Consider the following 57,258-nt stretch of genomic DNA (forward strand, 5'->3'; position numbering starts at 1 on the left):
CAATATCTGGCAACGGTTCTGGGAGGCGCTCGGCAAACACGAAATCGCTGGCGACGGGCGCTTCGCCAGCAACGCGCTACGACGCGAGTGCAGGACAGAAATTGTAGCGTTGATCCAAGAGGTTCTTCTGGGCAAGCCTCGCGCCCATTGGCTGTCCCTGTTTGCCAAGGCGCGGATACCGGCCGGACCTATAAACCGTGTCGATGACCTCGTCAGCGACCACCACCTGCTCGAGCGCGGCCTGTTCTATGCCTTGCAAAGCGGCGATCGCAAAGTTCCGCAGGTTGGCATCGGCATTCAGGTCGATGGGGCGGTCAGCAGGCCGCGGCTTGGGCCACCGCTTCTCGGCGAGCATAGCGCCGAGATACTCGAAAATCTTTTGAGGTACGATCAGGAGCGCCTTACGGATTTGCGCCGCCTGAAGGTGGTCTAGTCATACAAGAACAACGTCGCTCAGGCGGCAAGCTGGCAAGCAAGGGAACCAGGATTCAATGAGCTACGATACAATCATTTATGAAGAAGACGGTCCGATTGGGACGCTTACGCTCAATCGTCCTGACGATGGCAACATGTTCAACCTGACAATGTGCCACGAAATTCGGGATTGCCTGAACGAGGTCCGCCGTGAAACGCGCACGCGCGTGATTGTGCTGACCGGCGCGGGCGACCAGTTCTTCTGCGTCGGTGGCCGCAAGGATGGTATGGAGGATAGCCTGCTTTATGCCGGCACGCTCCCCACTCTGGAGATGTACGAGACGATCGACCGGCTGCAGAAACCTGTCATTGCCTCAGTCAACGGTTTCGCGGTCGGTGGCGGCAACGTTCTGCAGATGGTTTGCGATTGTACGATCGCCAAGGAGAGTGCCGTCTTCCGCCAGGTCGGTCCGATGGTCGGATCCTTCGATGCCGGCTATGGCACCTGGTACCTGGAAGATCTGGTCGGCAAGAAGAAGGCGAAGGAAATCTGGTACCGCAACCCGAAGATTCCGGCCCATGAAGCGCTTGAGCTCGGTTTGATCAACAAGGTGGTGCCCGACGCCGACCTCAAGGAGGAGACGCGCAAGTTTGCGCTGGAGATCGCCGAGCGTGGCTCTTTTGCGCTTGCCTCGATCAAGGCGGCCTTCAACGCTCGCCATGGCGGCGTGTCAGGCCTGTCCCGCATGGCTCACGACCTGTTGTTGCGGGCCTATCTCGAGACGGATGAGAGTCATGAACTTGCCAGCGCCTTCACCGAGCGGCGCAAGCCCGATCCCTCCAAATTCGGGGCCTGATGCGATGCGCCCATATCTGACGCTGCACCATCCTACGGTGGCGCGCGATTATTACGATGCAGGGCTTTGGCAGCCGGACACGTTCTATTCGCTGCTCCAGCGCAACGCTCGAAGGCGACCCGACGATGCGGCCCTGCAAGACGGCCGTTCCGTGCTGTCGTGGGCAGAGCTATTGGGGCGTGTCGATGGGGTCGCTGCGGATCTGAGGATCTACGGCCTTGTACCCGGTGATCGCGTCTCGATCTGGATGTCCAACAAGATTGAGGCCGTCATACTATTCCTGGCCTGCGCGCGCGAGGGCTTTGCCTGCAATCCTTCGCTTCATCGTACCTATACCTGCGCGGAAGTCGCAGGACTTCTCAATCGGCTCTCCGCGCGCGCCTTGTTAACGGAAGAAGGGTGGGGCGCGGACCGAGCGACGGCAAAGTTCGATCAGTTACTCGCCGGTGTGCGATCGCTGAAGATCGTATACACGCCGAAAAGCCTGCCGGTTGCCGCCCCGAATTTGTCGGAACCGTCCCGCGATCCAGACAAGGTCGTCTACCTTGCATTTACATCCGGCACCACAGGGGCACCCAAATGCGTCATGCATTCCGACAACACGCTGTTGGCGAATGCGCGCGAACTCGTGCGCGACTGGGGCCAAGGGTCAGAGACGGTTGTCATGGTATTGGCTCCGCTCTCGCATCACATTGCCTGGGTGGCAGTATCCCAGTGGCTTTTGACCGGCGGGCGTTTTGTCACCGATGACCCGCCAGAGGGTATGAGCCGCCTTGACTGGATTCTGAAGACCGGCGCCACCTATGTGCTTGGGGTGCCTACGCACGCGATGGACATCCTGGCAGAGCAGCAGCAACGGGGTCTGCCACGGCTTGGAAGTGTGGCGACGTTCTATATGGCTGGATCTCCAATCCCGCCTTCCGTGGCGAGCGCTTTCCTGGCGCAGGGGGTCAAGGCACAAAACGTCTACGGCATGACCGAGAATTCATCTCATCAATACACGCATCCGGACGATGATGAGCTAACGATCGTCAACACCTGCGGACGAGGGGGTAACGCTTATCGGGTGCAGATCTTCGATGCAGCCGATCAGGATGTAGCTCTGCCTGCCGGCCAGATCGGTCAGATCGGCGGCAAAGGGGCTTCGCTCATGCTTGGCTATTTCGATAACCAGACGGCGACTGAAGGTAGCTTCAACCGTGACGGCTGGTTTATGTCGGGAGACCTCGGCATCCTCGATGAGAAGGGCAATCTGCGCATAGAGGGCCGCATCAAGGACGTCATCATTCGTGGCGGCCATAACATCTACCCGGCGCATATAGAGGCCATTGCACTGCGCCATGCTCAGGTCGATCGGGTTGCGTGTTTCCCCGTTGCCGACGTCCGGCTCGGCGAAAAGGTCTGCATCGCCGTGATCGGTACGGTCGATGCGGGTGAGCTACTCGAACACCTGGCCCGCGAAGGTCTGTCTAGGTTCGACATGCCGGAATACTTCATCAGGCTGAGCGAGTTGCCTCTGACCCCAAGCGGCAAGGTGCTCAAACGCGAACTGGTCGAACAGGTCAAGCGCGGCGAGATCGCCCCGATAGCTATTCGCTACCAGGCGAGGACGCCAGCATGAGTGTCACCCTTGATCGGAAGGACGATTGCGCCATCGTGACGCTAGATCGCCCGGGGAAGCTGAACGCGCTGTCATTCTCGCTGATCGCAGAGTTGGACGCCGTGTTGGACCAAGCCGCAAGCATGCCTGTGCGCGCCCTGGTCGTTACAGGTGCCGGTGAAAAGGCGTTCTGCGCAGGAGCCGACATTGAAGAGTTACGCGGGCGTAGCCAGACCGAACAGCAGCGCGGCGCAGAGCTTGGTCAGGCGGTGTTCGAGAGACTTTCACATTTTCCTGTGCCCTCGATCGCCGCAATTAAGGGTTATGCATTCGGCGGCGGGCTGGAGCTCGCCATGGCATGCACCTTCCGCATCGCCGCGCGGACGGCGCGTCTGTCGTTGCCCGAGATCAAGCTTGGCCTGATCCCGGGCTATGGGGGGACCCAGCGCTTGCCGAGGCTGGTTGGTGAGGCGCGCGCCATGGAACTCATTTTGACGGGGCGCATGGTCGATGCCGTGGAAGCCTTTCAGATCGGCCTCGTCAACCGTGTGGCTGATGGGGAGCCAGTCGCAGCGGCTATCGAATTCGCAGGGGCATTCATGCGGCATGGCCTGGTAGCGCTGCGGTTGGCGCGATCCGCAGTCGCAAGGGCGCTCGACAATCCGATCCAGGTGGGGCTCAAGATCGAGGCCGATCTGTCAACCCTCGCCTATCAGACTCGTGATTCCGAGGAGGGCATGGCTGCCTTCCTGGAGAAGCGCAAGCCGGAGTTTCGAGATGCCTGAGCAGCAGATTATCGTCACGGGCGCGAGCAAGGGCATTGGCGCCGCCATCGCTACAGACCTCGATCGGCGTGGCTTCATTGTGGCCGGTCTTTCACGCTCCGGCGAAGTGCCTGCCGGTTATGGGCTCGCATGCGACGTCTCCGATCAGCATTCGATTGCGGCCGCAGTGAACGCGGTGGCGGCCAGAGGATACATCACTGGCGTTGTGAACTGCGCCGGAGCGCACGCATCAACCCCGAGCGCGGACTTGCCGGTCGAAGACTTTGAAAGCACCATGCGCCTCAATGCGACCTCGGTGCTCGCCGTCTGCCAGCAAGCCTACCGCCATCTGGTCCGTGCCGAGACGTCGCTAGTCGTCAATATCGGCTCCTTTTACGACAAGCTCGCCGTGGCAGAGAACGTCGCTTACTGCGCCTCGAAAGCGGCGGTCGGCGCGATCACCCGTTGCCTCGCGGCGGAATGGGCCAAGGACGGGGTGCGGGTCATCAATATTGCCCCTGGATATATCGAGACCGATCTCAACCGCGAGTTCCTTGCCAAGGACAAGATCCGGGCCTGGATCGGCAAGCGCGTACCGGTCGGACGGACCGGCAAGCCGGATGAAGTGGCCAGGCTGGTCGGCGCGCTATTTACCGAAAACATCGGCTTTTTGAGCGGCGAGACGATCTATCTGGACGGTATGCAAGGGATCAATCTGTAATGAAGTTTCTGGATCAACTTGAGCGCCGGCGCGGCTGGTCGTCAGACGAGCGCATGGTTCTCGACCAGGTGCGGCGGCTTTGCCAGGAATTGATTGGCCCAAGCGCCGAACACCATGACCGGACGGGCGAGTTTCCGGCCGAAAACCTCGCTGCGCTGAACGCCCTTGGCCTGAACGCGATCTTCGTTCCGGAAGCCTATGGCGGCTCGCCGATGTCATACCGACTCTACCTCGAAGTCGTGAAGACTATTGCGGAGGCTTGCGCGTCGACTGGCATTATCTACGCAACGAACTTCCACGGCATGAAACCTCTGGTGGACTTCGGCAGCGAAGAACAGAAAGCGAGGCTGCTGCCACGCATCGCGGAAGGTGGTATCGGCGCGCTGGCGATCACCGAAAACAGTGCCGGTTCGGATGCCACGGGCATGAAGACGCGCTTCCGGCCTGACGGTGACGAGATCGTCGTCGATGGCAACAAGCTTTTCATCACCAATGGCGATGTCGCCGACCTCATTCTGCTGTTCGGCAAATGGAGTGAGATCGACGATGCCCGTGCAGCCATCTCGGTTCTGGTGTTTGAGAAGGGAACGCCAGGCTTTGAGGTCGTGCGGCTCGAAGACAAGATGGGGCATCGCGGTTCGTCGACGGCTGCGATCGCATTTCACGAATGCCGGGTTCCACACGCAAATCTCATAGGCAACCCCGGGGATGGGCTTCGCATCCTGCTTGCTTCACTTAACAAGTCGCGTCCCAGCATCGCGGCGCACGCGCTAGGCATTGCCCGTGCAGCGTTCTCCGATGCGGTCGCATACTCGAACCAGCGACGCCAATTCGGCCACGCCTTGCTCGAATTTCAGGGCAACCAATTCACCTTCGCCGACCTATCAACGGAACTCGCAATGACAGAGCTGTGGCTCGATTATGTCGGCCGGCTGATCGATGACGGAGAGGTCGACTTTGGGCTCGAGGCCTCCATGGCGAAAATGCGAGCCTCCGACCTTGCCATGCGTCTCAGCACCGAAGCGGTCCAAATGCACGGCGGCTACGGCTATTGCAAGGATTACCGCGTGGAGCGCCTGATGCGCGACGCCAAGATCACGCAGATCTGGGAGGGCACCAATCAACTGCATCGTCAATTGATCGGCAGGAGTCTCATCGCCAAATGAGCAACATAAAGACAGTAGGGGTGTGTGGCGCGGGCGGCACCATGGGGGCTGGCATCGCGATCGTGGCAGCGCGGGCGGGCTTCCGCACCATTTGCTTCGACAGGTCGGCCGAGGCACTCGACCGGTCAAGGCAGAGCACGGCCACATTCTTCGGCAAGTCCGTGGAACGAGGCAAGATGACGACTGCGGAGCGGACTGCCATACTCGACAACATGCGCTCGACCACCGCGCTTGATGTTCTGGGTGAATGCGACCTGGTCATAGAGGCGGTATTCGAGGACCTGGAGACTAAGCGCCAGCTGCTTGGAGCGCTCGACAGCGCATGCGGGCCGCAAACAATTTTCGCATCAAACACCTCGACCTTGTCCATCACCGAGATTGCTGCTGGTTCCAAGCATCCGGAACGGGTGGTCGGTATGCATTTTTGCCTACCGGCACAGTTGATGAAGCTCATCGAGATGTCGCCGGGCCTGCTGACTTCGACCGAGACCTTCGCTGCTGCCTGGGATTGGACGGAGGCCTGCGGCCAGATCCCGGTCAGAACCCAAGACAAGCCGGGCTTCATCCTCAACGCACTCCTGGTGCCATTCAACAACGACGCCATCCGGGCCGTGGAAGCCGGCGTTGCATCGCCGGCAGACATCGACAAGGCGATCAAAGCGGGCCTCGGTTACAAGATGGGGCCGCTGGAGTTGCTCGACTTGATCGGCCTCGACACGCAGATAAGGCTGTCGGAAGCCTTCTATCCCATAACGCTCGACGCACGAGCAGCGGCGCCGCCACTTCTGCGGCGGATGGTTGCCGCAGGCCTGCTCGGGCGGAAGTCGGGAAGAGGGTTCTTCAGCTATGCCGGCGATAAGATGTTCGGAGCTTGAGATGCGCTACACACTGGTAAAGAAAGGCACCAGTCCATCGTTCCCCGACGACGACCCCTTCCTGGCGGCGGCGGTTGCCGACCCGGACGCAGAGGCGGTGATCTACCTATCGGGGACCAAGCTGCAAAGCGATAGCTCGAAGTCCGCTATCCTTGTAGAGCTCGGCCTTGAAAGCCTAGGCTTCCATACAGGCGAAGCGGCGGGAGAAGAGGGCTCCAACATCCTCGGTTTCGCGCGCTATCGGAATGGGGCGGACGCGCCTTCCTCCCTCATCGAACTCGTCACGCAGCCCAAGACTTCCCCCCAAGCCGTGACTGCTGCGCGCGCCTTGCTGGAATCGGCCGAGTTCGCCGTGATCATTTGCAGCGACCAGGCAGGGCGCATCATCGATCGATTGGTCCGGCCAAAATACAACGCGGCGCTGCGGCTGCTCGATGAAGGCCTTGCCAGCCAGAAGGATATCGATCTGACCTGTCGCCTTGGCCTCGGCTATCCCGATGGACCGATTGAACGCACGGTGCGCGGCGGTCTTGCCTATCATCACGACGTCTGCAGGGCCTTATTTGAAACCTATGGCACCCCGGCTTTCGCGCCAGCGCGCCGTGCCGTTGTCGCTGCCCAGCGCAGGGAGGCAGGCGATTGAGACCACTACAGGGACTGCGCGTACTCGACTTCTCGACGCTGCTGCCTGGTCCGCTTGCTTCGCTGTTGTTGGCCGAGGCCGGCGCCGACGTCGTCAAGATCGAGCGCCCGGGGACAGGCGAAGATATGCGTGGCTACGAGCCGCGATGGGGGCGGGACAGCGTCAATTTCGCCATGCTGAACCGAGGCAAGAAAAGTCTTGCCCTGGATTTGAAGCGGGACAGAGACCGCGCCGTGTTAGCGCCGTTGTTGGAGAGCGCCGACATTGTCCTGGAGCAGTTCCGGCCCGGTGTCATGCAGCGGTTGGGATTGGATTACGCGACAGTCGCGAAGACCAATCCGAGGGTTATCTATTGCTCGATAACCGGTTACGGACAAAGCGGCCCCAAGCGCGACGTGGCTGGGCATGATCTGAACTATATTGGCGACACAGGCCTGCTTTCGCTCTCGATGGGAACACCACAGATGCCGGTCCTTCCGCCGGCGCTGGTTGCTGACATCGCGGGTGGCGCCTACCCTGCGGTGATCAATATTCTGCTGGCTCTAGAGGAGCGTCGCGCGACGGGCAAAGGCCGCCATCTCGATATCGCGATGACCGACAATCTGTTCACTTTCATGTACTGGGCGATGGGCAGTGGCCTGGTCACGCAGAAATGGCCCGGCAACGGCACCGATCTGGTAACGGGCGGCACCCCCCGCTATCGCCTCTATCCCACGCAAGATGGCCGGTTCGTTGCCGCGGCGCCGATCGAACAGAAATTCTGGGATCATTTTTGTGATCTGATCGATTTGCAGCAGCGCTATCGCGACGACACGATCGATCCGTCCGAGACTGTCCGCCAGGTCACGACGATCATCTCATCGCGTCCCTCGCAGCACTGGCGAGAGAGTTTCGCTGGTCGCGACTGTTGTTGCTCGATTGTCGCGACTCTCAAGGAAGCACTAGCCGATCCTCACTTTGCCGCCCGCGGGGTTTTCAGCCATCTCGTGACGAACGAAGCCGGCCAGACACTGAAGGCCCTGCCTGTGCCAATCAACGCCGGATTCCGTGGCGATGCAGGTGAGCCTCTGGCAGCCCCAATCCTCGGCGGGTTCGGGGCGGAACCAAACGGATCGGGGCGATGAGGCGGTTTTGCGAACCGGACTTACCTGCGCAAAATCAACAACAGGACAACGCAAAATGAGCGCTCTGTCGCAAGATTCACTTGTCGCCGTGGTCGGTACCGGCGCGATGGGTTCCGGTATAGCTCAGGTGGCAGCGACGGCTGGACATCCGGTCATCATCTACGATGCAATCGAGGGCGCAGCGGCACGCGGCCTCAAGCGCATAGAAGACAGCCTTGCCGGTCTCGTGTCAAAGGGGCGGCTTGGCGACGACGAGCGCCGAAATGTTCTTGGCCGCATCACGCCGGCTGAGGGTTTGGACGGACTGGCCGGCGCCAAATTGTGCGTTGAAGCAATCAACGAGGACCTCGCGGCAAAGCGATCGCTTTTTGCCGCGGTTGAGGACAAGCTGGAGACAAGCTCCATCCTCGTCACTAATACGTCGTCCCTGTCGATCCCCGCCATTGCGGCCGGCCTCGCAAGCCCCCAACGCTTTGCAGGCATGCATTTCTTCAATCCTGCGCCGGTGATGAAACTCGTGGAGGTCGTCAAGGGGCCGGCAACATTGCCCGAGGTCGCCACCACCATTTTCGACACCGCCCAGGCATGGGGTAAAGCGGCGGTCCTTTGCCGATCGACCCCCGGCTTCATCGTCAACCGCATCGCCCGACCTTTCTATGGCGAGGCCCTGCGCATCCTCGAGGAGGGTGTGGCAGACGTCTCGACGATTGACACTTTGATGGTGGAGAGCGGTGGCTTCCGCATGGGGCCTTTCGCGCTGATGGATCTCATCGGACAGGATGTCAACTATGCCGTCACCTGTTCTGTTTTCGAGGCTTACTACGGGGATCCGCGCTATCGGCCTTCCCTGCTGCAAAAGGAACTGGTCGAAGCCGGTTGGCTCGGTCGCAAGACCGGGCGCGGCTTTTACAATTATTCCGACGGTGTTCGGTCTGGTAGCGATCGGCCCGGCGCCGATTCCACCGTGGTGGCTACGGCCGGCCGCCGGTTCGCGGAGCGCATCGAAGGTGTACGCTTCCAGCGCACGGATGGGCGTATGGCAGCCGAGGTCGCGCGAACCCTTGGCGAGCCGGTCATCCTGCACGACCTCGCCCTTGATGCCGGCAGCAGCGGGAGGATCGGTATCTCCGCCTCGCCGGATCTACCGGCCGCGCTGCTGCAACGCGTGATCAAGGCACTCCAGGAAGACGGGCTAGCGGTCTCCTGCCTGAGTGATCACCCCGGACTTGTCGTGATGCGGGTTGTCGCGATGCTGGTGAACGAGGCCTATGAGGCAGCCATGCACAAGGTCGCAACGCCTGATGCCATCGATATGGCCATGCGCCTTGGTGTCAACTATCCGGTCGGCCCGATCGCCTGGGGACAGCGCATTGGCCTGAACGCGGTGCTTCAGGTCCTCGAAGCTGTTCTTGAGCGCACAGGCGACACTCGATACCGGCCGTCACTTGGCCTCAGGCGAGCATGCCTGGCCGACGAGCTTTTGTCGGCGTGACGACTGACATTTTTCCTAAAGCGGTGAGGTGGGGCAGATGACGCGAATGAACGGCAAGGTTATTTTCATCACCGGCGCCGGCGGTGGGCAGGGAGCAGCCGAAGCCGAGCTGTTTGCTCGGGAAGGGGCATCGCTGGTTCTGAGCGATGTCGATTCGAGCAGGGTCGCTGCTATTGCAGCCAAGGTAGAGAAGGCTGGATCGCGGGCGATATGGTGCAAACAGGACGTGACCATCGAGGCTGATTGGGTCTCTGCGGTCGAGAAAGCACGGCAAACATTTGGCGCCCTTCATGTCCTGGTCAACAACGCCGGCACCATCAGCCGGCAAGGAATTGCAAACACCGAGCTCGCCAATTGGAACAGGACGATCGATGTTAATCTGACAGGCGCGATGCTGGGCATGAAGCATTGCGCGCCTGCCATGCGCGACTCTGGCGGAGGCGCTATCATCAACGTGTCCTCGACGGCCGGACTTGGCGCTCACTATGACGCCGCCTATACGGCGAGCAAATGGGGCCTCCGCGGTCTCACTAAGTCGGCGTCGGTGGAGTTCGTCGAATGGAACATTCGAGTCAACTCCATTCATCCTGGCCAGATTGTCGATACAAGCTTCTACCGCGAAGGGTCACCGGGTCACGCTGAATCTGGCCGGCTAAGCGTGCCGATGCAGCGCCAGGGCACGCCGTTGGAATGCGCCCAACTTGTGCTCTTCCTCGCTAGCGATGAGGCCAGTTACATCACCGGAGCCGAAATCGCCATTGACGGCGGTTATTCTGCAGCTGGCGGTCTCTGGTTGCGCAACCGCCTGCGCGATGCGTTAGCTGCCAGTTCGTCGCAGCACTAGATGGCGATCTATGGTGTCGCGGGCCGAGTGCATTTTTCGGCCGCGCTGCGGACGGGATCATTCCGCCGGGAGCATTCGTTCTGGCCTTGCGAAGGAAGTCGGGAGCGCGCGTTAACTGGAGAAGACGATGGTCACTCGCCCTCGTGTTGAGTGCGAGTCATGCTTTTGTGAACACGGTCCTGCTGTATGCGCAAGGCGAGCCGTACTGGGCCGCATCACCCCGCCCAAGGGGCGTAATTAAATTCGCTCCAGCGCGATGGCAATACCCTGGCCGACGCCGATGCACATGGTGGCCAAAGCAAGCTTGCCGCCGCGCTCGCGAAGCTCCAGCGCTGCCGTGCCGGTGATGCGCGCGCCGGACATGCCGAGCGGATGGCCGAGCGCGATCGCCCCGCCATTTGGATTGACGTGCGCAGCATCTTCGGCGATGCCGAGCTCACGCAGCACGGCGACGCCTTGCGAGGCGAAGGCTTCGTTCAATTCGACGACGTCGAATTGCTCGGGCCTCAGGCCGAGGCGGGCGCAGAGTTTCTTCGTGGCAGGCGCCGGACCGATGCCCATGATGCGCGGCGCGACGCCTGCGACTGCGCCGCCGAGGATGCGGGCGATCGGCGTCAGGCCATGTTTCTTCGCTGCCGCTTCCGAAGCCACGATGAGGGCGGCCGCGCCGTCATTGACGCCGGAGGCGTTGCCCGCCGTCACCGTCCCGCCTTGGCGAAACGGCGTCGGCAATTTGGCCAGCGCCTCGATGGTCGTGCCGGCGCGGGGATGCTCGTCCTTCGCCACGACGACAGGGTCACCTTTCTTCTGCGGGATGGTCACCGGCGTGATCTCCCTAGACAGCCGGCCGTTGGCTTGCGCGGCGACGGCCTTGTGCTGGCTGCGCACGGCAAAGGCGTCCTGGTCGGCGCGTGAAATCGAAAAATCCTCGGCGACGTTCTCGCCGGTCTCCGGCATGGAATCGACGCCGTACTGCTTCTTCATCAGCGGGTTGACGAAGCGCCAGCCGATAGTGGTGTCGTAGATCTCCGCATTACGCGAGAAGGCGCTGTCGGCCTTCGGCATGACGAAAGGCGCACGGCTCATCGACTCGACACCGCCGGCGATCATCAGCTCGGCCTCGCCGGCCCTGATGGCGCGCGCAGCGATGGTGACTGCGTCCATACCGGAGCCGCACAGCCTATTCACGGTCGAGCCCGGGATGTCCTGGGGAAGGCCCGCGAGCAGCAGCGCCATGCGCGCCACGTTGCGGTTGTCCTCGCCGGCCTGGTTGGCGCAGCCATAGACCACGTCGTCGATCGCCGCCCAGTCGACGCCCGGGTTGCGCTCGACCAAGGCTTTCAGCGGTACGGCAGCGAGATCGTCGGCGCGCACCAAGGACAGCGCGCCGCCGAAACGACCGATCGGTGTGCGAATGTAATCGCAGATGAAGGCGTCGGTCATTTATGCGGCTTTCCCTTTGGCGGTTCTCGTCGGCGCCGGCGTATCGTCAGGCGCTTCGGCAAATTCTACGATTGAATATCGCAAGGGTTTTGCACCTGCTGACGCGTAACGTCCGGATGTAGCGAGACCAGACAATTCCTTGGTGACCTGCGTTTGCACGTCATTCTGATCCAATATTGAGGACGATCTTGCCCTGCGCCTTGCCGTCGCGCAGCAGCCTTAGTCCTTCGGCGAATTCCTCCAGCGCGAACTCTCGACTGATGATGGGATCAATCTTGCCTGCCATAAATAGCGAGGAAATCTGCTCCTGAGCCTCTTTCACCCGCTCTGGGGTCCGTTCGCGATAGTCGGACCATTGCAAGCCGGTGACGGCGATGTTCTTCACCAGCAGATAGTTGGCTTTGATCGTCGGAATCGTGCCGCTGGCGAAGCCAATAATGACCAAGCGCCCGCACCAGGCCAGCGACCGCAAAGCTGCGGCATTCGAGTCTCCGCCCACCGGATCAATGACGATGTCGACTCCATTTCCGCCCGTCAGCTCTTTGACCTGATCGCGCAATGCGTCCTGTAGATTGGATGCGCAGAGGTTGATAACCGCGTCAGCCCCGGCTTGTCGCGCAATCGCATCGTTGCCTGGCCCGATGATACCAGCGATGACAGTCGATGCCCCCAGTGCCTTGGCCAGCTGGATGCTGGCAACGCCGATGCCGCCAGATCCCCCAAGAACCAGCACGCTTTCGCCTGCCTTGAATGAAGCCCGGTCCTGCAAGGCAAACCAGGCGGTTTGGTAGACCAGGCCGAGAGAAGCGGCCTTGGCGAAGGGCATGCCTTCGGGCAGCACGAAGCAACTTTCCTCGCGGACCCGCAATTTCTGAGCATAGGCGCCATATTCGGTCTGTGCCGCGACCCTTTGACCGACGCTCAGCGATGCCACGCCCGCCCCGATGGAAGAGACGACACCAGCGGCGCATTTCCCGGGAGAGAATGGCAGGGGTGGCTTGATCTGGTATCTGCCCTCAATGGCCAGAATGTCGGGATAATTCGCTTCCGCAGCTTGCACCTCAATGACGACCTCGCCCGGGCCTGCAACGGGATCGGGGACGTCTGCGACGCGGACCTGCTCGAACGGCGCAAATTCAGTTACCCAAACTGCTTTCATGGTAACGTCTCCTGCTGGCAAGGGTTGTCGACGGCCTTAGCGTAGTCGGCGGAACATGGCGTGGCGGCGGACCGAGAGGTGAGGGCGGATCGTCTCCGCCCAACTCGATTTGACCGAGGCCTCGAGCCAGGCTGGCGATTTGGGGACGTCCGGCGAATCGACTTCATAGATGGCGAGATATTCTGGTGCCTTCTCGCCATCGGTCCACTCCAGGCGATAGCGGCTCACCGCTCTAACGCCGGGCAGTTTCAGGAGCTGGGGCAGATAGCGATTGTCGTAGAAATCATTGAACCGCCGATCAAACTCTTCAGGCACGGACAGCTGCGCCAGATACACGTAGTCGCTCATTCCACCACTCCTTTCTTCAAGACCCTGTCTGGCAAGTTGGTCACGTGGCACACCTCACGGTTTGCGAGATAGGCGACGCACCGCTCCCAGCTACTCAGAGGCCAACAAACCTCAACCGAGTTTGAAGGGATCTCTCGGCTGGCCGCTGAGCTCCACAAACACCGTCTTGGTTTCCGTGAACTCCCGCATCGCGTCGGGCCCGTTTTCACGTCCCAGCCCGCTTTCGCCAAACCCGCCAAAGGGAGCCATGTAGCTGACGACGCGGTAGGCGTTTATCCATACTGTGCCGGCACGCAACTTGGCTGATACGCGGTGAGCGCGATGCACATTCTTGGTCCAAACTGCGGCTGCCAGACCAAACCGCGTGTCGTTGGCGATCGCGATCGCCTCCTCCTCCGTCTTGAAGCGGATGACGCTGAGGATCGGTCCAAAAACCTCCTCCTGCGCGATACGCATGTCGTTGGTGACATCGGCGAATATGGTTGGCTTCACGAAATAGGAGCCGATATCGGTGACAGCCTCGCCGCCTTCGACCAGTCGCGCGCCCTCTTGCTTTGCCATCTCGATTGAGGACAGAACCTTCCGATACTGCGGCTCATTCGCGATCGGCCCCATCTGGGTTTCAGCGTCCATCGGATCGCCCAGACGAATTGTCCGGGTCTGTTGAATCAGCTTCTCTAGAAAGGAGTCATGGATGCTCTCTTGGAGCAGCAGGCGAGAGCCGGCGGAGCAAGATTGGCCACTGGCGCCGAATATGCCGGCAATCGCACCGTTTACCGCGACATCGAGGTCCGCGTCCTCAAACACAATGTTCGGAGATTTGCCGCCGAGCTCAAGGGAGACCCGCGTCAGATTAGCCGCGGCGCTGGCAGCGATGCGCTTGCCGGTCTCTGTACCGCCCGTGAATGCGATCTTGTCTATGCCCGGGTGGTTGACTAGTGCCGCGCCTACCACGCCACCGCCAGTGACGACGTTGAACACGCCGGGCGGGAAGCCTGCTTCGTCGGCACGCTTGGCAAGTTCAATGGTCGAGATCGGCGTGTATTCGGATGGCTTGACGACAAAGGTGCAGCCGGCTGCGAGCCCGGCTGCGAGTTTCATGATGAGCAGCATTCCGGGCGAGTTCCACGCTGTGATGGCGCCGACAACGCCCACTGGCTCCTGGCGTGTGAACAGGTGGAAGTTCTGGCGATCCGAGGCGAGCACGCTCCCAGCAAGCTTGTCCGCCATACCCGCGAAATAATAGAAGTATTCCGGCAGGTAGCGCCATTGTCCAAGCATCTCGCGATAGAGCTTGCCATTGTCTGCCGTTTCCATGCGCGCGAACGCTTCCGCATCCCGGGCGACGATATCGCCAAGCTTGCGCAGGAGGTGACCGCGCTGGGTCGCGGTTATCATGCTCCAGGGTCCGGTCTCGAAGGCGTCACGGGCCGCCTTCACGGCGGCGTCGACATGCGATGCATCGCCATCTGGCACTCGGGCCCACGCCCGGCCCGTGTAGGGATTGACGGTGTCAACGTATTTGTCATGCATCACATCCGCACCCCCGATGCGCATGCCGTAGCTCTCAATCTTAGCTTCGAAGCCCATAGGTCCTCCTTCGGGCGTCCCAGCGGACGCCACATCAAGCGTTGATATTCAGGTCAGATCAGGCGATAGGCCTTAGCCATATCCTCGTCGCAGACGATCGAGGCGGTCTGCCTCGTGTCGCCGAGCCGCGAGGGCGGTGGGCATGTCGACCGGAGCGAAGCGTATTTTCTGATGGGGTTGCAACTGGCCAATCAGGTCCATGTCGGCCGCGATGACGGTGCCGAGCGTGAAATAGCCGCCGCCTGACACGGCATCACGGTGCAATACGATCGGTTCGGTGCCGGCGGGAACCTGGATTGAGCCGTAAGGATAGCAGGCATCGACAATGTTGGACGGATCGGCGCCAGCGCCGAATGGCTGTTCTCGCGCCTTGAACTCCAATGGTGACCCGCCTCGAAACCGGTAGCCGACGCGATCAGCGTCAGGCGCCACCGCCCATGTGTCATCATAGAAACGCTGTTCGGCAACGGGCGTGAGGCGATGGTTATAGAGTCCGGGAAGCACGCGCAATACCACATCCGCAGGCATGGTGCGCCGCATTTCATCCGCTACTCGCAACCGGCTCCCCGACTGTCGCTTGCGCGCTCCGGCGGGCAAGCGGTCGCCACTTTTGAGAGGCCGCCCGTCCAGGCCGCCGAACTGGCCATGCACATAGGTCGATCGGCTGCCCAGCAGCAGCGGCACTTCAAATCCACCCGAAATGGCAATATATGCCCTGGCGCCTCGCTTGAGAAACCCGAAAGACAAGGTCTGACCCGGTTCGACCTCGAATGCCGCCCATGTGGGCCGGGATTCTCCGTCGACTTTTGGAGGCAAATCGGCTCCCGTAACCGCGATGATCCTATGGTCGGTAAAGGTCAGCTCCGGCCCCGTGAAGACAGCCTCCAACGCTGCGTCGCCTTCATCATTTCCGACCAGAAGATTGGCCGCCCGCAAGGCATGGCGGTCCATGGCGCCAGAGATCGGGATGCCGAGATGATAGTAGCCGGGACGGCCGAGGTCCTGGATGGTGGTGAGAAGGCCAGGCTTGATGACTTCAATGTCCATCGATTGCCTCCAGCATTTGCTGGTTAAACGCCTTGATGTCTCGCTCGAAGTCGTCGAGCGAGAATGAGGCTGGCGTCTGGCGCAGCTGAAAATCTCCGGTCTTCACTTGCTCCGCGAGGTCGTCATACTCATTGCGGCCGATAGGGCGCATTCGCACGATGTCGCCGGGGCGAAACAGGATCATGAACTCCTGTAGATAGCTCGTCGTCTGCGTCGGATCGTAGATCGGCAGCGGTGTAACGCCGAGCATCTGGTAACCGCCGGCACCGCGCACCGGGTAAATCCCGGTGAAGCAGCCGCCCTGGGATACGCATTGTTTCGGCGTGTCCGTGCGCGGGCGCACATATTTCGGGACTTGGAGTTGTTGGTCTTGCTCCACCATCTGGAACATGAACGGGCTGCCGGCACCGAAGCCAACCATCGTGACCATCCAGGGCGAACCCGAATGTCTGGCGACATAGTCGACTGGGCCGGACAGGCCGTTTATGTGTGCCACGTATTCGAGATCGGTCATTTCAGGGTCTTGGCGGCGGTCGCTGAATCTCGCCATGACCTCACGTGTCCAGGGGTCATCGTAAAATACGGGAATTTCGAGAACGCGTGTCCCTAACGCCTGTTCCCGGTTTGACAGCGATGCCTCGATTTTCTTCACCTCTGCCAGAAGGTCTTCGGCCGCGATGAGGTCCGGATCAAAGCGAAGTTGAAATGATGCGTTGGAGGGGCAGATCTCCGTGACACCTTGGATTTGACTGTCGCGGATAGCATTGCAGATTGACAGGGCGGCCAAGAAGGCGCGCAGCGACATTGCTTCGTCCACCTCGACGACCAGATGCTCGTCCCCGCCAAATGAATAACGCGTCATCAAGATCGTCCTAGGATGCCAGCTTAGCCGGTTCTAGTGGCCGGTCTTCCAGCCATCGCTCAAGCCAGCCGGTATGAACGCGCAGCGCGCCGACATCCGGGTCGAGCGCCAGCCGGCGATGCAGTGGTGCCGTGGTCGCGATGCCGCCAACCTCGAGCACAGCGAGTGCCTGACGCAGTTTCTCAAGCGCTTTTGCTCGCGTCTCCCCCCAGACGATGAGTTTTCCGAGCAAAGAGTCGTAATAAGGCGGCACAATGTATCCCGGATAGAGCCCGGTATCGAAACGCACATGCGACATCTCGGGCAACCGGAGTTCCTCGACCTTGCCGGGTGTCGGCCTGAAGTCTGCGTGTGGATCCTCGGCGTTGATGCGGCATTCAATGGCGTGCCCGGACAGCACGATGACGTCTTGCTGGACAGACAGTGGCTCGCCGGCAGCGATCCGGATCATCTCTTTCACGAGATCGATGCCTGTTACCATCTCGGTGACGGGATGCTCCACCTGGATGCGTGTGTTCATCTCGATGAAGAAATACTCGCCCGTCAGCTCGTCATAGAGAAATTCCAGGGTGCCGGCGCCGCGGTAGTTCACGTGTTTGGCAAGACGCGCAGCCGAAGCGCAGAGTTCGGCGCGCACAGACTGCGACAGGCAAGCGGCAGGGGCTTCCTCCCACACCTTTTGGCGTCGACGCTGCAAGGAGCACTCGCGCTCAAAGACATGGACAGCGTCCTTCCCGTCTCCCAGGATCTGGACCTCGATATGACGGGCGCGTTCGATGAAGCGCTCGACATAGAGGCCACCATCGCCAAAGGCCGCAAGCGCTTCAGCGCTGGCCAGAGGCATCATACGCTTGAGCTCCTCGACCGTATTGGCGACCCGTATCCCCCGGCCGCCACCTCCGGCGGCCGCCTTGATCATCAGGGGCAGGCCAAGCTTGGCAGCTAGATCGGCGGCGTCCGCGGCGTCAACGCGCCCCTCGCTTCCTGGGACGGTCCGGATGCCCGCCGCTGCCGCCGAAGCCCGGGCGGCAGCCTTGTCGCCCATAGCGCGGATCGTATCGGCCCGCGGCCCGATGAATGTCAGCCCTGCCGCCTCGACCGCGTCGACGAAGTCCGCATTCTCCGACAGAAATCCGTAGCCGGGATGGATAGCGTCGGCGCCGACGGCGCGCGCCGCATCGATGATCGCATCTATCTTGAGGTAGGATTTGGAGGCTTGGGCAGGCCCGACCTCGATCTTTTCATCTGCTAACCGCGCCGCAAGCATCTCATGATCGGCCTTGCTAACCACCTGAGCTGTCGCGATCCCCATCTCACGCGCTGCACGGATGATACGAACCGCGATTTCGCCGCGGTTGGCAACGAGTATTTTCGAGATTCCCATGGCCGGCTACGTCTCCAGTTCATAGAGCGGCTGGCCAGGCATGACCGCGTCCTCATCATCGACGAGGTAACGGACAAAGTGCCCCGACTCTTCAGCCTCGATCTGCGTGAACGTCTTCATGACCTCGATCAGCCCCACCACATCGCCTTTGCTGACGGCATCGCCTTCAGATTTGAAGGGCGGCTTGTCCGGCGACTCGCTCCGGTAGAAGACACCCGGGATCGGCGCTGGCACCGTCGTCAATGTCATTTCGGTTTCTCCACTCAGATCCTTGCCAGGCTGCCGAGGCTTCGTCCGCAATCCGTTATCGCCTTCCGGGCGGCGTTGATGACCGCCAGCACGTTGGGCCCGTCACTGTGAACGCATACGCTGTCGACGTCCATCGGCAGAACCTTGCCCGAGCGTATTGTGAGTGTCTTGTGGGTGATGATCTCGGCGACGCGCCGGTAGACCAGGTCGGCATCGACCGGTTTCTTGTGCCTCTCGACAATGACAGAGCCGTCGTCTTCATATTCGAGGTCGGGATAGGCCTCCGGCCAAACCGGAACGCCGCGCGCGACCGCGGTGCTGGAAAAGATTTCCTTCCCGGTGGGGCCGGCCAGGATGATGGGAAGCCCGGGTGCAACGGCGGCGATGGCATCCACGGCCGCTTCAGCAAGTGCCCGGTCACGCAGAACGTAGAACATGGCGCCATGGGGTTTTACGTGGCTCATCGCTACTCCGGCCTCGGTGAGGAAGCCCTGCAGCGCCCCGATCTGGTAGACGAGATAGGCATGGAGGTCATTCGGGCTGATGGCCATCGGGCGCCGCCCGAAACCCAGCAAATCGGGAAGCCCTGGATGCGCACCAACGGCGACGTTGAACTCGCGCGCCAGATTGACGGTATTGCGCATGATGACCGGATCGCCGGCGTGAAAGCCGCAAGCAAGATTGGCGGTGCTGATGAGAGGCATTATGCCGTTGTCGTCGGCCAGACGCCAATTGCCGAACCCTTCTCCAAGGTCGCAATTGATATCGAATTTTCCACCGCTCATCCACGGCCCTCCCTTCCGCTGTAGGCAATTGGCACGTTCGGTCCACGTGCATCCGGGGCCATTGCACGCCCCGTGGAATTCCCGAACGCCCCGTGTTTCCTGGCCACGCCGTGGTGGCTCAGGAATCCATAGCCAATATGGAAAGGATGCGATAATATTTAATAATGATGATGTTCCATCTGTTTTTTTTATAATCCTAGGGTGCTGTCATGACCTTTTCGCTGAAGCAGGTCCGATATTTCATTGCCGCCGCGGAGACCGGTCAGGTCAGTCGGGCGGCTATCCAGTTGAACGTTTCACAGTCGGCGGTGACGACCGCGATCCGCCAACTGGAGGATCTCATCGGGATAACGCTCCTCAACCGCACTTCCCTTGGCGTGACGCTCACGCGTGATGGCGAGCAGTTTTTGCGACGGGGACGGGACATAATTGCAACCGTCGAGCAGGCACTGCACCTTCAACGGGATGGTGAGCGGGAAGTAGCGGGTGAGGTGAGGCTCGGTACCACGACAATCGTTACAGGTTATTTCCTGGCTCCCCTGCTGGCGCGCTTCCACTATGTCTACCCGGACGTCAGGTTGATTCTTGAGGAACTTTCAAGACAGGCTGCTGAAAAGGCCGTCCTAGATGGCCGCTTCGACCTTGCGCTCACGATGACCCAGGATGCGCAGCAGGATGGCGGGCTGAACTATAAGTTGCTGCACAGATCATCCCGCAGGCTCTGGCTCTCCGCAAACCATGCATTGCTCGCCAAGGAGTCGGTAACCCTCGGAGAGGTAGCGCAGGAGCCCTACATCGCTCTGACCGTCGACGACGCCTGGGACAATGCCCTTCGCTATTGGGAAACGGAGCCTGTGAAGCCAAAAGTCGTCTACAGGACTGATTCAGTCGAGGCGATCCGGACGATGGTTGCCTCGGGTCTCGGGGTGTCAATCCTGTCCGACATCATCTATCGCCGTTGGTCATTGGATGGCCAGCGGGTGGAAACCCGTGACCTGCAGAACAATGTGCCTACGCTCGATGTATCGATCGTCACGGCGACACAACGCAAACTCAGCCCGGCGGCAAAGACGTTCACAACGTTCATTCAGCGAATAGTCAGCAGCCCGCAGCTGCCGCAGTGATGGATTGACGGCTCGGAAACTGAGGAGAGAGAGGGTCCGGCCCTGGTTTGAGTGGTTCATTATAAAAAGATCAGATAGTGCTCCCTCACTATTTTGAATTTTACATTGCTCACCAATTTCAGCAGCATCTGACCAGCGCAAGGGATGGAGCTGCGTCGGTGAGCGTTTTCAAATCAGATCCTCTGTCGGGAAGCTGCTATGTGGGCATAGCGGGCTACCGACAGCGTCATCGTGATGCTGATCGGGGAATTGGCGATCTTCCTGCCGGACGTGGCGTGGCTTGGTGTTCTGTTCGGGCCCGACAAGGCGCTGGCCGGCGGGCTCTATCCGTCCATTCTCGCGGAAGTGCTCAAAGTCTTACGCGCCTGTGCCGCGATCCGACTTTTCAGAGCTCAGCCGGCCGGGAGCAAAGCTGACGTTTGATCCGGCCGGTTACGCACTGGCCCTATGACACGGTAAAAAAGGGGAAGGCAATGCTGCAGGCCGCGCCGAATTCCATAGAGTCGCGGGACATGCTCTCGCTGATTCATCCGCAAACTAACCTCGCGGCTCATCTGGAGAGGGGGCCAGAAGTTATAACGCGTGGGGAGGGCGTGTTTGTTTTCGACAATAACGGCCGTCGCTACCTTGAATGTGCGGCCGGCCTGTGGTGCGCAACGCTCGGCTTTGCCAGCGAGCGCCTGGCAAAGGCGGCCTACGAGCAACTCCGCACGCTGGGCTATTATCACAACTACTGGCATTACGCTCACGAGAAGAGCATCGAACTCGCCGAGAAGCTCCTGAAAATCGCGCCGGTCCCAATGTCGCGCGTTCTCTTTCAGAACAGCGGTTCGGAAGCCAATGACACCGCCATCAAGCTTGCTTGGTATCATTGGAATGCGCGAGGGCGTCCCGAGCGGCGCAAGATCATTGGCCGCGACCTTGGCTATCACGGTACCACGATTGCCGCGATCAGCGCCTCCGGCAAGCCAGACATGCAGCTCCCGTTCAACTTGCCGCTTGACCGGTTCATCCATACGCTGACCAATCACTACTACAAGTTCCATGACGCGGGGGAGACCGAGGAGGCCTATTCCGCACGGCTGGCCCAGGCGCTCGAGCAGTTGATCCTTGCCGAAGGACCCGAGACCATCGCGGCCTTCATCGCTGAGCCACTCATCGGCGCCGGCGGGGCAATTCCGCCCTCGCGTGGATACTTCGAGAAGATCCAGGCTGTGCTGGAGAAGTATGAGATTCTCTTCATCGCCGATGAAGTGATATGCGGCTTTGGGCGCACTGGCTACATGTGGGGCAGCGAGGCCTACGGCCTTAAGCCGGACTTGATCGCGTGCGCCAAAGGCTTGTCGGCCGGCATGCTTCCGATTGCAGCGGTGCTGGTCGGGCCGCGGGTCTATGAGACGATGCTGGAGCAAAGCCGCCAGCATGGCAACTTCGCTCACGGTTCAACTTACTCGGGTCACCCGGTCGCGACTGCGGTCGCGCTTGAGGTGCTGGAAATCTATCGAGAGATCGACGTCCTGAGCCGGGTGAAGTCCGCTGGCGCCTATATGCTTGGGCAACTCGAGGAACTGCGTGGGCATCCCTTGGTCGGCGACATCAGCGGCATCGGTCTCGTCGCCGGCATCGATCTGGTCAAGGACAAGGCTTCGAGGACGTTCTTCGAGCCTGCGGGAGGCGTCGGCGCCCTCGTTATGCGCGCGGCGCGCGAGCGCGGACTGCTGATCAGGGTCATCGGTGACCGCATTACACTGTCGCCGCCGCTGATCATCACCGAGTCGGAGATCGATATTATCGTCGATGAACTGAAAATTGCGCTCGACCAAGTCTCGGCGGCCTTGTCGAACGGAAAGTAACGAAGTGCCTCGCGGTGCGTTTTCGTGAGGGCATTGGGGAACGAAGAATGACCCGTCACAGGCGGGATCACTGGAGCGCATCGGGCGGAATTTGCTCCAATCTGAAGCGTCGCTCCTAGATGGTTGGCGGCGCTCGGCATGAGGTTCAGGCCACCGCTCGGCAGTGCGTGAAATCAAGCATGCATACTTCACAATGGGAGACGGAAATGAAAGCATTACTTCAGCTCGCGCTTGCCGCATCAATCGGCATCGCCTGCGCGCTTCCGGCAATCGCCGCTGAACGAGGCCCCGTGCCGGAAGGCCAGAAGGCGGCGTATGAACGTGTCGACCCTCAATTGCCGATAGGGCCGAGTCCCTTGGTGAACTTCAAGCCCAGGAAGGGGCCACCTTGGAGGATTGGCTACGCCAGCAACTATGCCGGCAATGGTTGGCGCGCGGCCATCATGGATGAGTTCACCAACAAGCTTTTGCCGAAATACAAGGCAGCCGGTCTCGTCTCCGACTTCGTGGTGACGCAGTCGGAGCTCAAGGACACGGTGCAGATCCAGCAAATGCGCCAGATGGTCGATGACGGGGTCGACGCAATCATCATCTGCTGTTCAAACGTCACGGCCCTCAACCAGACGATCGAATACGCGCATGACAAGGGCGTCCCGGTGATTTCCTTTTCGGGTTATGTGACATCACCCCTGGCCATCAACGCCACCGAAAACGCTGTGCAGAACGGCTATATCGCCGGCGAATGGCTAGCCAAGGAAATGGGGGGCAAGGGCAATATCCTCTTGGTGTCGGGCATTCCCGGTATGGCCACATCCGACAGCTTTGACCTTGGTGCCAAGGAAGCCCTCGCCGACCATCCCGACGTCAAGATTGTCGGCAATGTCGCAGGCAACTGGACCGATCAGGTCGCGCAGGTCGAGGTGCAGAAGTTCTTGGCCACAAACCCCCAGCAGATCGACGGCATCCTGGCCCAGTCGTCGAATGAGAATGGCGTGCTCAACGCGGTTCGCCAGTCCGGCCGTGAAATGATGCCGATCGTGCTTGGCGGCGAGGCCTCGGCCGCATGCTTCTGGCGCAATACCCCCAATTTTGTCAGCAAGAGCTTCCACTTCTGGCCGCCTCGTGCCGACGCCAGGCTGGCTTGGGACGTCACCTTGCGTATTCTTGAAGGGCAGGGTCCGAAGAACCAGTCGATCTTGCGCCAGGCTCTGCCCTACACGATTGAGGACGTCAATGCGGCTCTTCCGAAGGACTGCAACCCGAACTCAACCGACTGGATCGAACCCAAGGGTGACGATTGGGCAAACTCTGCCGTGCTGGACGCCTTCTTCGAGAGACCGCATGATCCCCTCAGTTGGAAGCCTTGACCGCGGGCGGACAACTCGCACTCTGGCGGAGCCCAATCTCCGCCGGAGTGCTCGACCAGTGAAGGGGCTCCAAAGTGGACAATGGGAAAAACTTCATCGAGCTGAACAACATCGTTAGGGCGTTCGGCGAAACCAAAGCCCTGCGTGGCTGCAGCTTTTCTGCCCGTGGTGGGGAAGTGCATGCGATCGTCGGTGAAAACGGCAGTGGGAAAAGTACGCTCGCCAAGATCATCTCAGGCGTGGTGCGAGAAGACTCTGGCAGCGTCCGGGTACTCGGCGGCCGTCCGCGTAACCCCATCGAGGCTCAAGCGCTAGGCGTGGCCACGATCTTCCAGGAAGTCCTGCTGGCCGACGAAGCAAGCGTGGCGGACAACCTGTTTGTCGGCGCAGATGGGCTCCTCGCCAAAAGAGTCTCCGCACGGGAGAAGCAGTCCCGCGCGCGGGAAATGATGCGCCGCTTCACGGGGCGCGACATTCCGCCATGGACACGCGTCGGGATTTTACCGCTCAGCGTCAAGCAATGGATCGTTATCGGCAGGGCGCTGTTGCGCGAGCCAAGGGTGTTGATCCTGGATGAGTCTTCCGCTGCATTGGATCTTGAGGCGACTGAGCGCCTCCATCACGAAATCAGTCGATTGCGTGAAGTCGGAGCCTGCGTAGTCCTGGTGACACATCGTATTGCGGAACTGGTGCGCATCGCCGACAGGGCAACGATCCTCCGTGACGGAGTTGCGGTCGGAACGCTCGATAAGTCTGCGCTGACCGAGCAGAATCTGCTGGCCTTGATGACGCCGCAGGATCGTCAGATCGCCTCGCTTGATCGGCGCCAATCCTCGGTGATTAAGCCACCGCTGATGACCATGTCCAGTGTGCAGTTGACCGAAAAGGCGCAGGCTTTTGATTTCCAGATCGGCCCGGGGCAGATTGTCGGAGTGACCGGACTCGACGGTCAGGGTCACGAGCTGTTTGCCGCAGCGGCAGCAGGTATCTCCAAGCCCGAAACTGGTGCGCCGCTGATGCACCTGGCAGGCGGCGCGATTCGGGCTTTGCGCAATGCGGCCGATGCTGACGCCTTCGGCGTTGCCTATGTATCAGGCGACAGGAAACGCGACGGCATTTTTCCCAACCTCAGCATTTTTGAGAATCTGGCTATAAGTCTTTATCGCCAGAACACGGGCCTGCTTGGATTGATCAGGCGAAAAGCTCTGGAACAGGCTTTTGCAAGCGAGGTGCGCAGGCTTTCCATCAAGACTGGCCATTCCTCCAACAAGATTACGTCGCTCAGCGGTGGCAACCAGCAAAAAGTGCTGATCGGCCGGGCATTCGCGCGGGATCCGCAATTGATCGTGCTTAATGATCCGGCCCGTGGCGTGGATCTTGGCACCAAACGGGACCTTTACCGTGAACTGCGGAACTACGCCGACGCCGGCGGTGCGGTGATCTACCTCTCCAGCGAGATCGAGGAGTTTCTGGGCTTCGCTGATCGGGTCGATGTGTTCGTCAACGGCAGCCTGTTCCGATCCCTTGAAGGCGACAACATCGCCGAGGCTCCGATCCTGAGTGCCATGTTCGGCCACGGCAATCATACCGGACTCCAAGCAGTGACCGAAGGAAAGGTTCAATGACCTCAGCAGCACATCCCTCCGGCCGGGTGTCCCGCGACAGCCACCTTATCGTTCCGGCGGCTTTGTTCATGATCCTTGTCTTGTCCTGCATTGTCCGTAGCCCGGCTCTTTTTACCGGCACTGGAATCGCAGGGGCCGTGTTGGTGGCAGCGCCGCTCGTTCTTGCGACCATGGCTCTCACGCCGATCGTGATGGCCGGGCGCGGTGCCGTCGATCTAGCTGTGGGGCCGCTTCTTGGCTTAATCAACGTAACGCTGATCCAGTGGCTGGTCGGCAACGGGATCGTGGGCCCCGTCGAGTTCTTCGCCTGGGCGATTGGCATTGGTGTCGTCTATCAACTCTTCCAAGCCTTCGTAATCGTCTTTGTGCGCGTCGCCCCAATCATTGTCACCCTAAGCAGCTATCTCTTTCTCAGTGGGGTCAACTTGATGGTCATGCCGCGGGCAGGAGGAGTGGCACCTGATTGGTTGGCGAAATGGGGCGCTGGCGTCGACCCATTTTCGCCGATCCTTGCCGTTGTTGTTGTGGCGCTTGCTTTGTGGGGTCTTCTTACGCGCACAGCGTTCCATACGCATTTGCGCATGACCGGCTTGGACGAGCGTACCGCGTATACGGCTGGCGTGCGCATCGAAGCCGTGCGCTTCGCGGCCCATGTCGTTGGCGGCGTCTTCGTCGGGCTAGCCGCGATCTGCCACACCGCACTAATCTCTTCCGGGGATCCGATCCAGGCAGGCACTTATACACTTCAGGCGATCACAGCATTAGTGCTTGGCGGTGCCAGCATGGCGGGGGGACGGGGCGGAGCGGTCGGTGCACTCTTGGGTGCGCTCAACATGTTCATGATTTCCCGACTGCTGGCGACGTTCAATTTTGGTATGTACTCAGGCTACGCCACGCAAATGTCTTTTGGCCTCATCCTCATTGCGTCGCTCTTGATCAACGTGCTCGTGAATAGCGCCAACGCGCCAAGGACGAGGTAGCAGATGACCGTGACACAGCTATCCGTGGACGGAGCGAGGGGCGAGTTGGGCTCTTCTGGAATATCGCACATGATCCGAATCAATCGTGCCTTGGCCATCGGCGTCTGCCTTCTTCTCATGCTTGCTATTGCGGGGTCATTCCTCGTGCCAGGGTTTGCCTCGGTCCAGAATGCGCGCTCCATCCTGCTGCTTGCCGCGTTTCTGGGATTGGCATCGCTGGGGCAGACTATGGTTGCCCTGCTTGGGGGGCTGGATCTCTCGATCCCCTATGTCATCGGCGCGGCCAACATCCTTTTGCCTGCGATGATCAATGCGGGATTGCCGGCCCCCATCGCCATCACCATGATCCTGCTGCTTGGGCTGATGGCTGGCGCAATCAACGGCGCGCTCAGTTTCCGCCTTCAAGGCCAGGCCCTCATTATGTCGCTTGGAGTCGGCTTCACGATCGTTGGTGCGACACAGATCTACACCGCGCTCGGCTCTGCCACCGGGGGCAATGTTTTTGCACCGATACCTAGCTGGCTGACGAATTTCGCGGCCTTCAACGGCCGTACATTTGGCTTGCCCATACCGCCGGTCGTCGTAATCTGGTTCCTGGTGATCGTCGCCATGACTTTTGTGGTGAAAAGAACATGGTTCGGCCGCAGCCTCTATGCTCTGGGAGGCAGCCGGAATGCCGCAGCCAGGCTCATGATAAACGAATTTAGACTGTGGGTGGCTGTGCACGCGATCAGCGGCATCATGTCAGCAATGACCGGCGTGCTTCTGCTCGGCTTTTCGGGTGGTGGCTATGTAGCTGTGGGCGACCCCTATCTTTTCACAACAGTTGCGGCGGTGGTGATTGGCGGAACGTCATTGCTCGGCGGCGCCGGTGGTTATGGCGCGACCGTGATCGGCGCACTTGTCCTGACAGTCCTAACGTCCTTGCTGGTTGGTGTTGGACTGTCGATCCCAGCGCAGCAGGCGATCGTGGGATTGCTGCTCATCCCGATGGTCGCTCTGTATGCCCGGATGCCGCACATTCGCTCCCAGGTCTGATGGGTGCAAACGATGAATGCTTTGCCAGCTCGATGCGGCCGCACCGCCTTTATCTGTCGGGTGGCGTGGCGTTCTGTTGAGGGCTGCATTAGCTACCGGCAATCCAGCCCGATGTCGAGGATCGGTGCGCTGTGCGTGATCCATCCGACCGAAATCAGGTCGACCCCGGTCGAGGCGATTGCAGGTGCAGTCTGCGCGGTTATCCGGCCAGATGCTTCGGTGATGGCGCGGCCACCCACCACCGCGACTGCGTGAGTCAGTTGCTCAACGGACATGTTGTCCAGCAGCACCGCGTCGACTCCCGCCGCCAGTGCGACATCGAGTTGCTCAAGTGTGTCGACCTCGACTTCGATCTTCACCATGTGACCTGCAGCTGTCCGCGCCCGCTCGATGGCCGTGCGGATATCGCCAGCGATTGCAATATGGTTGTCCTTGATAAGCATGGCGTCGTCGAGACCGAAGCGGTGATTGACCCCGCCGCCCGCGCGGACGGCATATTTTTCCAGAGCGCGCAGGCCGGGCGTCGTCTTTCGCGTACAGACGATTTTGGCCTTGTGCCCGCGCACCCCTTCGACGATCGCCGCGGTTCGCGTGGCGATGCCGCTAAGATGGCAAAGGAAGTTGAGCGCGGTGCGTTCGGCCATGAGGAGCGCGCGGGCAGGTCCGCGCACCGTGGCCAAGACATTTCCGGCCGAGATGGCAGCGCCCTCCGGGTGGACTACGGTGACCTCGGCGCGTGGGTCGATCAGTTCGAAGGCGAGAGCGGCGACATCGAGTCCGGCGATCACGCCGGGCTGTCGTGCAGCGAGCGCCATCGTCGCGGTCGCATCCGCTGGAACGATCGCGTCGGTGGTTAGATCGCCAGCGCGGCCCAGATCCTCGAGCAGGGCGGCGCGCACCAGGGGCTCGACCATCACACGCGGCAGCGGTGTCAGATTCATGGTGAAGCCCTCCTGTCGAGCAGCGCTATAGGATCGGACACCGTGTCGGAAAGGATTGCTGCCGCTTCGAGCGTCTGGTCGAGCGTCAACCGCAGCGATCGTGGCCGTGCATCGCGCTGCGGGAAATCGGTCCGGAAGTGCGAACCCCGGCTTTCTTCCCGGCGAAGGGCTGCGATCATGATCATCAGGGCGACCAGCGCGGGATCTGAGGCGGCATCATGACCGGAGGCAATTGGCGCTAGTATCTCCGCCGCTTCGCGCAGCGTCTGGCCGTCGCGCTCGATGCCGAGAGCGCGCGACGCGATTGGGCGGATGCGCGAAGCATCGGGCCGCGGCGGCACGATCATCGGCTTCAGCCGTTTGTGAGCGCCAGGCGACGCAGCGGCAACGCTCGCCGCTACCCATGTGGCCGATGTCACGGCCTCAATGAGTGAGTTGCTGGCAAGCCGGTTGGCCCCGTGCAGTCCAGTCCGTGCGACCTCGCCACAGGCCCACAACCCGCGAACCGAACTGCGGCCGTCGGCATCCACGGCCACGCCGCCCATGTGATAGTGAGCCGCGGGACGCACCGGGATCGGCTCCTTGGCGGGATCAATGCCGGCCTCCCGGCAGAGCTGTGCAATCGCCGGGAAGCGCGCGGCGAATCTCGGCCCGAGACACTGCCGCGCGTCGAGGAACACGCTATACCCGGCGCGAAGCTCGCGCCACAGGCCCCGTGCCACGACATCGCGCGGCGCGAGTTCCCCGCCCGGTGTATCGGCGAGAAAGCGCCGGCCGCGCTCGTCTACCAGGATCGCGCCTTCTCCACGCACCGCTTCGCTCACCAACGGCATCGGGCGACGGAAGCGATCGAGCGCCGTCGGGTGGAACTGCACGAATTCCAGATCGGCGAGCTCCGCGCCGGCACGCGCGGCAAGCGCCAGGCCCTGCCCGAACGAGCCGAGCGGGTTGGTCGTGTGATCGAACAACCCGCCAATGCCGCCGGTCGCGAGCACCACGCGGTTCGTCGAGAGCGTCATCGCGTCGCCGTTTCCGACGGCAAGCCCGCCGGCGATTTCGCCGTCCTCGACAAACAGGCGTCGCACGTCGACGCCTTCAAGGACGGCGATCGAAGGCGTCCGTCGCACGGCGGCGGCAAGCGCCCGGACCAGTTCACGGCCGGTGGCGTCGCCGCCGGCGTGCACGATCCGCCGGCGCGAATGCGCGGCTTCGAGCCCGAGCAGAAGCCGGCCGTCGGACGCATGATCGAACCCGACGCCCAGCCGCTCGAGACGCCTGATAGCTTCCGGTGCCGCTTCGACTACGCGCCTCGCCGCGAACTCGTCGCAAAGCCCGTCGCCGGCCCCAAGCGTGTCGGCAAGATGCAGGCCCGGGCAGTCATCGCTGCCGAGGCTCGCTGCAATCCCGCCCTGGGCGAGCGTGCTGGAGGTTTCATCTCCCAGTGAGGCCCTGGAGATGAGGACGACCGGTTCCGGCGCGAGATGCAGCGCCGTCATCAGTCCAGCAATGCCGCCGCCGATGATGACGGGGCGGCTGCAGAGGTCGCGCATGGTCATATGGCGAGCATCCGCTCCACCGCCCGGCTCGCCCGCTCGGCGATGTCCGGATCGATGGTTACGATGTGGCGGTTCTCCTCGAGTGCCGTGCGGATGTTGGCGAGCGTGATGCGCTTCATGTGCGGGCAGAGATTGCAGGGGCGCACGAAATCAACGTCAGGATGTTTGACGGCGACGTTGTCGCTCATCGAGCATTCGGTCATCAGCACGACGCGCGCCGGCCTGTGGCGCCCGACATAGTCGGACATCGCCGCCGTCGAGCCGGCGAAATCCGCCTCCGCGACGACCTCCGGCGGGCACTCGGGATGGGCGAGCACCCTGACGCCAGGATATGCTTCGCGCAGCTCGCGTATATCGGCGGGCGTGAAGCGCTCATGGACTTCGCAATGCGCCTTCCAGGCGATGATCTCGACCTTTGTCTGCGCCGCGATGTTTTTAGCTAGATATTCGTCGGGCAGCATGATCACCCGTGGCGCGCCAAGGGATTCCACTATCGCAAAGGCATTGCCCGAGGTGCAGCAGATGTCGGACTCGGCCTTAACGGCAGCGGAGGTGTTGACGTATGTCACGACCGGCACGCCGGGATAGCGTTGCCGCATCAGGCGCACGTCGGAAGCGGTGATAGAGTCGGCTAGCGAGCAGCCGGCGCCGAGATCCGGAATGAGCACGGTCTTGCTGGGATTGAGGAGCTTGGCCGTCTCGGCCATGAAATGCACGCCGGCGAGCACGATGATGTCCGCGTCGACCGCCATTGCCTTGCGAGCAAGCGCTAGGCTGTCGCCGACGATATCGGCAACGCAATGGAAGATCTCCGGCGTCTGGTAGTTGTGCGCCAGGATGACCGCGTTGCGTTTTCGCTTCAACGCGAGAATGGCTTCGATGTCATCGGTGAAGGCCGGCCATTCGATCGGCGGGATCACCCGGCGCACACGATCGTAGAGGGAGGCGGTGGTCGAAAGCGAAACCGGCACTGGTCCTCCAAATTATTCTCAATATGAGTATAATTACGATATATACTCACAATGAGAATAAGGGTGTCAAGCCCGCGATAGAGGCAATTTCGTCCCTGCGACAACCCGCTCGTCCAGGACGGCGCGGCGGAAGCGGAAGAGTTTCGCTGGTCGTCCGACCGTGTCGGCGGTTGCCTCTCCCGTCTCTTCGATTAGTTCCTGCTGCTCGATGAGGCGCCGGAAGTTCGGCTTGTGTAAGAGCCTTCCTGAGAGCGCTTCCACGGTGCGTTGCAGTTGCAGGAAGGTGAATGAGGGCGGCAGCAGCTCGAACACGACGGGCCGGTATTTGATCTTTGAGCGCAACCGTGCGATCCCTGTCGCCAGAATGCGACGGTGGTCGGCTGTCATCGATACGCCAGGGATAGGCGGAGATGCGGCAGGCTGCGGCCCGCGCACCGCTTCTTCGATCAGGGCCGCCTCGTAGAGTAGCTCATAGCGCTGCAGGACCAGCTCTTCATTCCAGTCGCGGCCGTCGAAGCCAAAAGCGATTGCGGCGCGCTGCCGGCGCTCGCGCTTCATCTGGTCTTGGCCGGCGCCGTCCGCCCAAGCCAGCAGGCGCGGCTGCAGAACCTCCGTAATGATCGGCGGGATGCCAGCGCGGTGATCCTCCCATGGGAAATAATCGTACCAACGCCGCCACGCGCGCTTGGCGGGGCCGACAGTTTGCTCGACGCGCGTCAGGGCGAGATAGCTGATCGAGATCACGCGCTGCTGACGTCGCTCGCCGATCCGGTCGCTGTCAGCAAAAGTGTAGAGCTGCTCGATATAGCCGAGCTGGTGGCCGGTCTGCTGTTCTACCCACGCTCGCAGGCCGGACTGCAAGGACCGATGGCCAAGCTCGAAGGGACCGGAGGGCAGGCCACTGTCTGGCCCGACGGTCAGGACACTCGGCCCCTGATCGGTGACCGCCACGACCACTGCGATCAGATCCACGCTGGCGTCCTGGACGTTGCGTGAAGCTCGCCCTCTGTTCGTTGCTGCTGCTTGGTCCTGCATGATTCACGAGCGCGTCGATCAGAGACGATTTTGGAAGCTGAATCGGATCGCTGCGAAGGTGGACTGCGACCGCTCACCCGTCAACGGCGCTGGGAACTTGCTGGAACAAATGATTGGCGGAGAGATAATTGAAAACATAGATTTTTTCTTATCGATTGTTATCCAGTTTGTTACGCAGTCAGGGATGAGCGCTTTGCGCCTCAAATAGGATGTTAGGCAAAGTTCCCGACAGCCTGAAAGCGGACGTTGTGAGTCCAGGGCTAGCAGACTTGGCTGAAGTTCATCCCTTCCCGCAGCCCCATCCTGCGAACATTCCCAACCCAAATCTGTGAGGGCTGATCGGCCCCCGTTGCGTACCATCGTTTTCTTGCTATGATAAAAAGCGTCATAGATGGGAAAGATATGAAAAAAAACTTCACAACAGACCAGGCGACCACCAAGGATGTCGTCGATATCGCCAGCCTACTAAGCTGGGCCTTCGGTTTCAGGAAGGCACGTTCGCACGAATACATCTCCAACATCGGGCTCGAAACGCTGCGACTCATTCGCGGCGAGGACGGCCGCCCGGTAGTGTGCGCGGGTCTGCTGCAGACGGCGCATATCTTTCACGGCAAGCCCGTGCAGGCGGCCAACATCGTGCATGTGGCGATCGCGCCGGAACGGCGTGGACAGGGACTAGCCGTGCCTTTTGTAGATGCTCTTTGCGACGAGGCGAAGAGCAACGGCGCCGCGATTGCCACGCTGTTTGCCTCGACTCGGCCGGTCTATCGCAAGGCGGGCTTCGAGCTCGCTGGCCACGAGATCGTCTACGAGGCCGATACCGCGGCGTTGCCCTCCGCCAGCCGGCTTGGCTTCGAGCGCGTCGAACTCGACGATCAGCGGCTGGCCGGCGCCTATGCCGAAAAGACGTTGCGCGAATCCGGGCTGCTCGTGCGCGGCACGGCGCACTGGAACGAGTTGCGCCGCGCGCCGACCGATGCGCTCGCCGCCTATTTGGCCGAGGGCGAGGCCGCCTATCTGATCCTCGACATGGGCAACGAGAAGCGTCTTGAGGTCCGGGACTGGTTTGCCGCTTCGCCCGAGGCGGCGCTTGGCCTGCTCTCCTTCCTCGCCCGCTTCCGCTCGGTCTATCCGGCCGTGCGCTGGCACGGCGCTCCGCAGGACGATCTGGTGGCGGCCATGCCGGACAAGGACTGGCGGCTTGCGCATCAGGAGGAGTGGCTGCTGCGCGTGCTCGACCCTGCAGCCGCGCTCCGCCAGCGCGGCTACCATGTCGACGCGGCCCGGCTCGCGTTGCGCATTGGCGAGGCGCCACCGCTGGAGATCGACATCCGCGCCGGCAAGGCGGAGGTAGGCGAGGCGGCCGGCGCGTTGGGCGGCGCGGTGTCACTGCAACCGACCGCCTTCGCCCAGCTCTTCACGGGCTTTCGCAGCGCCTCGAAACTGGCGCAGTATGGCCTCGTTTCCGGCGACTCGGCTGACATACGCCGCTGTGACCAGCTCTTTGCCGGATCGCCGCCCTGGGTGGCGGAACATTTCTGAACATGATCCCGAAAAGGTGGGAACCGGTTTTGGACAGAATCATGCTCACACCAGGAATCTTTTGAGGGATCTTGCATGACACACGCGCTGATAGCCTCGCTGAGAGCGGCGGCAGGCGACATGACGCCGGCGCTGGCGCGCGTCGCCGAGACGGTGCTGGCGCAACCCGACGCCACGCTTCGCCAGAGCATCACCGAGCTTGCCGAAACGTCCGGATCGTCTGAGGCGAGCGTCATGCGCTTTTGCCGCGACCAAGGCTTTTCCGGCTTCCAGGATTTCAAGCTGGCGCTGGCCAAGGAATTGGCGACCGACGAACGGGCGCGCGATAACGGCTCTCCTTCCGACGACATCCAGCGGCTGGTCGAAACCGCGATCACCTCGCTGCGTGAGACCGAGCAGCTGATCGTTCGCGAAGACGTCGCCGTCGCGTCGCGAAAACTCCTCGACGCTTCCGTGGTCGAGTGTTTCGGCATCGCCGCCTCCGCCGTCACGGCGCAGTATCTCGCCTACAAGATGACCCGCATCGGCAAGTTCAGCCGCGCGCTGGGCGATGCGCATCTGGCGGTTATGGCGGCGGGAACCGCGCAGCCGGGGACGGTGCAGGTGGTGATCTCGAGCTCCGGCTCGACCATCGACGCCGTGCGTGTCGCCGAGCTCGCCCGCTCCAAGGGCGCTTTCGTCATCGGTATCTCCAACCGTTCGAAGAGCCCGCTGATCGCCGTTTGCGACCTGGCTTTGATTGCCTCCTGGCCGGAGACGCCGCTCACTGGCGGAGCCTTCCCGTCGAAGATCAGCCAACTGCTCATCGTCGATGCGCTGGTCGCCGAGATGACCAGGCAGGATCCGAAGCGACTGGTCGAGCTCAGCCGCACGGCGGAGGTCGTGAGTGACCGCAGCTTCTGATTTGCCGGTGCTCGCCATCGATATCGGCGGCACCAAGATCGCGACAGCCGAAGTGCGTGGCGGCAGGATCGCCAACCGCCGCCAGGCGCCGACGCCACGCACCGGCAGGGGTGACGACCTGATCGCGGCCATCGCTGGGCTTGCGCCGAAAAGCGGTTTTGGCGCGGTGGCCGTCGCCACCACTGGCATCGTGCGCGACGGCGCGTTGACGGCGCTGAACCCCGAAACCCTGCCGATCGAGGACGGTTATCCGATTGCCTCGGCGATCGAGCGCGCTTTCGGCATGCCGCCGCTCGTCGTCAATGACGCGCAGGCAGCCGCCTGGGCCGAATTCACGATCGGTGCCGGCAAGGGTCATCGGAACTTCGCCTTCTTCACCGTCTCCACCGGCATCGGCTGCGGGCTGGTGATAGATGGCCGGCTGGAAAGCGGCGCGACCGGGCTCGCCGGCCATGTCGGGCACACGCGCTCCGAGCCCGGCGGCATCCTGTGCGGCTGCGGCCGGCGCGGCTGCCTGGAGACGGTCGCCTCGGGTACGGCGCTGGCGCGGCTGGGCAGCGCGCGCCTTGGCCGCAAGGTAACGGCGCCGGAGCTGTTTGCGGCGGCGGAACAAGGCAACGGCAATGCCGCGGAAATCATCGCCGGCGCGGTCGCAGCACTGGTCAACGCCTTTGCTGACCTGGCGGCCTCGGTCGATGTCGACTGCTTTGCCGTCGGCGGCGGAGTCGGCCTCGCTGGCGGCTTCATCGAGGCACTGCACGCGCGCTCGCTCGACCTGCCGCGCGTCTACCGGCGTCCCATCCTCGCCGCGCGTGCGGGCGCCGATGCCGGCCTGCTTGGCACAGCGATGCTGGCGAGTTCGAAAATGCCTGACAGAAATTTTCATCAAAAATAATTTGTTGACAAAAACTTTCATCCGCGCTTGGTTAGCAGGGTAATGCTCTTCCAGGAGATGCCCCGGTGCAGGCCAAGCAGGGCGATTTGCTCGCCATACTCGATGGGACGCTGGTCGTGTCGTGCCAGGCCGAATCCGGCCTGCCGCTCGACGCTCCCGGCCACATCGCCGCGATGGCGCGCTCCGTCGTGTTGGGTGGCGCCACCGGCGTCCGCATCGAGGGGGTGGCCAACGTCGCCGCCGTCCGCGCGGCGGTCGACGTGCCGCTCATCGGCCTGATCAAGTCCAGGCGCGACGACACCGAGGTCTACATCACACCGACGCTCGACGACGTCGCCGCCGTCGTCGAGGCCGGCGCCGATATCGTCGCGATCGACGCCACCGCCCGGCCGCGCCCAGCCGAGCTGAAGGCGATGTTCGCCAGCATCGCGGCGAGGGGGCGGCTCTCCATGGGCGACGTCGCCACGCTCGATGAAGGCCGGCGCGCGCTCGATGCCGGCGCTGACCTCATCAGCACCACCATGGCCGGCTACACAAACTATTCCAGCGACCAGCGCGGCCCCGCCTTCGCCCTGATGGAGGAACTCGCCCGTGCCGGCCTGCCTTTCGTTGCCGAGGGGCGCATATGGTCGCCGCACGAGGCCGTCCATTGCTTCGAGCTCGGCGCCCGCTTCATCGTCGTCGGCGGCGCCATCACCCGGCCCGACGCCATCACCCGCCGCTTCGCCGACGAGGTCGCCGCTTCGAGTGCCCGTCCGCAACTGAGAAGGAACCCGACATGATCAAGCGCCGTCGCGTCGCCGTCATTGGTGCAGGCTTCATGGGCTCCATGCATGCCGGCATCTTCGCCAACATGGTGGGCTCCGAGCTCGCGGCCATCGTCGATCCCAACCGCGCGCTGGCCGAGGCCGTGGCGGCCAAGGCGCCGGGCTGCAAGGTCTATGACAGCCATCAGGCGTTGCTCGGCTCGGAACGCGATCTCGATCTAGTCTCGATCTGCACGCCGGACAATCTGCATCTGGCGCCGGCCGTTGCAGTGGCCGAAGCCGGCATCAACGTCTTCGTCGAGAAGCCGATCTCCTCCAAGGTCGACGACGCCCAGGCCATCATCGCGGCTTGCGAGGCGGCGGGCGTAAAGCTCGGCGTCGGCTACCTGCTGCGCTTCGATCCGCGCTACGCCGCCGCCAAGGAGCTGATGACATCGGGCAAGATTGGTGAGCCGATCCACATCTATGCCCGCCGCAACAGCGCCCGCACCGAGGGCCCGAAGCGCTATGGCGGCAAGCTGCCGCTGGCGCTGCATGTCACCGTCCACGACGTCGACATGGTGCTGTGGATGCTCAAGGGCCAGCAGCCGGTGTCGGTCTATGCGCAGCAGACCGACAAGCTGCTGGGTAGCTCCGGCACGCAGGACAGCATCGCGGCCATCGTGCGCTTTTCCGGCGGCACGGTCGTCAATTTCGAGAGCGCCTGGTCGCTGCCCTCCGGCGCGCGCCACATGATCGACGCGCGCATGGAACTTATCGGCACCGACGGATCCTTCGAGGTCCAGTGCGGCGACAGCGGGCTCTATTTCGCCAGCAACGAGACGTCGCGCGAGATCGATACCCAGCACTGGCCCCAGCTCAACGGCCGTATCGACGGCGACCTCGCGCGCCAGCTCGGCGGCCTCATCGACTGGCTGGACGGCGCGGCGATGCCGATCGCCACCGGCCGGGAAGCCCTTCGTTCGCTCGAACTCACCCTAGCCATGATGCAGTCGGCACAGAGCGGCGAAATCGTGCGCCTCGGTTGAGCTCAATCAAACGGACGGTGCTGTTGCAACGAGGCCAGATGGCCCAAGAATGGGAGACGAAAACATGCTGAACAGACGCAATCTACTGATGCTTGGCGCGGCCGCCGCCGCGCTGTCGCTGGCCGCGCCGGCCTCGGCCGAAGACAAGCCGTTCAACGGCGTGCAGATATCGGTGCTGCTCGAGGGCCATCCGACCACCGACGCCATCCAGAAGATGGTGCCCGAATTCAAGGAGAAGACCGGCATCGACGTGGCGATCGAGGTCGTGCCCGAGGCCGACATCACCGCGAAGGAGCTGCTCGAGTTCTCGTCCAAGTCCGGCCGCTACGATGTCGTCCAGAACAACATCATCTACCTGCCGGGCTTCGTGAAGTCGGGCTACATCGTGCCGCTCGACGATTTCCTGGCCAAGCACAAGGAGAATTTCGACAAGGCCGATTTCGTGCCTGGCTATTTCAACACCAACGTCCTCGACGGCAAGGTCTACGGCCTGCCAGTCTATGGCGAGAGCACCTTCGTCATGTACCGCAAGGACCTGTTCGAACAGTACGGGCTGGCGGCGCCGAAGTCCTTCGAGGACATCGAGAACGCGGCGAAAACCATCTCGGCAAAGACCAACAAGCAGATCGCCGGCATCACCATGCGCGGCCAGCAGGGCATCCAGAGCGTCTATGTCTGGGCGGCCTATCTGTGGGGCTTCGGCGGCTCCTTCTTCGACGCCAGCGGCAAGTCGGCGCTGGCGACACCTGAAGGCATCGCCGCGCTCGACGCCTTCACCAAGGTGCTGAAGGACTACGGTCCGGTCGGCGTCGCCAATTTCGGCTGGGAAGAGAACCGGCTGCTCTTCCAGCAGGGCAAGGCGGCAATCACGCTCGATGCGACCGTCAACGGCGCCTACAACGAAGATCCGGCCGTCTCGACGGTGGTCGGCAAGGTCGGTTATGTGCCGGTGCCGATGAAGTCGGCTTCGCCCAAGGGCGGCTCGTCCTCGCTCGCCGTGCATTCCATGTATGTCTCGGCCGAGTCGAAGAACCAGGAAGCGGCGGCCCTCTTCGCCGCCTGGGCAACCGCCAAGGAGCAGCAGCTGAAATCGATCGAGACCGATCCCAACTCCGGCGTGACCTCGCTCTCGGCGCTCAACAGCGATAGTTTCGGCAAACGCTACGGCGCCTTCAAGGAAGGCATGATCGCGGCCATCAACGCCGGCAACCCGCAATATCTGCCGACGGTCGAGCAGGCGAACGAGATCATCAACAACACTGGCATCGCCGTCTCTAAGGCGCTCGCCGGAACCGCAAGCGCGGCCGACGCCCTGAAGGAAGCTGACGAAGCCAACAACGCCGCGCTCGCCCGCTAGGTCGAGAGGCGTGCCCTGCCGCGTGCGCTCCCTGTGCGCGGCAGGGTGAATTTCCCTGCATTCATGGATTGATGATGAGACCCGTGGCCGCAGCGTCCGATCCTACAAGGCATTTCTTCCAGCCGATCATCGTCTGCCTGACGGTAGCGTCGGTGGCGCTGACGCTGTTTGTCATCTGGATTTCCCTGCACGACCTCTCGCTGATGCGGGCAGGGCGCGAGAAGTTCGTTGGGCTCGACAACTATATCCGCTTCCTCGGCGATCCGCGCGCCATGGCCGCGCTCTGGCGCACGGTGCTCTTCACCGTGCTGGCGACCGCGATCGAGATCGCGCTCGGCCTTGCCGTCGTGCTCTTCCTCGACCGCGACTTCGCCATGAAGCGGCTGGTGCGGACGTTGCTTCTGGTGCCGATCATCATGACGCCTGTGGTCGTCGGCCTCACCTGGCGCTTCCTCTTCGACCCGGCCACCGGCATGGCGAACTATCTTTTGTCGCTGGTGGGCATCGCCCAGGTCGACTGGCTTGGCAGCCCGCGGATCGCGCTGTTTTCGGTACTGGTCGCCGACATCTGGCAGTGGACGCCCTTCGTCATCCTGCTTGTGATGGCCGCGCTTGAATCGGCACCCACCGATCCGCTCAACGCCGCCCGCGTCGACGGCGCACGCGAATGGCAGGTCACCTGGTACGTGCTCCTTCCCATGCTGCGCCGGGCGCTTGCCATCGTCGCGCTGATCAGGGCGATCGACAGCATCAAGGCCTTCGACCTCTTCTACATCATGACGCGCGGCGGGCCGGCGTTGTCGACCGAGACGCTGAACTATTACGGCTATATCGTCGCCTTCACCAATTTCGACATCTCCTACGCCTTGGCTATCGCGATCATCCTGACCGTGTTCACCAATGTCGCGCTGCTCACCATGTACAGCGTGCTCTTCCCGAAGACGGGGGACCGCTGATGGCCAGGCGCGCGCTGTTCTATGTCGGTCTGGCCCTGCTTCTGCTTGCGGTGCTGTTCCCGCTCTATTGGGTCGTCGTCACCTCCTTCAAGACGACGCGCGACGCCTTCGCCATTCCGCCCGTCTGGCTGTTCAGCCCGACGCTCGACAACTATCGGACGGTGTTCGCCAATCGCGGCTTCCTTAGCGCCTTCGCCAATTCCTTCATCGTCTCGATCCTCTCCAGCGCGCTCGCCGTCACCGTCGGCTCGGCCGCCGCTTATGGTCTGGCCCAGCAGCCGGCGGAGCTGCGCCGCGCTCGGGAGAAATTCATCCTCAGCCTGCGCATCGCGCCGGCGCTGCTCTTCGTCATCCCCATGTATTACCTGGCGACCCGCATCGGCGCGCTGAATAAGCACTGGCTGCTGATCGCCGCCTATGCCTTCGTCAACGTACCCTTCGCCATCTCGCTGCTCATCACCTTCTTCGATGACATCCCGAAGGAGTTGCGCGATGCCGCGCGTGTCGACGGGGCGCGCGAGTTTTCGATCTTCTGGCACGTCTATTTGCCGGCCGCTCGCGGCGGCATCATAGCCACGCTCATCCTGTGCGTGCTGTTCACCTGGAACGAGTTCTTCGTGGCGCTTGTGCTCACCGGCCGAGACACTCAGACGCTGCCGGTCTCGATCACCTCGTTCCTGACATTCCAGGGCATCCAGTGGGGCGCGCTGACCGCCGCCGCCACCCTCATCATGCTGCCGATGATCGTGCTCGGCGTATTGGTGCAGGGACAGGTGGTGCGCGGCATGACGCTTGGCAGCGTGAAGGGCTGAACAACCGATGGCGAAACTCTCGATACGGTCGGTCTCGAAATCCTACGGCGCGGTCCCTGTGCTGGACGACGTTTCGGTCGAGGTCGAGGAGGGCTCCTTCGTCGTGCTGCTCGGCCCGTCCGGGTGCGGGAAGTCGACGCTGCTCCATGCCGTGGCCGGGCTTAATCCAATCGACTCCGGCAGCATCGTCATCGGCGACCGCAACGTCACCAACCTGCCCGCGCGGGAACGCGATGTCGCGATGGTCTTTCAGTCCTATGCCCTCTACCCAACCATGACGGTGGCGCAGAACATCGCCTTTCCGCTGAAGATGCGCGGGCTCGACCGTAAGACATACGACGAGAAGGTCACCGGCGTGGCGCGCCTGCTGCAGATCGAGCCACTGCTGGCCCGGCTGCCGCGTGAGCTTTCCGGTGGCCAGCGCCAGCGCGTCGCCATCGGCCGAGCCCTGGTGCGCGATCCGCGCCTGTTCCTGTTCGACGAGCCGCTCTCAAACCTCGACGCCGCCTTGCGCACCGAGCTTCGCGCCGAGATCAAGCGCCTGCACCAGTCGATCCGCCGCACCATGGTCTACGTCACGCATGACCAGACCGAGGCGTTGACGCTAGCCGACAAGATCGTCGTACTGAAGGCAGGCAAGATCGAACAGACCGGCACGCCACTGTCGCTGTACGACGACCCGGACAACGCTTTCGTCGCCGGCTTCATCGGCACGCCGCGCATGAACTTCCTCAAGGCGACCGTCGTGGACGATGGCAAGGCGCTGACAGCAGGCGAGGCGAGGGTGGACATCTCGCATCTCAAGACGAGGCTGGAGAACGGCCAGACGGTGACGCTGGGCATAAGGCCGGAGCATCTCGACGAGAAGGACGGCGTCGCGCTCTCGCTTGCCGTGGACGTCACCGAGCGCCTGGGTTCGACCTCGTACGTGCACGGCGCCCTGGCGAGCGGCCAGAGCGTCGTTGCCGAACGGCGCGAGGACCAGCCGGGCTTCGGCGAGACGATCACGCTGCGCTTCCAGCCCAGCCGTGCGCGTATTTTCGATGCCGAGGGTAATCGCATTCGCTAGCAGATCTTCCTGGATAGCACTGCTGATCGGGGTGTTGCGTCCAGAGTGATCACGGCTTGAGTGGCGCGAGCTCGAATTTCCGTCAGTTTATTACACAGCCTACGGGTATCAGCCCTTCGTGACTTAGAGCGAGAGGAGCCGTTGGTTCAGGAGATTGAATAACTTCACGTCGTCTGCGCCTGTGACCACCAAGCAGTTCGCGGGAGCGTTCTCCCGGTGCCGCTCTGAAACCGCGGCGACCGTGCGGCCGCGATTGAGCGGGGACACGCAATCGATGTCGACCTTGGCGCGAACTCCATCGAAGATTGAGGGGTCAAGGAGAAAGGCAGTGACGCATGGGTCGTGGAGCGCCGGGTCCTTGCCACCGTAGTTGACCATCATCGAAGCCGCCTGGCGCGCAATGGCGGATCCTCCGTTCTGAAGAACGGCGACCCGATCGGACGTGACAATGACCTTGTTGGTGACGTCGAGGCCGAACATCACCAGAGGCGCGCCCGAGTTGAGAACGATCTGCCCGGCGTGCGGATCGAACCAGATGTTGAACTCGGCCGCGGGCGTGGTGTTCCCAGGGCAGAAAGCCGCACCGCCCATGAACACGATCTGCTTGAACTTCGCGGCGATCGTCGGCTCCTTGACCAAGGCCAGAGCAACGTTCGTCAGTGGTCCGATCGCGCACAATGTGACCTCGCCGGGGTGCCTCAAGACCGTCTCGACGATGAAGTCGACGGCGTGTTGAGCGTGCTCCTTGCGCGACGACTCTAGGACGCCGACATCACCGAGGCCGTCATCTCCGTGCACCGAGACCGGGCGAGGGGGCGTGGGAAACATTGCATGTCGGCATCCGGCAAAGACCTTTGCAGCCAGCGTCCTAGTTGAGGATAACGGCCTTGAAGTCATCGCCCGATATATCGATCAGTATGCAGGGCTTTGAGAGTTAAGAAAGCTTCCTGAGCAGGAAATCGAAGAACCGATCCTCGTCGGCGCGAGCGACATTGATCCTGATGCCGGCCGCCATCGGGTTCTGCTTGTCCAGGCAAAAGACGCTGCCCGGGGCGATGAAGATGCCTTCCTGAGCCCCCAGCCTTGCCAGCTCGATATCGCTGATACCCGGAGGCAGCATCAGATAGAGGTAATAGCCTCCGCCATTCCCCGCGAAGATCGAATGCCCGGATCGGGCGAGGGCGCCATGGACCCGATTGGCGGCGGCCTCGATCCGCTGGCCGAGGCGCTTCAGATGCCGATCGTAATGCCCTTCCGATGTCACCCGGTGCAGCAGCCGCTCGACATGGCCTGAACTGTTGACGGTCGTCAGCATTTTGAGCTCGGCAAGCGCCGCGATCTTGTCGGGATGGCCGGCAATGTGGCCCGAACGCAGGCTGGCCGACAGTGTTTTCGAAAACGTGCCGATCGAGATCACCTGGTTGAGCTGATCCAGCGTGGCGAGCCTGTTGGGTGGCGTCGGCGACAGATCGGCGAACGGATCGTCCTCGACGATCGTAATATTATGCCTGGCCGATATGGTAAGTATCGAGTGTGCGACCGACAGGCTGATGCTGCCGCCGGTCGGGTTGTGTCCGATCGACTGCGTGATGAACAGTTTCGGCCGCTGCGTGGCGGCCTTGCTCGCAAAGTCTTCGGCATCTGGTCCATCGGGGAGCCGCCTGATGCCGACGACGCGGACCTGGGCGAGCTTGAGCTTTGCGAACAGCGGATAATAGCCGGGCTCGTCGACCAGCACGACGTCGCCTGGCGTCAGGAAGGCCCGGATCACCAGGTCGAGCGCATGGTTGGCGCCGAAGGTGAGGATGATGTTCTTCTCGGAAGCGTGGATATGCTGTTTTTCCAACCTTCTGGCGATCTGCTGCCGCAGCGGCGGGAAGCCCCATGCCGAGCCATAGCCGTCCGTGCTCGATGACGGCCCTTTGCCCAGAAGCCCCAGATGTCGCCGGATTTCTGACTCTTCGGTCCACGAGGCGGGCGGGCGGCCGTCGCCAACCCTGATCTCAAAGCTCTCCTCCAACTGCGCGTTGAGCAGCGACACGATATCGACCGCTTCGGACAGGTGCTTGGGCCGGCCGGCCGCCGGCTGCGCGGACTTGGCGACCACGAACCCGGATCGGGGCTTGGAGACGATGTATCCCGCGGCCGCCAGCCGTTCGTACGCCTCGACGATAGTGTTCTTCGAGACGGCGTATTCACGCGTCGCGTTGCGGATCGAGAGCAGCTTGCTGCCGGGAACGCGGTCGCCCGACACGATCTGTTCGATCAGCCGCGCCGCCACATTCTCCGCCAGGGTGACGCCCTGCCTGCCGCCTGAAGCAGCCATCTGCAAGCCCTTCTTTGAGGGTACAGATTGAGACAATTTCTCATATCTGTACCTTTAGTAGATGGTAGCAATGATCCATCCTGCTGCAAGAAGAAAATGACACATTGCGTGGGAGGCGCTTGTGACAGATCCCCAGAAGGGCGCAGCGCGCCCCTCCGTCAACTCGCGGCTTGAAAATCTGCGCAATCTTGCCCCGACGGAGCGTCTGGCCCGGCTCGCCGATGCCGTGGCCCTGACCGAGGCGGAGCGCGCGACCTTCGGACCGGGTGGCCTGCCGCTGACGCTCGCCGACGGGATGATCGAGAACGTGATCGGCACCTTCCAGCTGCCGATCGGGGTTGCCACGAACTTCATCGTGAACGGTCGAGACTATCTCGTCCCCATGGCCGTCGAGGAGCCTTCCGTGGTGGCGGCAGCTTCCTTCATGGCGCGCCTTGCGAGAAAGAGCGGCGGCTTCTTCGCCTCCAGTTCCGGCCCCATCATGCGGGCCCAGGTGCAGGTTCTGGAATTGCGCGACCCGCATGGCGCGCGGGCGCGCATCCTGAAGGAGAGGGAAGCGATCATCGCGGCGGCCAACGTCAAGGACAAGGTGCTCGTCTCGCTGGGCGGCGGCTGCCGCGACGTCGAGGTCCATGTGTTCGATCAGACCGCGGCCGGACCGATGGTCGTGGTCCATCTTATCGTCGACGTGCGCGACGCCATGGGCGCCAACACCGTCAACACGATGGCCGAAGCGGTGGCGCCGATGATCGAAGCCATCAGCGGCGGGGTCGTGCGGCTGCGGATCCTGTCCAACTTCGCCGACCTGCGCATTGCGCGCGCCATGGTGAGGATCGCACCCGAAACGCTCGAGACCGCGGAATACAAGGGCGATCGGATCGCCCGCGGCATCGTCGAGGCCTGCGCGCTTGCGATCGTCGATCCTTATCGCGCCGCCACGCACAACAAGGGGATCATGAACGGCATCGATCCGCTTGTCGTGGCCACGGGCAACGACTGGAGGGCCATCGAGGCCGGCGCGCATGTGTGGGCTTCCCGTTCCGGGCGCTACACGTCCCTGTCGACCTGGGAGCTCGACGCCGAAGGGCATCTTGTCGGCACGCTGGAGATGCCGATGGCGCTGGGACTCGTCGGTGGCGCGACCAAGACGCACCCGGCCGCGCGCGCCTGCCTGAAAATCCTTGGCGTTGAAAGCGCGCAGACCCTGGCCGAGGTGGCCGTGGCGGTCGGTCTTGCCCAGAACATGGGCGCGCTCCGCGCCCTGGCGACCGAAGGCATCCAGCGCGGGCACATGGCGCTGCACGCCCGCAACATCGCCATCGTCGCCGGGGCGACCGGGGACGAGATCGACAGGGTCGCGTCCTCGCTCTCCGCCAACCACGACGTGCGTGTCGATCGCGCCAGGGAATTGCTCGAGGAAATACGGGCGGAGAAGGTATGAACGTTCGTCTTGATGGCGGTGAACCCGTCGTCTCGACTAGCATTCGATGACCGGCGCCGTTGTGCTGCCCGATCTCAATCAGGCCATTGGAAACCAAGACGTGACTGAAGTGGATCCCAACAGCGATTTTCCGGTGCGGAGCGGCCCGCTCGCCGGCGTCGTCGTCCTCGACATTACGCGTGTGGTCGCCGGACCGTTCTGCTCGATGCTGCTCGCCGACCTCGGCGCGTCGGTGATCAAGATCGAGAATCCGGAAGACCCGGACTATGCGCGTACCTTTCCGCCCTTCGTCGGCGAGGAAGGCTCCGAGCTCAGCGCCTTCTTCACCCAGTTCAACCGGAACAAGCTCGGCCTCACCGTCAATCTCAAGTCGCCCGAAGGCAAGGCCCTGCTCAAGCGGCTGGTCAGAAAGGCCGATGTCTTGGTCGAAAACTTCCGGCCGGGCACCATGGACAAGCTCGGCCTCGGCTATGAGGTGCTCAAGGCCGAGAATCCGCGGCTGATCTATACCGCCATCAGCGGCTTCGGCCGTACCGGTCCCAACTCCTCCAAACCCGCTTACGACAACACCGGCCAGGCGGCCGGCGGACTTTGGTCAATGAACGGCTATCCGGACAGGCCGCCGGTGCGGGTCGGCACCATCATCGGCGACCTCGCGGCGGCGCTCTATGCCGCGATCGGCACGCTGGCCGCGCTGCGCCAGGTCGACAAGACCGGCGTCGGCCAGGTGGTCGACGTCTCGCAGCAGGACTCCGTCCTGACGCTGACCGAGAATGCCGTCGTCCGCTACACGGCAAGCAAGGAGATCGCTTCGCCGCTGGGCAACGACCATCCCTTCGTGCGCCCCTATGGGCAATTTCCCTGCAAGGACGGCTATGTGTTCTTCGGTGGTTACACCGACAAGTTCTGGGCCATCACCTGCGGCCTCTTCGGCGAGCCCGACAAGGCGACGGACCCCGAAATCGACACGATGGAGAAGCGCTTCGATCCGATCGTTGCCGAGACCAGGGTCAAGCCGCTGCTCGATCGCTGGTTCAGCCGCTACACCAAGGCCGAGCTTGAGGAACTCGCCGGCGACAAGGTGCCGCTGAGCGCCATCAAGACCATCGCGGAAGTGGTCGAGGACCCGCACATAGCCGCCCGCAACATGATCGTTCAGGTGCCGATCGGGCGGCAGCTTCTCGGCATGTTCGGCCTGCCCATCAAGCTCTCCGAAATGGCCGAGGCGGCGCCGCAGAAGGCGCCGGCGCCCGGCGAGCACAACGATCTCGTTCTCGCCCGGCTGGTCGGGCTTTCGCCGCAAGAGCTGGACGCCATGAAATCGCGAGGGACGGTCTAGCGATGGCGATCGATTTCAACGTCGACGGGCCTGTGGCCACGATCCGGATCAACCGTCCGGAAAAGCTCAATGCCCTGAGCCTGGCCATGTATGAGGATCTCGGCCGCGCCTTCGACGAGGTGCGGGACGACGACCGGATCCGGGTGGCGGTGCTCGCCGGAGCCGGAGACCGGGCCTTCTGCGTCGGGGCCGACCTGAAAGAGTCCATTCCGGCGCTGGCCTCCGACAGCTTCGATATTTCCGCCTGGGACCCGGCGCATATCAAGACCTCCGGTTTTTACAAGCCGGTGGTGGGCGCCATCCGCGGCCTGTGTATCGGCGGCGGTTTCGAACTGATGCTGGCCACCGATATCAGGATCGTGGCCGAGGACGCCGTCTTCCAACTGCCGGAGCCGGCTCACGGCTTCGTTCCCGCCGGCGGCACGCTTGTGCGCCTCGTTCGCCAGATCGGCTACGCGCACGCGATGGAGATTCTGTTGACCGGAAGGCGGTTCACGGCGGCCGAGATGCTCGCCTGGGGCGTCGCCAACCAGGCCGTGGCGAGCAGCGAGGTCGAGCGCGTGGCGCGCGATATCGCCGAGCGCATCGCATCCTTCAGCCCGACAGCCATCCAGACGATCAAGGAAGCGGTCCTGACATTGCAACACCTGCCGCTTGGCGATGCCTTCCAGCAGGAAGCGCGACTCGGCCAGCGCACCTTCACGAGCGACGACGCCAAGCGCGGACTCGACGCTTTCGCCAACAAGGGCAAGTGACCGTGGCAACAGCATCCGAAAAAATGACGCCGAGCGCGGCGACGAAGACAAGGCACCGGATCGGCCTCACCCAGGAACTGATCGTGTTCGTCGTCGCGGTGCTCCTCTTTGTCTATTTCTCGGTCGCCCTCAATGGATTCCTCAGCCCGGAGAACATCCTCAACCTGATCCGGAACGTCGCCATGCTGGGCATGCTCAGCCTCGGTATGGCGGTGGTGGTCATCGGCCGCGGCGTCGACCTTTCCCTGGTCGCGGTGATGGCGGTCTCGCTCACTTTGTCGATCGTACTTGCCAACCAGGGCTATGCGTTCTCTACCGCCCTGGCCCTCGGGCTGGCCTTCGCGGTCGCCGTCGCGGTGGTGATGGGTTTCCTGATCGCCTATGTCGAAATCCCGGCCATCTTTGCGACGCTCGCGGTATCGGCGATCGTCTATGGCCTCGGGCGAGGGGTGATAGCGTCGCTCGACGTAAACAACATTCCCGACAATCTGCACTGGTTCCTGTTTCTCGGACGCGGCGCCGTGCTTGGCATCCCGATGCCGATCTGGCTGTTCGCGATCTGCTCGGCAGCACTCTATCTCTTCCTCAGGAAGACCGGTCTCGGGCGCTTCATCTACGGCATCGGAGACAACATCTCCACGGCGCGGATCACCGGCATACCGGTCCGGCCGATCATCATCCTGCAATATGTAATCTCGAGCACCATGGCCTTCCTGGCCGGCTGCGCGACGGCGGCTTCCGTGGCCAGCATGAACATGCGCATGGTCAACTCCACCCTGATATACGACGTGCTTCTGGTCGTCATATTGGGCGGCATCGGCCTCACCGGCGGACGCGGCGGCGTCCGCAACATCCTGGTCGGCACGGTGCTGATCGGCCTGCTGCTGAACGGCATGACCATCCTCAACATCTCCTACACGGTCCAGAACCTGCTCAAGAGCACGGTGCTGCTCTTCGCGCTGGTGATCGACGCCCTTCTCAACCCCCGAGATGAACAGACATCGCAGCAAGGGGACATCTGAAACCGACAGTCATCGAATGGGAGGAACCGAGATGATGATCCTGAAATACGCGGCGGCCGCGCTCACGGCGGCCATCATTTTCACGAGCTGCGCGACGGCGCAGGAGGGCATGGCCGATGCGCTCAGGCAGCCGACGCTCGATTCGCTTGCCGGCAAGAAAGTGGTCTTCGTGCCGATGTCGATGAGCTTCGACCTGCCGGAAGGCTGGGCCGCGATTATGGAAAAGGAAGCCAAGCGGCTCGGCTACACGATCGACATCCGCGACGCCAACTGGAGCACCGACACCGGCACGCGCGCGCTGACCCAGGCGATCACCGAGAAGCCGGACATCATCGTCGTGCAGAATTTCGATGTGGCGTCCTACGCCCGCACCCTGAAGAAGGCCGAGGATTCGGGCATCAAGGTCGTCCAGGTCAACATGAAGTCGAGCTATCAGACCGATGCCTTCGTCGGTGCCGACTGGTACGGGATTGGCCAGTACGCCGCCAACCGCATGATCGAGAAATGCGGCAAGGCCACCGGCAAGAGCGGCAAGATCGCCATCATCCAAGGTCCGGCAACGGCGGCGGCCAGCGTCTATCAGCTCAACGCCATCACCGAAACGCTCAAGGGCCATGACGATATCAAGATAGTCTCCAGCCAGACGGGTGACTGGGATCAGTCCAAGGCGCATGGCATCGCCCAGACGGTGATCCAGCAGAACCCGGATCTTTGCGGCATCATTGGCTTCTGGGACGTCATGGATGCGGGGACCGGCGCGGCCATTCAGGAGTCGGGCAAGGACATCTACCTGATCACCTCGGGCGGCGGAAACAAGACCGCGTGCCAGGGCGTGCAGAACGGCACGTTCAACGAGGTCATCTCCTATGACGTCGAGGGGCAGGGCCGAGACCTGAACAACACCATCAAGGTCTTGCTGCAGTCGAAGGAGCCGGCAGGCTCGCTCAAATTCGCGCTCTATACCCCCAACAAGTTCATCACCAAGGACACCATGTCAGCGAACAGCTGCTGGGACCTCGATCAGTTGAAGAAGTAGGGAACAGGCTGGGCCGCTGCGCGACAAGGCGGCGGCCCCGGCCGAGGCCGGATTTGATTGGGACGTTGTGATGGAAGCGATCGAGCGCCTCTATTTTCGTTATTTTCCTGAAAAGGTGCTTGGCGAAGTGCTGTCGAAGCGCTGGAGCGACAATGCCGTTCCGGTTTTTGCCACGATCCTCACGGTCGGTTTCTTCCTTCTGGAAAATCCGCATTTCTTCACGCTCGACAGCGTGACCGAGACGTCGCGCCAGCTCTCGGAGTTCGCGCTGGTGGTCGTGGCGACGGGCATCGTGCTGCTCGCGGGCGGGCTCGACCTTTCGGTCGGCAGCGTCTTTGCGCTTGCCAACATCACGGCCCTGATCTGCATCTCGCTGCTCGGCTGGCCGGTTTGGGCGACAGTGCTTGCCACGCTGGCGGTCGGAGCCGTCTGCGGCGCGGTCAACGGCTTCCTGATCGGCTATCTGCGCATCCGGGCGTTCCTGACGACGCTTGTGACGCTGATCATCATCCGATCAGTCGTCGACATCATCCTGCTCCACTATGCGGTGGACGTCTCGGCGGTGTTCCCGGATTCCGACCTCTGGGCCTTCATCGGGGAGGGCAGCGTCTTCGGGATCCCGTTCTCCTTTCTCGTAGCCCTGGTCGTCATCGTGCTGTGGCATGTGGTGCTCACCCGCGCCAGGACGGGCTGGCACATCACCGCTGTCGGCGGCAGCCGCCGCTCGGCCTACAATGCCGGCCTGAAGGTCAAGTTCGTCATCTTCTCGACCTATGTCTGGTCGAGCGTGCTGGTGTCGCTGGCCGGTGTGTTTTTCGCCGCGCGTCTCGGCAGCGCCGGATCGGACACCGGCGTCGGCCTCGAGATCGCCGCGCTGACAGCGGCCGTCCTCGGGGGCAACAGTTTGGGCGGCGGCCGCGGCTCGGTCGTGAAGTCCGTGCTGGGCGCGGTGGTCGTGCTCATCCTCACCGACAGCATGGTCCGCATCGGCATCACCGGCGGCATCAGTTCGATGATCCTCGGCATCGTGCTGCTCTGCGTCGTGGCCATCGACGTTCGCTGGCTGAAGAACAGGCACAAGCTGCTCAACAAGGTCTATTTCTCGCCGAGTTATTTCCGCCTGCCCGAGCTTCCCGACACCGACGCCGGATCGGCGAGCCCCTACGCGCTCAACGACCGGCTGAAGGACGTCACGCTGATCGGCAAGGGAGAGATCGAGGGGCCGGAGGACGTCATCTTCGACGGCCAGGACAATCTCTACTGCCCCAATCGCCATGGCGACATCGTGCGCTTCCTGGCGCCCGATTATGCGCAGTGGGAGATTTTCGTGCATATCGGCGGCCACCCGCTGGGGATGGCGTTCGACGCCGACGACAACCTCAATGTCTGCATCGGCGGCATGGGCCTCTACCAGGTCTCGCCCGACCGCAAGGTGACCAAGCTCACCGACGAGACCAAGCGCACCTTCCTGTCGGTCATCGACGATTCCCGCCTCAAGCTCGCCGACGACCTCGACATCGCGCCGGACGGCCGCATCTTCTTCTCGGAAGCGACCATCCGCTACGACATGCATGACTGGCCTACCGATGCGCTGGAGAGCCGCGGCAACGGACGCCTAATCTGCTACGACCCGCGGGACCGGTCGACGGCGACGATCCTGCGCGACCTGCAGTTCCCGAACGGGGTCTGCATGGCCGGCGACGGAGAATCCTTCTTCTTCGCCGAGACCTGGGGATGCCGCATAAACCGGTACTGGTTCGCGGGGCCGAATAAGGGCAAGCGCGAGGTCACGATCGCGAACCTTCCCGGATATCCGGACAATATCAATCGCGCCTCGGACGGCAATTTCTGGCTGGCCCTGGTCGGCATGAGGTCGCCCGCTCTGGATCTCGCGATGCGGATGCCGTCGCTGCGCAAACGCATGGCCAAGCGGGTCGCCAGGGACGAGTGGCTGTTCCCCAACATCAACACCGGCTGCGTCCTGAAGTTCAGGCCCGATGGCGAGATCGTCGAATCCTACTGGGACCTTGGCGGCAAGAACCATCCCATGGTGACGTCGATGCGCGAGCACAAGGGCCATCTCTATCTCGGCGGCCTCTACAACGACAGGATCGGCCGGCTGAAATTGCCCGATGCCGATCCCGAATGGACGTCGCAGGCCGCCTATTGGGGAGCGCGCGCATGAGCCTCTTGCGTTTCGTCGGTGGCATCGTCGACCGGTTCATGGGCGGCCGCGGCGAGCATTCGATCACCGTGCCGGTCATGGACGGCGCGCTGAAGCCGAACAATCTTCTTGAACAGGTCTCCAGCATCGCGACGCTGAAGGACGCCGATAATCTGTTGATCGCCGGCAACCTCGTCCTGGCCTCGTCGGGAAGAAGCCTGGTCGAGATCGCGAGCGACGGTTCGGTCGCGACGCGCGCGACCTATGAGGCGGACATCACGTTCCTGGCGGCCTCCGCCGGCGGCGCGATCGCAGTCGGCCTGGATGGGCAGGGCATCGCGATCGTGGGCGGATCGCATGATGGTCAGCGGCTGCCGGCCGCCCTCGGCAATCAACGCCTCAATTGCCCGACCGCCGGCGTGTTTGCCGATGAAGACACGCTCGTGGTCTGCAACGGTTCGGGCGCACATCCCGTTGGCGAATGGGCGCGGGACCTGCTGGAGCTCGGCCGCGGCGGCAGCGTGCTGAAGATCAATATCGGTGCCCGCGACGCTTCGGTGATCCAGGATGGTCTCGGCTATCCTTCCGGCGTGTGCATCGCCGGCCGCGATCGTGTGGCCGTCAGCGAGGCATGGCGGCACCGTCTACTGACGGTCGGGATCGGCGGCGAAGGCCGCGCAACGCCGCTGGCGGACCTTCCGGCCTATCCGGGCCGCATCTGTCCGTCTATCCGGGGAGGGTATTGGCTGACCCTGTTTGCTGTGCGCTCCCAGCTGCAGGAGTTCGTGCTGCGTGAAAAACGCTACAAGCGCGAGATGATGGAGACGGTCGCTCCCGAATACTGGATCGCGCCCACGCTATCGAGCGGCCATAGCTTTAAGGAGCCGCTGCAGGCGGGCGGGGTCATCCGGCTCGGCATTCACAAGCCATGGGCGCCCACGCGCTCCTACGGGCTCGTGGTTAGGCTTGACGATGAGTTCCAGCCGATCTGGAGCGCGCACAGCCGGGCCGACGGCAAGCGCCACGGCATAACTTCCTGCGCGGAGCAGGCCGGGCAGTTGCTTTTGACCTCGAAAGGCCGCGGCGAGATCATCGCCATCGACCACCTCGATCCTAGCGAGCCCGACATCGTTTCCACCTTGGATGCCGTAGCATGACACCCATTGTCGATCTCAAGGCGGCAACCAAGGATTTCCGCGGCAATCCGGCGTTCCTGGATGTCGATTTCCAACTGCTGCCTGGCGAGATCCACGCTTTGCTCGGCGAAAACGGCGCCGGCAAATCCACGCTCACCAAGGTCCTAGCAGGGGTCTATCCGCTGAGCAGCGGCAAGCTGTTCATCGATGGCCGGGAAGAGCGCCTCAGCACCCCCGCCGAGGGCCTCGCGAAGGGCATCGCCATGGTCTACCAGGAGAACAGCCTGGTGCCATCGATGACGGTCGCCCAGAACATCTATCTCGGCAAGGAGAAGCCGCTCAATCGCCTGCGCGGCGTCTATATCTCGGCCCAGCAATTCCTGCAGTCGCTCAATTTCCATGTCGATCCCTCGGCGATCGTCGGCTCGCTCGGCGCAGCCCAGAAACAGATGGTGGAGATCGCGCGGGCGGTTCACCACAAGGCCAAGGTAATCATCTTCGACGAGCCGACGGCGACGCTGACGCCCGAGGAGAAGAGCTATTTCTTCAAGCTGATCAGGAAACTGAAGGAAGAAGGGGTCTCGATCATCTTCATCTCGCATGCGCTGGAGGAAGCGCTGCTGGTGGCGGATCGCATCACCATCCTGCGCGACGGCAGACTGGTTGCATCCGACAAGGCGTCCGCCTTCGATCGCCAGAAGATCATCCAGGCGATGGTCGGCCGCACGCTCACCGACGAGATCTACAGCGGCGCTTCGCGGAGCCGCGCGCCGCGTCGGCGCGGGCCAAAAGTGCTTTCGGTCGAGAACCTGTCGATGGGCAACATGGTCCGCAACACGTCCTTCTCGCTTTATGCCGGCCAGGTGACGGGCATCTTCGGCCTTGTCGGATCCGGCCGCACCGAGACGCTGAAAGTCGTCAGCGGCGTGCTCAAGCGCGACTTCTTCCACGGCGGCGAAGTCAAGATCGGCGGCCAGCCCAAGCGCTATCTGGTGCCGGCGCCCGCCGTCCGCGACGGCATCGTCTACGTCACCGAGGAGCGCAAGGCCGAGGGCTTTTTCGAGACGATGAGCATCGCCGAGAACATCTATATGGGCCATCTCGGCGGCCAGGCCTATGGCGGCCTGAACATCATATCGATGAAGCAGGCGCGCTCGCTCGCCGAAGACTGGCGCAAGCGTCTGAACATCCGTGCCATCGACCCCAATGCGAAGGTCATCGAGCTGTCAGGCGGCAACCAGCAGAAGGTCGTCATCGCCAAGGCCCTGGTGCAGAAGCCGAAGCTGGTGATCTTCGACGAGCCGACGCGCGGCGTCGATGTCGGCGCCATCGCCGAGATCCACGCCTTCATCAACCAGCTCGCCGACCAGGGAATCGCAATCGCGGTGATCTCTTCCTACCTGCCGGAGATCCTCACGCTGTCGGACCGGATTCTCATTGCGCGCCAGGGCAAGATCGTCGAGGAAATGGATCGCCGCAACGCAACGGAAGAGGCAATCATGTATGCCGCGGTCCATTAGGATCGTGCGCTGAAGCGATGGATCAGTCGCGCGAACCCGCGCCGGCTTTCAGGCGTAGCGCCAGGGCGCGGGCATGCGCCAGCTTCCGGATGTCGACGCCAGTGTCGTAGCCGAGCCGCGTTAAATGCGCGACGACAGCCTCCGTGGCGACATTGCCGGCCGCACCCGGCGCATAGGGGCAACCGCCCAGCCCGCCGACAGCGCTGTCGAAGATCCGGATGCCGAAGGCCAAGGCAACATCGACGTTCGCCAAGGCCTGGCCCGACGTGTCGTGGAAGTGACAGGCAAGATGCGAGGCAGCAATGCCACGGGTAACCTCGGCCAGCATCCGATCGACCCTTTCGGGACTCGCGCGTCCGATCGTATCCGCGACGGCCACCTCCCCGCAGCCGATGCCAATCAGGCGCTCGGAGACATCTCTCACCGCTTCCGGCTCGATAGCCCCCCTCATACCGGCAGTCGATGGCGCAGGAGACGTAGCCTCTCACAGGGAGCCCGTGGACGGCGCTTATTGCCGAGCGCGGCATCGTGCCGGCTAGCGTGCGCGACATATCCGAGACCCCCGGCTATTCGCAGGGCGCGTTCTATTGGAATTTCGCGGACAAGGATTCGCTGCTCGTCGAGCTGGTGGACGGCCAGCTGGTGCAGCTGGCGGAAAGTTTCGACGCGCTTATCCGAGAGACGGAACCGTGCAGTCTCGATGAGACGCTGTTGGCATTGGTGCGTTGGCTGAACGAGCAGCACGCCGATCAGAGACTGTCACATCTGATGCTCGAGTTTCAGATGTATGCAAATCGGAGTCAGAACTTCGGTGCCAGCTTCCGCAAACGGCATGCCGGTCATCTCTCCACGTTCGCAGACGGCTTTGCGGTGCTTTTTGCGCGCTATGGAAAAGTTCCGCCGTTATCGCCCATGCATATGGCGATCGGGTTTATTGCGCTTTGGAACGGGTTCAGCGCCTTGTCGCCACAGGATTACGGGGTGGCGCCGGGCGACGTGTATCTGCCGTTCCTTCGGGCGCTCTTTGCGGATGCCGCAGAGGAGGCTTGAACGAGGAGACTGCCCAAACCCTCGAGGTTCGGCAGCGACGCGTGGTCTGCTATGCCGTCAATTTCATCGCGAAGTCTTCGGCGAGTGCCACTCTGTCAACGTCAACATCGACGCTGAAACCACGCGCTTTCAGATGCCGGACAAGCACCCCGCTTGCCAGGTTACCCGCGGCCCCGGGCGCATAAGGACATCCGCCGAGCCCTCCGGCGGCGCTGTCGAACACCCGGATGCCGCGCCTCAGTCCGACGTCAACATTGTCGAGTGCCTTTCCATACGTGTCATGGAAATGGCAGGCGATCACGCCGGACGGAAGCTCTTCGAGCAGCGTTCCAAGCATGGTGTCGACGTCGCCGGGGCTGGCCGTGCCAATCGTGTCAGCCACGGCTATTTCATGGCATCCCATGGCAAACAGTTTTCGAGCGATATGCGCAACGTTGTTTGGATCGATATGTCCCTCGTACGGGCAATTGACAGCGCAGGAGATGTAGCCTCGCACGGGGACGTCGTGATCCCTTGCAAGCGCAAGGATCTCTTCAAAGCGCGCAAACCCTTCCGCAATGCTGCAGTTGGTATTTTTCCTGGAGAAGGTTTCGGAAGCACTGCTGAACAGCGCAATCTCATCGGCGCCGTGCTCGATCGCTGCATTGGCGCCCTTGGCGTTGGGAACCAGCACGGAATAGGCAGTGCCAGGCTTTTGTTTCACGGTCGCCATGACCGCTTCATGATCGGCCATTTGCGGGACCCACTTCGGCGATACGAAAGCCGTTGCTTCGATCCGTTTGAAGCCGGCATCCGAGAGCATCTCGATCAGCTTCACCTTATCTTCCGTCGAGATCAGGCGTTTTTCGTTTTGCAGTCCGTCGCGGGGGCCCACCTCGACAATGGAAACCAGATCGTCCGTCATCTCAGTGCACCGCCGCATACATGATTTTCTCCTCGGTCGCGTCCTCGATCGCCATCTCCTCGACGATGCGGCCCTGCCGCGCCACCAGGATGCGATCCGAGATGGCGAGGATTTCCGGAAGATAGGAGGAGATGACGACGACGGCTGCGCCTGCATCGGCGAGCTTCTGGATCATCTCGTGGATTTCGGCGATGGCGCCCACGTCGACGCCGCGTGTCGGCTCGTCGAAGATGATCAGTTCCGGAGCCTGGATCAGGCTCTTGGCGATCACCACCTTCTGCTGGTTGCCGCCCGACAGTTCGACGACTTTGGCGTTCTGCCGGATGGTGCGGATGCTGAGCCTGTCGATCCATTCCGCGGCCTCGCGCCGTGCCTGCGACATGGTCACGACCGATGCGGGATTGGCCCGTTTCGCCAGCTTGCCATAGAAAATGTTCTGGGCAATGCCCATCGTGTCGAACAGGCCGTCGAGCTTGCGGTCCTCGGTGATATAGGCGATGCGGTTGTTGATGGCGCTGCGCGGCACGTTGAAGTGCACCGTCTCTCCGTTCAGCTTGATGCGGCCGCCATGGAAGAAATCCCGCTTCAGCACGCCGGAGGCGATCTTCATCATCTCCGTGCGGCCGGCGCCGACCAGCCCGAACATGCCGGTGATCTGACCTGCGAAGATCGACATTGTGGCGCTGCGCACCGCCTTGCCCATGGAGACGTTTTCGAGCGCCAGCACCTTCCTGCCCGCCGGCCGGCCGATGCGCTTCTTGCCGTAGAGCTCGTCCTTCAACTGGCGGCCGACCATGGCCTGCACGATGCGGTCGCGGGTGAAATTCCCGGTCTCGTCGGTGACGACCAGCTCGCCGTCGCGCAGGATCGAGATGCGGTCGGCGACCGCGAGGGCTTCTTCGAGCGCGTGGCTGATGAAGATGATCGAGCCGCCATCGGCCTTCAGCCGCTCGACCAGGGCGAAGAAATGCTGCTTCTCCTCAGGCGTCAATGTGGCCGTCGGCTCGTCGAAGATGAAGATGCGGGCATTGTGCTGCACCGCCCGCGCAATTTCGACCATCTGCTTCTTGGCGGCGCCAAGGGAGGAGACCAGCGCCGTCGGCTCGACGTGAAAGCTCAACCGCTGCAATTGCTGCTGTGCCCGGATGTTGACGCCGCGCAGCCGGTTGAAGAAATTCTCCTCGCCGAGGAAGAGGTTCTGCGCCACAGTCATGGAGGGGATGAGGTTCGTCTCCTGGAAGACCATGGCGACGCCATGCGACAGTGCATCGCCCGGCGATGTGAAGCTGCGTGCCTCGCCTTCCACCAGCATCTCACCGGATGTCAGCGGATAGAGACCGGCGAGGACCTTGGTGAGCGTCGATTTGCCGGCGCCGTTC

The 57,258-nt window shown here is 62.3% G+C and carries 54 protein-coding genes (2 of these 54 only partly in view); 36 read left to right on the forward strand and 18 right to left on the reverse strand.

Annotation, left to right across the window (positions count from 1 at the left end; all coding sequences use genetic code 11):
• The 11 genes from QAZ22_RS13875 to QAZ22_RS13925 form a co-directional block, all read left to right on the forward strand.
• A protein-coding gene (locus QAZ22_RS13875; protein WP_278207326.1) for a CoA transferase crosses the window boundary here: on the forward strand, positions 1-433 show its 3' end. The gene continues 824 nt to the left of window position 1, outside the view; only the last 433 of its 1,257 coding nucleotides appear in the window; its start codon lies beyond the left edge, outside the window; it ends in the stop codon at positions 431-433.
• A gap of 136 nt (positions 434-569) precedes the next feature.
• Positions 570-1,271 carry an enoyl-CoA hydratase-related protein gene (locus tag QAZ22_RS13880; RefSeq protein WP_278207327.1) on the forward strand — a complete coding sequence of 234 codons (702 nt, stop codon included), beginning with the start codon at positions 570-572 and terminating at the stop codon, positions 1,269-1,271.
• A gap of 4 nt (positions 1,272-1,275) precedes the next feature.
• Positions 1,276-2,892 carry a class I adenylate-forming enzyme family protein gene (locus QAZ22_RS13885; protein ID WP_278207328.1) on the forward strand — a complete coding sequence of 539 codons (1,617 nt, stop codon included), beginning with the start codon at positions 1,276-1,278 and terminating at the stop codon, positions 2,890-2,892.
• Positions 2,889-3,656 carry an enoyl-CoA hydratase-related protein gene (locus QAZ22_RS13890; RefSeq protein ID WP_278207329.1) on the forward strand — a complete coding sequence of 256 codons (768 nt, stop codon included), beginning with the start codon at positions 2,889-2,891 and terminating at the stop codon, positions 3,654-3,656. Before QAZ22_RS13885 ends, QAZ22_RS13890 begins: the two co-directional genes overlap by 4 nt.
• Positions 3,649-4,356, forward strand: a complete 708-nt coding sequence (locus QAZ22_RS13895) for an SDR family oxidoreductase (protein ID WP_278207330.1) — start codon at positions 3,649-3,651, stop codon at positions 4,354-4,356. Before QAZ22_RS13890 ends, QAZ22_RS13895 begins: the two co-directional genes overlap by 8 nt.
• The gene (locus QAZ22_RS13900; RefSeq protein ID WP_278207331.1) at positions 4,356-5,522 is read left to right on the forward strand and encodes an acyl-CoA dehydrogenase family protein; all 1,167 of its coding nucleotides are present in this window, start codon (positions 4,356-4,358) and stop codon (positions 5,520-5,522) included. The genes QAZ22_RS13895 and QAZ22_RS13900 overlap by 1 nt, the downstream gene beginning before the upstream one ends.
• On the forward strand, positions 5,519-6,397 hold the full coding sequence (locus QAZ22_RS13905) for a 3-hydroxyacyl-CoA dehydrogenase family protein (protein ID WP_278207332.1): 879 nt from the start codon (positions 5,519-5,521) through the stop codon (positions 6,395-6,397). Before QAZ22_RS13900 ends, QAZ22_RS13905 begins: the two co-directional genes overlap by 4 nt.
• A 1-nt stretch (position 6,398) precedes the next feature.
• Positions 6,399-7,040: a 3-hydroxyacyl-CoA dehydrogenase family protein gene (locus QAZ22_RS13910; RefSeq protein ID WP_278207333.1), complete on the forward strand. Its 642-nt coding sequence runs from the start codon at positions 6,399-6,401 to the stop codon at positions 7,038-7,040.
• Positions 7,037-8,164 (forward strand): CaiB/BaiF CoA-transferase family protein, encoded by a 1,128-nt coding sequence (locus QAZ22_RS13915; RefSeq protein WP_278207334.1) that lies wholly within the window; start codon positions 7,037-7,039, stop codon positions 8,162-8,164. Before QAZ22_RS13910 ends, QAZ22_RS13915 begins: the two co-directional genes overlap by 4 nt.
• A 55-nt stretch (positions 8,165-8,219) precedes the next feature.
• Entirely contained in the window at positions 8,220-9,656 is a 1,437-nt protein-coding gene (locus tag QAZ22_RS13920) for a 3-hydroxyacyl-CoA dehydrogenase NAD-binding domain-containing protein (protein ID WP_278207335.1), read from the forward strand.
• A gap of 46 nt (positions 9,657-9,702) precedes the next feature.
• The gene (locus tag QAZ22_RS13925) at positions 9,703-10,500 is read left to right on the forward strand and encodes an SDR family oxidoreductase (RefSeq protein WP_278207336.1); all 798 of its coding nucleotides are present in this window, start codon (positions 9,703-9,705) and stop codon (positions 10,498-10,500) included.
• Between the two features lie 237 nt (positions 10,501-10,737).
• Here QAZ22_RS13925 and pcaF read toward each other — a convergent pair whose 3' ends face one another.
• The 9 genes from pcaF to QAZ22_RS13970 form a co-directional block, all read right to left on the reverse strand.
• A complete protein-coding gene (pcaF, locus tag QAZ22_RS13930; protein ID WP_278207338.1) occupies positions 10,738-11,943 on the reverse strand; it encodes a 3-oxoadipyl-CoA thiolase in 1,206 nt (401 codons plus the stop codon).
• Positions 11,944-12,103: 160 nt separating this feature from the next.
• Positions 12,104-13,102 (reverse strand): NADPH:quinone oxidoreductase family protein, encoded by a 999-nt coding sequence (locus QAZ22_RS13935; RefSeq protein WP_278207339.1) that lies wholly within the window; start codon positions 13,100-13,102, stop codon positions 12,104-12,106.
• Positions 13,103-13,138: 36 nt separating this feature from the next.
• Positions 13,139-13,450, reverse strand: a complete 312-nt coding sequence (locus QAZ22_RS13940; RefSeq protein ID WP_278207340.1) for a DUF4286 family protein — start codon at positions 13,448-13,450, stop codon at positions 13,139-13,141.
• 111 nt (positions 13,451-13,561) lie between these two features.
• The gene (locus QAZ22_RS13945) at positions 13,562-15,007 is read right to left on the reverse strand and encodes an aldehyde dehydrogenase (protein ID WP_278207838.1); all 1,446 of its coding nucleotides are present in this window, start codon (positions 15,005-15,007) and stop codon (positions 13,562-13,564) included.
• Between the two features lie 105 nt (positions 15,008-15,112).
• Entirely contained in the window at positions 15,113-16,087 is a 975-nt protein-coding gene (locus QAZ22_RS13950; protein ID WP_278207341.1) for a biotin-dependent carboxyltransferase family protein, read from the reverse strand.
• Positions 16,077-16,952 (reverse strand): carboxyltransferase domain-containing protein, encoded by an 876-nt coding sequence (locus QAZ22_RS13955; protein WP_278207342.1) that lies wholly within the window; start codon positions 16,950-16,952, stop codon positions 16,077-16,079. The genes QAZ22_RS13950 and QAZ22_RS13955 overlap by 11 nt, the downstream gene beginning before the upstream one ends.
• Positions 16,953-16,959: 7 nt before the next feature.
• On the reverse strand, positions 16,960-18,333 hold the full coding sequence (locus QAZ22_RS13960) for an acetyl-CoA carboxylase biotin carboxylase subunit (RefSeq protein ID WP_278207343.1): 1,374 nt from the start codon (positions 18,331-18,333) through the stop codon (positions 16,960-16,962).
• Between the two features lie 6 nt (positions 18,334-18,339).
• Positions 18,340-18,582, reverse strand: a complete 243-nt coding sequence (locus QAZ22_RS13965) for an acetyl-CoA carboxylase (RefSeq protein WP_278207344.1) — start codon at positions 18,580-18,582, stop codon at positions 18,340-18,342.
• Positions 18,583-18,596: 14 nt separating this feature from the next.
• A complete protein-coding gene (locus tag QAZ22_RS13970) occupies positions 18,597-19,367 on the reverse strand; it encodes a 5-oxoprolinase subunit PxpA (RefSeq protein WP_278207345.1) in 771 nt (256 codons plus the stop codon).
• A gap of 209 nt (positions 19,368-19,576) precedes the next feature.
• Here QAZ22_RS13970 and QAZ22_RS13975 point away from each other — a divergent pair, with 209 nt between their 5' ends.
• The 7 genes from QAZ22_RS13975 to QAZ22_RS14005 all read left to right on the forward strand — a co-directional run bounded on the left by QAZ22_RS13975 (position 19,577) and on the right by QAZ22_RS14005 (position 27,354).
• Positions 19,577-20,491 (forward strand): LysR family transcriptional regulator, encoded by a 915-nt coding sequence (locus tag QAZ22_RS13975; protein WP_278207346.1) that lies wholly within the window; start codon positions 19,577-19,579, stop codon positions 20,489-20,491.
• Positions 20,492-20,722: 231 nt separating this feature from the next.
• Complete coding sequence (locus QAZ22_RS13980; protein ID WP_278207347.1) at positions 20,723-20,914, forward strand: hypothetical protein; 192 nt, start codon at positions 20,723-20,725, stop codon at positions 20,912-20,914.
• Between the two features lie 50 nt (positions 20,915-20,964).
• Positions 20,965-22,344 (forward strand): aminotransferase, encoded by a 1,380-nt coding sequence (locus tag QAZ22_RS13985; protein ID WP_347566942.1) that lies wholly within the window; start codon positions 20,965-20,967, stop codon positions 22,342-22,344.
• A 206-nt stretch (positions 22,345-22,550) separates the two neighbouring features.
• On the forward strand, positions 22,551-23,711 hold the full coding sequence (locus QAZ22_RS13990) for an ABC transporter substrate-binding protein (RefSeq protein WP_278207840.1): 1,161 nt from the start codon (positions 22,551-22,553) through the stop codon (positions 23,709-23,711).
• 74 nt (positions 23,712-23,785) lie between these two features.
• Positions 23,786-25,336, forward strand: a complete 1,551-nt coding sequence (locus QAZ22_RS13995) for a sugar ABC transporter ATP-binding protein (protein WP_278207348.1) — start codon at positions 23,786-23,788, stop codon at positions 25,334-25,336.
• On the forward strand, positions 25,333-26,316 hold the full coding sequence (locus QAZ22_RS14000; protein ID WP_278207349.1) for an ABC transporter permease: 984 nt from the start codon (positions 25,333-25,335) through the stop codon (positions 26,314-26,316). Before QAZ22_RS13995 ends, QAZ22_RS14000 begins: the two co-directional genes overlap by 4 nt.
• 69 nt (positions 26,317-26,385) lie before the next feature.
• A complete protein-coding gene (locus QAZ22_RS14005) occupies positions 26,386-27,354 on the forward strand; it encodes an ABC transporter permease (RefSeq protein ID WP_278207350.1) in 969 nt (322 codons plus the stop codon).
• Positions 27,355-27,446: 92 nt separating this feature from the next.
• On the opposite strand, the gene nadC is transcribed toward QAZ22_RS14005, so the two are convergent.
• From nadC to QAZ22_RS14025, 4 genes are all read right to left on the reverse strand, one after another.
• Positions 27,447-28,295, reverse strand: a complete 849-nt coding sequence (gene nadC / locus QAZ22_RS14010; RefSeq protein ID WP_278207351.1) for a carboxylating nicotinate-nucleotide diphosphorylase — start codon at positions 28,293-28,295, stop codon at positions 27,447-27,449.
• The gene (locus tag QAZ22_RS14015) at positions 28,292-29,851 is read right to left on the reverse strand and encodes an L-aspartate oxidase (protein WP_278207352.1); all 1,560 of its coding nucleotides are present in this window, start codon (positions 29,849-29,851) and stop codon (positions 28,292-28,294) included. Before QAZ22_RS14015 ends, nadC begins: the two co-directional genes overlap by 4 nt.
• Positions 29,848-30,822 (reverse strand): quinolinate synthase NadA, encoded by a 975-nt coding sequence (gene nadA, locus QAZ22_RS14020; protein WP_278207353.1) that lies wholly within the window; start codon positions 30,820-30,822, stop codon positions 29,848-29,850. The genes QAZ22_RS14015 and nadA overlap by 4 nt, the downstream gene beginning before the upstream one ends.
• 66 nt (positions 30,823-30,888) lie before the next feature.
• Positions 30,889-31,857 (reverse strand): hypothetical protein, encoded by a 969-nt coding sequence (locus QAZ22_RS14025; RefSeq protein ID WP_278207354.1) that lies wholly within the window; start codon positions 31,855-31,857, stop codon positions 30,889-30,891.
• Between the two features lie 402 nt (positions 31,858-32,259).
• Between QAZ22_RS14025 and QAZ22_RS14030 the strand changes: the two genes are divergently transcribed.
• From QAZ22_RS14030 to QAZ22_RS14070, 9 genes are all read left to right on the forward strand, one after another.
• The gene (locus QAZ22_RS14030) at positions 32,260-33,399 is read left to right on the forward strand and encodes a GNAT family N-acetyltransferase (RefSeq protein ID WP_278207355.1); all 1,140 of its coding nucleotides are present in this window, start codon (positions 32,260-32,262) and stop codon (positions 33,397-33,399) included.
• A 75-nt stretch (positions 33,400-33,474) separates the two neighbouring features.
• Positions 33,475-34,302: a MurR/RpiR family transcriptional regulator gene (locus QAZ22_RS14035; RefSeq protein ID WP_041006570.1), complete on the forward strand. Its 828-nt coding sequence runs from the start codon at positions 33,475-33,477 to the stop codon at positions 34,300-34,302.
• Positions 34,286-35,197 carry an N-acetylmannosamine kinase gene (locus QAZ22_RS14040; RefSeq protein WP_278207356.1) on the forward strand — a complete coding sequence of 304 codons (912 nt, stop codon included), beginning with the start codon at positions 34,286-34,288 and terminating at the stop codon, positions 35,195-35,197. Before QAZ22_RS14035 ends, QAZ22_RS14040 begins: the two co-directional genes overlap by 17 nt.
• Positions 35,198-35,262: 65 nt before the next feature.
• Positions 35,263-35,979, forward strand: coding sequence for an N-acetylmannosamine-6-phosphate 2-epimerase (locus QAZ22_RS14045; protein ID WP_278207357.1), 717 nt, complete (start codon positions 35,263-35,265; stop codon positions 35,977-35,979).
• On the forward strand, positions 35,976-36,992 hold the full coding sequence (locus QAZ22_RS14050; protein WP_278207358.1) for a Gfo/Idh/MocA family oxidoreductase: 1,017 nt from the start codon (positions 35,976-35,978) through the stop codon (positions 36,990-36,992). The genes QAZ22_RS14045 and QAZ22_RS14050 overlap by 4 nt, the downstream gene beginning before the upstream one ends.
• 64 nt (positions 36,993-37,056) lie before the next feature.
• The gene (locus QAZ22_RS14055; protein WP_278207359.1) at positions 37,057-38,349 is read left to right on the forward strand and encodes a sugar ABC transporter substrate-binding protein; all 1,293 of its coding nucleotides are present in this window, start codon (positions 37,057-37,059) and stop codon (positions 38,347-38,349) included.
• A gap of 74 nt (positions 38,350-38,423) precedes the next feature.
• Complete coding sequence (locus QAZ22_RS14060) at positions 38,424-39,305, forward strand: sugar ABC transporter permease (RefSeq protein WP_278207841.1); 882 nt, start codon at positions 38,424-38,426, stop codon at positions 39,303-39,305.
• Positions 39,305-40,117: a carbohydrate ABC transporter permease gene (locus tag QAZ22_RS14065; RefSeq protein WP_278207360.1), complete on the forward strand. Its 813-nt coding sequence runs from the start codon at positions 39,305-39,307 to the stop codon at positions 40,115-40,117. The genes QAZ22_RS14060 and QAZ22_RS14065 overlap by 1 nt, the downstream gene beginning before the upstream one ends.
• Before the next feature lie 7 nt (positions 40,118-40,124).
• The gene (locus QAZ22_RS14070) at positions 40,125-41,186 is read left to right on the forward strand and encodes an ABC transporter ATP-binding protein (RefSeq protein ID WP_278207361.1); all 1,062 of its coding nucleotides are present in this window, start codon (positions 40,125-40,127) and stop codon (positions 41,184-41,186) included.
• Positions 41,187-41,309: 123 nt separating this feature from the next.
• Here QAZ22_RS14070 and QAZ22_RS14075 read toward each other — a convergent pair whose 3' ends face one another.
• Complete coding sequence (locus QAZ22_RS14075; RefSeq protein ID WP_278207362.1) at positions 41,310-42,014, reverse strand: nucleoside hydrolase; 705 nt, start codon at positions 42,012-42,014, stop codon at positions 41,310-41,312.
• Between the two features lie 106 nt (positions 42,015-42,120).
• Positions 42,121-43,512, reverse strand: coding sequence for a PLP-dependent aminotransferase family protein (locus tag QAZ22_RS14080; RefSeq protein ID WP_278207363.1), 1,392 nt, complete (start codon positions 43,510-43,512; stop codon positions 42,121-42,123).
• Positions 43,513-43,633: 121 nt separating this feature from the next.
• Between QAZ22_RS14080 and QAZ22_RS14085 the strand changes: the two genes are divergently transcribed.
• The 8 genes from QAZ22_RS14085 (at position 43,634) to QAZ22_RS14120 (ending at position 53,925) form a co-directional block, all read left to right on the forward strand.
• A complete protein-coding gene (locus QAZ22_RS14085; protein ID WP_278207364.1) occupies positions 43,634-44,953 on the forward strand; it encodes a hydroxymethylglutaryl-CoA reductase, degradative in 1,320 nt (439 codons plus the stop codon).
• 100 nt (positions 44,954-45,053) lie between these two features.
• The gene (locus QAZ22_RS14090; protein ID WP_278207365.1) at positions 45,054-46,292 is read left to right on the forward strand and encodes a CoA transferase; all 1,239 of its coding nucleotides are present in this window, start codon (positions 45,054-45,056) and stop codon (positions 46,290-46,292) included.
• Between the two features lie 2 nt (positions 46,293-46,294).
• Complete coding sequence (locus QAZ22_RS14095) at positions 46,295-47,047, forward strand: enoyl-CoA hydratase/isomerase family protein (RefSeq protein ID WP_278207366.1); 753 nt, start codon at positions 46,295-46,297, stop codon at positions 47,045-47,047.
• Positions 47,048-47,070: 23 nt separating this feature from the next.
• Positions 47,071-48,069, forward strand: coding sequence for an ABC transporter permease (locus QAZ22_RS14100; protein ID WP_278207842.1), 999 nt, complete (start codon positions 47,071-47,073; stop codon positions 48,067-48,069).
• 31 nt (positions 48,070-48,100) lie between these two features.
• Positions 48,101-49,105, forward strand: a complete 1,005-nt coding sequence (locus QAZ22_RS14105; RefSeq protein WP_278207367.1) for a sugar ABC transporter substrate-binding protein — start codon at positions 48,101-48,103, stop codon at positions 49,103-49,105.
• Between the two features lie 70 nt (positions 49,106-49,175).
• A complete protein-coding gene (locus QAZ22_RS14110; RefSeq protein ID WP_278207368.1) occupies positions 49,176-51,290 on the forward strand; it encodes an SMP-30/gluconolactonase/LRE family protein in 2,115 nt (704 codons plus the stop codon).
• Entirely contained in the window at positions 51,287-52,426 is a 1,140-nt protein-coding gene (locus QAZ22_RS14115) for a strictosidine synthase (protein ID WP_278207369.1), read from the forward strand. The genes QAZ22_RS14110 and QAZ22_RS14115 overlap by 4 nt, the downstream gene beginning before the upstream one ends.
• Entirely contained in the window at positions 52,423-53,925 is a 1,503-nt protein-coding gene (locus QAZ22_RS14120) for a sugar ABC transporter ATP-binding protein (protein WP_278207370.1), read from the forward strand. The genes QAZ22_RS14115 and QAZ22_RS14120 overlap by 4 nt, the downstream gene beginning before the upstream one ends.
• Positions 53,926-53,947: 22 nt before the next feature.
• Here QAZ22_RS14120 and QAZ22_RS14125 read toward each other — a convergent pair whose 3' ends face one another.
• Positions 53,948-54,376, reverse strand: coding sequence for a hypothetical protein (locus QAZ22_RS14125; RefSeq protein WP_278207371.1), 429 nt, complete (start codon positions 54,374-54,376; stop codon positions 53,948-53,950).
• 89 nt (positions 54,377-54,465) lie between these two features.
• Here QAZ22_RS14125 and QAZ22_RS14130 point away from each other — a divergent pair, with 89 nt between their 5' ends.
• Positions 54,466-54,975, forward strand: coding sequence for a TetR/AcrR family transcriptional regulator (locus tag QAZ22_RS14130; RefSeq protein ID WP_278207372.1), 510 nt, complete (start codon positions 54,466-54,468; stop codon positions 54,973-54,975).
• A gap of 49 nt (positions 54,976-55,024) precedes the next feature.
• On the opposite strand, the gene QAZ22_RS14135 is transcribed toward QAZ22_RS14130, so the two are convergent.
• Both QAZ22_RS14135 and QAZ22_RS14140 read right to left on the reverse strand, forming a co-directional pair.
• Positions 55,025-55,879, reverse strand: coding sequence for a hydroxymethylglutaryl-CoA lyase (locus QAZ22_RS14135; RefSeq protein ID WP_278207373.1), 855 nt, complete (start codon positions 55,877-55,879; stop codon positions 55,025-55,027).
• Between the two features lies 1 nt (position 55,880).
• A protein-coding gene (locus QAZ22_RS14140) for a sugar ABC transporter ATP-binding protein (RefSeq protein WP_278207374.1) crosses the window boundary here: on the reverse strand, positions 55,881-57,258 show its 3' portion. The gene runs 113 nt beyond the window's last position; only the last 1,378 of its 1,491 coding nucleotides appear in the window; the start codon falls outside the window, past its right edge; it ends in the stop codon at positions 55,881-55,883.

The organism is Mesorhizobium sp. WSM4906 (assembly GCF_029674625.1).
Taxonomy (GTDB): Bacteria; Pseudomonadota; Alphaproteobacteria; order Rhizobiales; family Rhizobiaceae; genus Mesorhizobium.

Coding starts and splice junctions, on each gene's coding strand:
- QAZ22_RS13880 (WP_278207327.1), top strand. CDS start 570: ATGTTCAACCTGACAATGTGCCACGAAATTCGGGATTGCCTGAACGAG.
- QAZ22_RS13885 (WP_278207328.1), top strand. CDS start 1,276: ATGCGCCCATATCTGACGCTGCACCATCCTACGGTGGCGCGCGATTAT.
- QAZ22_RS13890 (WP_278207329.1), top strand. CDS start 2,889: ATGAGTGTCACCCTTGATCGGAAGGACGATTGCGCCATCGTGACGCTA.
- QAZ22_RS13895 (WP_278207330.1), top strand. CDS start 3,649: ATGCCTGAGCAGCAGATTATCGTCACGGGCGCGAGCAAGGGCATTGGC.
- QAZ22_RS13900 (WP_278207331.1), top strand. CDS start 4,356: ATGAAGTTTCTGGATCAACTTGAGCGCCGGCGCGGCTGGTCGTCAGAC.
- QAZ22_RS13905 (WP_278207332.1), top strand. CDS start 5,519: ATGAGCAACATAAAGACAGTAGGGGTGTGTGGCGCGGGCGGCACCATG.
- QAZ22_RS13910 (WP_278207333.1), top strand. CDS start 6,399: ATGCGCTACACACTGGTAAAGAAAGGCACCAGTCCATCGTTCCCCGAC.
- QAZ22_RS13920 (WP_278207335.1), top strand. CDS start 8,220: ATGAGCGCTCTGTCGCAAGATTCACTTGTCGCCGTGGTCGGTACCGGC.
- QAZ22_RS13925 (WP_278207336.1), top strand. CDS start 9,703: ATGAACGGCAAGGTTATTTTCATCACCGGCGCCGGCGGTGGGCAGGGA.
- pcaF (WP_278207338.1), bottom strand. CDS start 11,943: ATGACCGACGCCTTCATCTGCGATTACATTCGCACACCGATCGGTCGT.
- QAZ22_RS13935 (WP_278207339.1), bottom strand. CDS start 13,102: ATGAAAGCAGTTTGGGTAACTGAATTTGCGCCGTTCGAGCAGGTCCGC.
- QAZ22_RS13940 (WP_278207340.1), bottom strand. CDS start 13,450: ATGAGCGACTACGTGTATCTGGCGCAGCTGTCCGTGCCTGAAGAGTTT.
- QAZ22_RS13945 (WP_278207838.1), bottom strand. CDS start 15,007: ATGCGCATCGGGGGTGCGGATGTGATGCATGACAAATACGTTGACACC.
- QAZ22_RS13950 (WP_278207341.1), bottom strand. CDS start 16,087: ATGGACATTGAAGTCATCAAGCCTGGCCTTCTCACCACCATCCAGGAC.
- QAZ22_RS13960 (WP_278207343.1), bottom strand. CDS start 18,333: ATGGGAATCTCGAAAATACTCGTTGCCAACCGCGGCGAAATCGCGGTT.
- QAZ22_RS13965 (WP_278207344.1), bottom strand. CDS start 18,582: ATGACATTGACGACGGTGCCAGCGCCGATCCCGGGTGTCTTCTACCGG.
- QAZ22_RS13970 (WP_278207345.1), bottom strand. CDS start 19,367: ATGAGCGGTGGAAAATTCGATATCAATTGCGACCTTGGAGAAGGGTTC.
- QAZ22_RS13975 (WP_278207346.1), top strand. CDS start 19,577: ATGACCTTTTCGCTGAAGCAGGTCCGATATTTCATTGCCGCCGCGGAG.
- QAZ22_RS13985 (WP_347566942.1), top strand. CDS start 20,965: ATGCTGCAGGCCGCGCCGAATTCCATAGAGTCGCGGGACATGCTCTCG.
- QAZ22_RS13990 (WP_278207840.1), top strand. CDS start 22,551: ATGAAAGCATTACTTCAGCTCGCGCTTGCCGCATCAATCGGCATCGCC.
- QAZ22_RS14000 (WP_278207349.1), top strand. CDS start 25,333: ATGACCTCAGCAGCACATCCCTCCGGCCGGGTGTCCCGCGACAGCCAC.
- QAZ22_RS14005 (WP_278207350.1), top strand. CDS start 26,386: ATGATCCGAATCAATCGTGCCTTGGCCATCGGCGTCTGCCTTCTTCTC.
- nadC (WP_278207351.1), bottom strand. CDS start 28,295: ATGAATCTGACACCGCTGCCGCGTGTGATGGTCGAGCCCCTGGTGCGC.
- QAZ22_RS14015 (WP_278207352.1), bottom strand. CDS start 29,851: ATGACCATGCGCGACCTCTGCAGCCGCCCCGTCATCATCGGCGGCGGC.
- QAZ22_RS14025 (WP_278207354.1), bottom strand. CDS start 31,857: ATGCAGGACCAAGCAGCAGCAACGAACAGAGGGCGAGCTTCACGCAAC.
- QAZ22_RS14030 (WP_278207355.1), top strand. CDS start 32,260: ATGAAAAAAAACTTCACAACAGACCAGGCGACCACCAAGGATGTCGTC.
- QAZ22_RS14035 (WP_041006570.1), top strand. CDS start 33,475: ATGACACACGCGCTGATAGCCTCGCTGAGAGCGGCGGCAGGCGACATG.
- QAZ22_RS14050 (WP_278207358.1), top strand. CDS start 35,976: ATGATCAAGCGCCGTCGCGTCGCCGTCATTGGTGCAGGCTTCATGGGC.
- QAZ22_RS14055 (WP_278207359.1), top strand. CDS start 37,057: ATGCTGAACAGACGCAATCTACTGATGCTTGGCGCGGCCGCCGCCGCG.
- QAZ22_RS14060 (WP_278207841.1), top strand. CDS start 38,424: ATGAGACCCGTGGCCGCAGCGTCCGATCCTACAAGGCATTTCTTCCAG.
- QAZ22_RS14065 (WP_278207360.1), top strand. CDS start 39,305: ATGGCCAGGCGCGCGCTGTTCTATGTCGGTCTGGCCCTGCTTCTGCTT.
- QAZ22_RS14070 (WP_278207361.1), top strand. CDS start 40,125: ATGGCGAAACTCTCGATACGGTCGGTCTCGAAATCCTACGGCGCGGTC.
- QAZ22_RS14075 (WP_278207362.1), bottom strand. CDS start 42,014: ATGTTTCCCACGCCCCCTCGCCCGGTCTCGGTGCACGGAGATGACGGC.
- QAZ22_RS14080 (WP_278207363.1), bottom strand. CDS start 43,512: ATGGCTGCTTCAGGCGGCAGGCAGGGCGTCACCCTGGCGGAGAATGTG.
- QAZ22_RS14095 (WP_278207366.1), top strand. CDS start 46,295: ATGGCGATCGATTTCAACGTCGACGGGCCTGTGGCCACGATCCGGATC.
- QAZ22_RS14100 (WP_278207842.1), top strand. CDS start 47,071: ATGACGCCGAGCGCGGCGACGAAGACAAGGCACCGGATCGGCCTCACC.
- QAZ22_RS14105 (WP_278207367.1), top strand. CDS start 48,101: ATGATGATCCTGAAATACGCGGCGGCCGCGCTCACGGCGGCCATCATT.
- QAZ22_RS14110 (WP_278207368.1), top strand. CDS start 49,176: ATGGAAGCGATCGAGCGCCTCTATTTTCGTTATTTTCCTGAAAAGGTG.
- QAZ22_RS14115 (WP_278207369.1), top strand. CDS start 51,287: ATGAGCCTCTTGCGTTTCGTCGGTGGCATCGTCGACCGGTTCATGGGC.
- QAZ22_RS14120 (WP_278207370.1), top strand. CDS start 52,423: ATGACACCCATTGTCGATCTCAAGGCGGCAACCAAGGATTTCCGCGGC.
- QAZ22_RS14125 (WP_278207371.1), bottom strand. CDS start 54,376: ATGAGGGGGGCTATCGAGCCGGAAGCGGTGAGAGATGTCTCCGAGCGC.
- QAZ22_RS14135 (WP_278207373.1), bottom strand. CDS start 55,879: ATGACGGACGATCTGGTTTCCATTGTCGAGGTGGGCCCCCGCGACGGA.